The organism is Pseudomonas sp. m6p (assembly GCF_055760375.1).
In genome coordinates, this window is record NZ_CM147084.1 from 1,874,883 (window position 1) to 1,932,553 (window position 57,671).

44 protein-coding genes and 2 pseudogenes (2 of these 46 cut by a window edge) are annotated in these 57,671 nt (G+C 62.3%); 26 read left to right on the plus strand and 20 right to left on the minus strand.

All coding sequences use genetic code 11. The annotated features are described in order from the left end of the window. On the plus strand, positions 1-9,564 hold the 3' portion of the coding sequence (locus tag ACYZUM_RS08540) for a filamentous haemagglutinin family protein (protein ID WP_108182509.1). 2,931 nt of this gene lie to the left of the window's left edge; 9,564 of the gene's 12,495 nt are visible here — the last part of the coding sequence; its start codon lies off the left edge, out of view; the stop codon is at positions 9,562-9,564. 65 nt (positions 9,565-9,629) lie between these two features. Here the strand turns inward: ACYZUM_RS08540 and ACYZUM_RS08545 are convergent, their stop codons facing one another. The 3 genes from ACYZUM_RS08545 to ACYZUM_RS08555 all read right to left on the minus strand — a co-directional run bounded on the left by ACYZUM_RS08545 (position 9,630) and on the right by ACYZUM_RS08555 (position 11,300). After that, positions 9,630-9,899 (minus strand): type II toxin-antitoxin system RelE/ParE family toxin, encoded by a 270-nt coding sequence (locus ACYZUM_RS08545; RefSeq protein ID WP_108182510.1) that lies wholly within the window; start codon positions 9,897-9,899, stop codon positions 9,630-9,632. Continuing rightward, positions 9,889-10,080 carry a type II toxin-antitoxin system RelB family antitoxin gene (gene relB, locus ACYZUM_RS08550; RefSeq protein ID WP_003225628.1) on the minus strand — a complete coding sequence of 64 codons (192 nt, stop codon included), beginning with the start codon at positions 10,078-10,080 and terminating at the stop codon, positions 9,889-9,891. Before relB ends, ACYZUM_RS08545 begins: the two co-directional genes overlap by 11 nt. Positions 10,081-10,352: 272 nt before the next feature. Next, entirely contained in the window at positions 10,353-11,300 is a 948-nt protein-coding gene (locus ACYZUM_RS08555; RefSeq protein ID WP_108182511.1) for a SphA family protein, read from the minus strand. 210 nt (positions 11,301-11,510) lie between these two features. On the opposite strand from ACYZUM_RS08555, the gene ACYZUM_RS08560 reads away from it, so the two are divergent. The 11 genes from ACYZUM_RS08560 (at position 11,511) to ACYZUM_RS08610 (ending at position 22,230) form a co-directional block, all read left to right on the plus strand. Next, positions 11,511-12,548: an AraC family transcriptional regulator gene (locus tag ACYZUM_RS08560; protein ID WP_108182512.1), complete on the plus strand. Its 1,038-nt coding sequence runs from the start codon at positions 11,511-11,513 to the stop codon at positions 12,546-12,548. 232 nt (positions 12,549-12,780) lie between these two features. Next, positions 12,781-13,668, plus strand: a complete 888-nt coding sequence (locus tag ACYZUM_RS08565; protein WP_108182513.1) for a Dyp-type peroxidase — start codon at positions 12,781-12,783, stop codon at positions 13,666-13,668. A 25-nt stretch (positions 13,669-13,693) separates the two neighbouring features. Beyond that, a complete protein-coding gene (locus ACYZUM_RS08570) occupies positions 13,694-14,659 on the plus strand; it encodes a Gfo/Idh/MocA family protein (RefSeq protein ID WP_108182514.1) in 966 nt (321 codons plus the stop codon). 186 nt (positions 14,660-14,845) lie between these two features. Further along, the gene (locus tag ACYZUM_RS08575; protein WP_041062347.1) at positions 14,846-15,598 is read left to right on the plus strand and encodes a GntR family transcriptional regulator; all 753 of its coding nucleotides are present in this window, start codon (positions 14,846-14,848) and stop codon (positions 15,596-15,598) included. Beyond that, positions 15,595-17,325: a fumarate reductase/succinate dehydrogenase flavoprotein subunit gene (locus tag ACYZUM_RS08580; RefSeq protein WP_108182515.1), complete on the plus strand. Its 1,731-nt coding sequence runs from the start codon at positions 15,595-15,597 to the stop codon at positions 17,323-17,325. Before ACYZUM_RS08575 ends, ACYZUM_RS08580 begins: the two co-directional genes overlap by 4 nt. 25 nt (positions 17,326-17,350) lie before the next feature. Then, a complete protein-coding gene (locus tag ACYZUM_RS08585; RefSeq protein WP_042559450.1) occupies positions 17,351-17,596 on the plus strand; it encodes a 4Fe-4S dicluster domain-containing protein in 246 nt (81 codons plus the stop codon). Between the two features lie 232 nt (positions 17,597-17,828). Then, positions 17,829-19,232 carry an ABC transporter substrate-binding protein gene (locus tag ACYZUM_RS08590; protein ID WP_108182517.1) on the plus strand — a complete coding sequence of 468 codons (1,404 nt, stop codon included), beginning with the start codon at positions 17,829-17,831 and terminating at the stop codon, positions 19,230-19,232. A 133-nt stretch (positions 19,233-19,365) separates the two neighbouring features. Next, positions 19,366-20,148, plus strand: a complete 783-nt coding sequence (locus ACYZUM_RS08595; protein WP_108184384.1) for an ABC transporter permease — start codon at positions 19,366-19,368, stop codon at positions 20,146-20,148. Further along, positions 20,148-20,996 carry an ABC transporter ATP-binding protein gene (locus ACYZUM_RS08600; RefSeq protein WP_108182518.1) on the plus strand — a complete coding sequence of 283 codons (849 nt, stop codon included), beginning with the start codon at positions 20,148-20,150 and terminating at the stop codon, positions 20,994-20,996. The genes ACYZUM_RS08595 and ACYZUM_RS08600 overlap by 1 nt, the downstream gene beginning before the upstream one ends. Further along, the gene (locus ACYZUM_RS08605) at positions 20,993-21,955 is read left to right on the plus strand and encodes a HEAT repeat domain-containing protein (protein ID WP_108182519.1); all 963 of its coding nucleotides are present in this window, start codon (positions 20,993-20,995) and stop codon (positions 21,953-21,955) included. Before ACYZUM_RS08600 ends, ACYZUM_RS08605 begins: the two co-directional genes overlap by 4 nt. Next, positions 21,952-22,230 (plus strand): DUF971 domain-containing protein, encoded by a 279-nt coding sequence (locus tag ACYZUM_RS08610; protein WP_108182520.1) that lies wholly within the window; start codon positions 21,952-21,954, stop codon positions 22,228-22,230. The genes ACYZUM_RS08605 and ACYZUM_RS08610 overlap by 4 nt, the downstream gene beginning before the upstream one ends. 128 nt (positions 22,231-22,358) lie before the next feature. Here the strand turns inward: ACYZUM_RS08610 and ACYZUM_RS08615 are convergent. The 3 genes and pseudogenes from ACYZUM_RS08615 to ACYZUM_RS08625 all read right to left on the minus strand — a co-directional run bounded on the left by ACYZUM_RS08615 (position 22,359) and on the right by ACYZUM_RS08625 (position 26,885). After that, positions 22,359-24,017: pseudogene (locus ACYZUM_RS08615) on the minus strand (phosphoethanolamine transferase). Positions 24,018-24,217: 200 nt separating this feature from the next. Continuing rightward, on the minus strand, positions 24,218-24,955 hold the full coding sequence (locus tag ACYZUM_RS08620; protein ID WP_108182522.1) for a TorF family putative porin: 738 nt from the start codon (positions 24,953-24,955) through the stop codon (positions 24,218-24,220). 187 nt (positions 24,956-25,142) lie between these two features. Further along, positions 25,143-26,885 carry an amidohydrolase gene (locus tag ACYZUM_RS08625; protein WP_108182523.1) on the minus strand — a complete coding sequence of 581 codons (1,743 nt, stop codon included), beginning with the start codon at positions 26,883-26,885 and terminating at the stop codon, positions 25,143-25,145. A gap of 103 nt (positions 26,886-26,988) precedes the next feature. Here ACYZUM_RS08625 and ACYZUM_RS08630 point away from each other — a divergent pair, with 103 nt between their 5' ends. The 8 genes from ACYZUM_RS08630 to ACYZUM_RS08665 all read left to right on the plus strand — a co-directional run bounded on the left by ACYZUM_RS08630 (position 26,989) and on the right by ACYZUM_RS08665 (position 35,848). Next, positions 26,989-27,906, plus strand: a complete 918-nt coding sequence (locus ACYZUM_RS08630; protein WP_108182524.1) for a LysR family transcriptional regulator — start codon at positions 26,989-26,991, stop codon at positions 27,904-27,906. Positions 27,907-28,124: 218 nt separating this feature from the next. Beyond that, complete coding sequence (lexA, locus tag ACYZUM_RS08635; protein WP_041073773.1) at positions 28,125-28,742, plus strand: transcriptional repressor LexA; 618 nt, start codon at positions 28,125-28,127, stop codon at positions 28,740-28,742. Then, on the plus strand, positions 28,742-29,359 hold the full coding sequence (imuA, locus tag ACYZUM_RS08640; RefSeq protein ID WP_085710132.1) for a translesion DNA synthesis-associated protein ImuA: 618 nt from the start codon (positions 28,742-28,744) through the stop codon (positions 29,357-29,359). Before lexA ends, imuA begins: the two co-directional genes overlap by 1 nt. 7 nt (positions 29,360-29,366) lie before the next feature. Further along, complete coding sequence (locus ACYZUM_RS08645) at positions 29,367-30,782, plus strand: Y-family DNA polymerase (RefSeq protein ID WP_108182526.1); 1,416 nt, start codon at positions 29,367-29,369, stop codon at positions 30,780-30,782. Beyond that, positions 30,779-33,856: an error-prone DNA polymerase gene (locus tag ACYZUM_RS08650; RefSeq protein WP_108182527.1), complete on the plus strand. Its 3,078-nt coding sequence runs from the start codon at positions 30,779-30,781 to the stop codon at positions 33,854-33,856. Before ACYZUM_RS08645 ends, ACYZUM_RS08650 begins: the two co-directional genes overlap by 4 nt. Positions 33,857-34,107: 251 nt before the next feature. Next, entirely contained in the window at positions 34,108-34,794 is a 687-nt protein-coding gene (locus tag ACYZUM_RS08655; protein WP_186448497.1) for a CsgG/HfaB family protein, read from the plus strand. Positions 34,795-34,823: 29 nt separating this feature from the next. Beyond that, a complete protein-coding gene (locus ACYZUM_RS08660) occupies positions 34,824-35,192 on the plus strand; it encodes a DUF4810 domain-containing protein (protein ID WP_003225593.1) in 369 nt (122 codons plus the stop codon). After that, on the plus strand, positions 35,189-35,848 hold the full coding sequence (locus ACYZUM_RS08665; RefSeq protein ID WP_047600391.1) for a DUF799 domain-containing protein: 660 nt from the start codon (positions 35,189-35,191) through the stop codon (positions 35,846-35,848). Before ACYZUM_RS08660 ends, ACYZUM_RS08665 begins: the two co-directional genes overlap by 4 nt. Before the next feature lie 121 nt (positions 35,849-35,969). Here ACYZUM_RS08665 and ACYZUM_RS08670 read toward each other — a convergent pair. Continuing rightward, positions 35,970-36,068: pseudogene (locus tag ACYZUM_RS08670) on the minus strand (hypothetical protein); the annotation flags it as partial. A 19-nt stretch (positions 36,069-36,087) separates the two neighbouring features. On the opposite strand from ACYZUM_RS08670, the gene ACYZUM_RS08675 reads away from it, so the two are divergent. The 3 genes from ACYZUM_RS08675 to ACYZUM_RS08685 all read left to right on the plus strand — a co-directional run bounded on the left by ACYZUM_RS08675 (position 36,088) and on the right by ACYZUM_RS08685 (position 41,841). Further along, positions 36,088-36,777, plus strand: coding sequence for a GntR family transcriptional regulator (locus tag ACYZUM_RS08675; RefSeq protein WP_473061312.1), 690 nt, complete (start codon positions 36,088-36,090; stop codon positions 36,775-36,777). Between the two features lie 135 nt (positions 36,778-36,912). Next, positions 36,913-39,024, plus strand: a complete 2,112-nt coding sequence (locus tag ACYZUM_RS08680) for a hybrid sensor histidine kinase/response regulator (RefSeq protein WP_108182529.1) — start codon at positions 36,913-36,915, stop codon at positions 39,022-39,024. A 183-nt stretch (positions 39,025-39,207) separates the two neighbouring features. After that, complete coding sequence (locus ACYZUM_RS08685; protein WP_108182530.1) at positions 39,208-41,841, plus strand: excinuclease ABC subunit UvrA; 2,634 nt, start codon at positions 39,208-39,210, stop codon at positions 41,839-41,841. 344 nt (positions 41,842-42,185) lie between these two features. Here ACYZUM_RS08685 and ACYZUM_RS08690 read toward each other — a convergent pair whose 3' ends face one another. The 7 genes from ACYZUM_RS08690 to ACYZUM_RS08720 all read right to left on the minus strand — a co-directional run bounded on the left by ACYZUM_RS08690 (position 42,186) and on the right by ACYZUM_RS08720 (position 48,391). Further along, positions 42,186-44,129, minus strand: coding sequence for a response regulator (locus ACYZUM_RS08690; RefSeq protein WP_142579772.1), 1,944 nt, complete (start codon positions 44,127-44,129; stop codon positions 42,186-42,188). Further along, the gene (locus ACYZUM_RS08695; protein ID WP_041072519.1) at positions 44,119-44,994 is read right to left on the minus strand and encodes a sensor histidine kinase; all 876 of its coding nucleotides are present in this window, start codon (positions 44,992-44,994) and stop codon (positions 44,119-44,121) included. The genes ACYZUM_RS08690 and ACYZUM_RS08695 overlap by 11 nt, the downstream gene beginning before the upstream one ends. Then, the gene (locus ACYZUM_RS08700; protein WP_108184385.1) at positions 44,987-45,997 is read right to left on the minus strand and encodes an ATP-binding protein; all 1,011 of its coding nucleotides are present in this window, start codon (positions 45,995-45,997) and stop codon (positions 44,987-44,989) included. Before ACYZUM_RS08700 ends, ACYZUM_RS08695 begins: the two co-directional genes overlap by 8 nt. After that, positions 45,994-46,398: an anti-sigma regulatory factor gene (locus ACYZUM_RS08705; RefSeq protein WP_041072521.1), complete on the minus strand. Its 405-nt coding sequence runs from the start codon at positions 46,396-46,398 to the stop codon at positions 45,994-45,996. Before ACYZUM_RS08705 ends, ACYZUM_RS08700 begins: the two co-directional genes overlap by 4 nt. Further along, on the minus strand, positions 46,395-46,757 hold the full coding sequence (locus ACYZUM_RS08710; RefSeq protein ID WP_041072523.1) for an STAS domain-containing protein: 363 nt from the start codon (positions 46,755-46,757) through the stop codon (positions 46,395-46,397). Before ACYZUM_RS08710 ends, ACYZUM_RS08705 begins: the two co-directional genes overlap by 4 nt. A gap of 4 nt (positions 46,758-46,761) precedes the next feature. Next, positions 46,762-47,613, minus strand: a complete 852-nt coding sequence (locus ACYZUM_RS08715) for an STAS domain-containing protein (RefSeq protein WP_041072525.1) — start codon at positions 47,611-47,613, stop codon at positions 46,762-46,764. Between the two features lie 256 nt (positions 47,614-47,869). Beyond that, positions 47,870-48,391, minus strand: coding sequence for a DUF4142 domain-containing protein (locus ACYZUM_RS08720; RefSeq protein WP_041072527.1), 522 nt, complete (start codon positions 48,389-48,391; stop codon positions 47,870-47,872). A 204-nt stretch (positions 48,392-48,595) separates the two neighbouring features. Between ACYZUM_RS08720 and ACYZUM_RS08725 the strand changes: the two genes are divergently transcribed. The 3 genes from ACYZUM_RS08725 (at position 48,596) to ACYZUM_RS08735 (ending at position 51,250) form a co-directional block, all read left to right on the plus strand. Beyond that, complete coding sequence (locus ACYZUM_RS08725; RefSeq protein WP_041072529.1) at positions 48,596-48,838, plus strand: DUF465 domain-containing protein; 243 nt, start codon at positions 48,596-48,598, stop codon at positions 48,836-48,838. 108 nt (positions 48,839-48,946) lie between these two features. Next, positions 48,947-49,111: a hypothetical protein gene (locus ACYZUM_RS08730; RefSeq protein ID WP_186448437.1), complete on the plus strand. Its 165-nt coding sequence runs from the start codon at positions 48,947-48,949 to the stop codon at positions 49,109-49,111. A 150-nt stretch (positions 49,112-49,261) separates the two neighbouring features. Continuing rightward, positions 49,262-51,250 carry a peptidase U32 family protein gene (locus ACYZUM_RS08735; RefSeq protein ID WP_041072532.1) on the plus strand — a complete coding sequence of 663 codons (1,989 nt, stop codon included), beginning with the start codon at positions 49,262-49,264 and terminating at the stop codon, positions 51,248-51,250. Between the two features lie 27 nt (positions 51,251-51,277). On the opposite strand, the gene ACYZUM_RS08740 is transcribed toward ACYZUM_RS08735, so the two are convergent. From ACYZUM_RS08740 to ACYZUM_RS08765, 6 genes are all read right to left on the minus strand, one after another. Beyond that, a complete protein-coding gene (locus ACYZUM_RS08740) occupies positions 51,278-52,240 on the minus strand; it encodes a Dyp-type peroxidase (protein ID WP_108182532.1) in 963 nt (320 codons plus the stop codon). A 68-nt stretch (positions 52,241-52,308) separates the two neighbouring features. Next, positions 52,309-53,574 carry an NAD(P)/FAD-dependent oxidoreductase gene (locus tag ACYZUM_RS08745; protein ID WP_108182533.1) on the minus strand — a complete coding sequence of 422 codons (1,266 nt, stop codon included), beginning with the start codon at positions 53,572-53,574 and terminating at the stop codon, positions 52,309-52,311. A 2-nt stretch (positions 53,575-53,576) separates the two neighbouring features. Beyond that, complete coding sequence (locus tag ACYZUM_RS08750; protein WP_108182534.1) at positions 53,577-55,154, minus strand: aldehyde dehydrogenase (NADP(+)); 1,578 nt, start codon at positions 55,152-55,154, stop codon at positions 53,577-53,579. 58 nt (positions 55,155-55,212) lie between these two features. Beyond that, a complete protein-coding gene (locus tag ACYZUM_RS08755; protein WP_047294039.1) occupies positions 55,213-56,160 on the minus strand; it encodes a dihydrodipicolinate synthase family protein in 948 nt (315 codons plus the stop codon). 51 nt (positions 56,161-56,211) lie between these two features. Then, entirely contained in the window at positions 56,212-57,138 is a 927-nt protein-coding gene (locus ACYZUM_RS08760; RefSeq protein ID WP_108182535.1) for a 4-hydroxyproline epimerase, read from the minus strand. Between the two features lie 22 nt (positions 57,139-57,160). Continuing rightward, positions 57,161-57,671 carry the final stretch of an APC family permease gene (locus ACYZUM_RS08765; RefSeq protein WP_108182536.1) on the minus strand. 1,118 nt of this gene lie beyond the right edge of the window, so only the last 511 of its 1,629 coding nucleotides appear in the window; the start codon falls outside the window, past its right edge; the stop codon is at positions 57,161-57,163.

A 57,671-nucleotide genomic window follows, 5' to 3' on the forward strand; every position in this document is an offset into this window, starting at 1 on the left:
CTGACAATGCAGGCCAACAGGATTCTCATCGGTCAGACCGACAAGGCGCTGGCCGACAATACCCTGCAGCTGTCTGCCGATCTGTTGCGCAAGGGCTTTTCCGCCTACAACCTGATTGGCCTGAATGGGCTGGACGTTGCTGAAGGTACGGCGATCGATGTGCACATGCCGGTGTACCGTTTCGCTGATGCCGCGCCGAATCAGGTCAGTGGTGTCGATCCGCAAACGGCGCTGGAGCTGTGGACGCCGACGCTGTTCCAGGAAAACCCGACCAAGGGCCTGTTGACCCAACGCGCCGGCGCCAGCCTGACGTTGCAGGGCGGGGCCAGCCTGATCGGTTTGATCGATGCCGCCAACAGCTCGTTGACCCTGGGCCGCGGTTCGCGGATCAGTGTCGATCCGGGGCAGAGCATCAAACTGCGCGGTGCCGGGCAGATCACCGTGGAAGGTGAACTGAATGCCTGGGGTGGTGCGATTGATATCCGTCAGCAACAGTTTGGTTCGAACAAACCGGCGACCGCCATTGTCGTGGCCGATCCGAGCGCACATGACCGCTCCATCTGGATCGGTGAACAGGCTGTGCTGGATGTCTCCGGACGCACCACTACGGCAGTCGATGCGCTGGGCCGCACTTACGGTCAGGTCGGCAAGGGCGGCAGCATCATCATCGGCGGTGAAATCGATGCGAAACTGGCTACAGCCACGGCCGCCGATGCTTATGTGATCGTCCGTGAAGGCGCCCGGCTGGAGGCTTCCGGCAGCGAGACCGTTCTGGATATCGCCGGCCAGGGGCCGACCCGCGTCGCAACCGACGGCGGGCGGATCAGCCTGAGCTCCTACAACGGCCTGTTCGTTGAGGGCAACCTGCGTGCAGTGGCGGGCGGTGTCGGGGCTGCCGGCGGTCGTCTGGACGTTGCGCTTGAAACACCGCTGTACGTTGACTCGGCAAGCAATGCCGTGCGGGCGCCGCGAGAGATGATCATTGGCCAGGCGCCGACGGACAAACCGCTCGCGCCGGATCTGCGTCCGGGCGAGGGCGCCGCTGACCTGCGCTACGGTCAGACGCGCTTGAGCGCAGACAGCCTGATGGCGGGCGGCTTCGATAACCTGAGCCTGTTGAGCAACGGTTTGCTGTCGTTTGACGGCGACGTCAATCTGCACATGAACCAGAGCCTGACGCTGTACGCCGGAGCGCTGTCGCTGGCCGAAACTTCCGCAAATACGACTCGCGTCGATTTGAGCGCGCCGTACCTGCGTCTGTCCGGCGTCGGCACTTATCACGCCGGCTTCGGCCTGATACGGCCGCGATTGACCAATAATCCGACGACACAGCTGTCGGACGCGACCTTCAGCGCGTCAGCGGACTTGCTGGACGTGAGCAATGGCCTGTCGTTCGGTACACAGGGTTCGATCCTGCAACTTGGCGCGCCCGCGGTTGCGTATGGCCGACGGGCATTTGGTCAGGTGAGCCTCGACAGTCGTGGCGATCTGCGTTTCCTCGCGCCCAATGACGGTGCCGAAAAAACCCGGCTGTGGACGCCGGGTGACTTGAACCTCGGTGCTACACAAATCTATCCCGCCAGTGACGTCCAGGCTGAAGTGCGCGTTGGCTATCAGGGTGCCGTTGCGGTGTCCGACCATACGCTGCGGATCAGCAGCCACGGTGCGGCACCCGCTGAGGTGCCGTACTCGGTCTTCGGCAATCTGAGTTTTTCCGCGGCGTACATCGAGCAGGGCGGGGTGGTGCGGGCCCCGCTGGGCAAGATTGTTCTGGGTGACGATCTGCAGACCACCAGTCATGAGGTTCGACTGCTGTCGGGTAGCACCACGTCGGTCAGCGGCGCCGGTCTGGTCATGCCATACGGTGGCACTACGGACGGCATCGACTATCTCTACAACGGTAAATCGGTGGTGTTGAACGGCATCACGGGCGATAAAAACGGCGTGGCCATCGGTGGGCAATACATCAAGGTGCAGAACGGTGCGCTGATCGATCTGTCCGGCGGTGGCGATCTTCGCGGCGCCGGCTTCATTTCCGGACGCGGCGGTTCTACCGATGCGCGCTTCAATCCGCTGGTGCGCAATGCTACCGATGGCACCTTCAGTCTGCCGGGGCTGGCGAGTAATCCGGTCTATGCCATCGTGCCGGGTAATCAGAGCCGTTACGCGCCGGTCCTGGCCGAAGCCGGAGCGGTCGATCCGCGCATCGGCCAGCAGGTCACGATTGGCGCCGGCGTGCCGGGGCTGGCGGCGGGGACATACACGCTGCTGCCGTCCACCTTTGCCTTGTTGCCGGGCGCATTCCGGGTCGAGGTCAACGGTCAGGCGACGCCAGCTGCGACGACGGCAGCGTTGCAGCTACGCAACGGTTCGTGGACCAGCAGCGGGCAGATGTCGATTGCCAATACCGGACTGCGCGACAGTCTGGCCAGTCAGGTGATCCTGACGTCGGCTGACGTGCTGCGCCGTTACTCGCAGTACAACGAAACGTCGTTCACCCAGTTCATCCGCAGCGATGCCGCCCGGCGCGGCGTGCCCCGTGCGTTGGCGCCAATGGACGGCAAGGTGCTCGATCTGCGCCTGAGTACGGGTGGCAAGCAAGAGACTGCGTTGCAGTTTGATGGGCGAGCGCTGTTTGATGCCGCCGAAGGCGGGCTGATCGGCACGGCGGCGCTACGCGGCGGTTACGCCGGCGCCGAGTTCGAGGTGCTCGGTGCGGGGCATGCGCCGACGCCGGGTTTCAGTGGCGTGTCGGTGTACGCCGACACGCTGAACAACTTCAATGCCGGACGTCTGACGCTCGGTGCGCTGCCGGAGGTGATTTACAACACGACCGGCAACATCATCAATTTCGTGGGGACCTCCAGCAACATCACGCTGCGCGAAGGGGCCATCCTGTCAGCGCCGGAAGTCGTGCTGCGCACCACCTCGACCACCGGTGGCATCACGGTCGAAGCGGGTGCCGGGATCAACACCCTGGGGCGTGGCAATGTGGCCTTCGATTCGACGTCCGGCTACCTCTACCAGCCTGAAGCCTCGAGCCTGTTGGTGGTATCGAACGGCTGGTCCCATGTGCTGGCGCCGGCAGCGGCCAGCGGCATCAGCGGCGCGGGCAGCATCCGGATTGGCGTGTGTGCCTCGTCACCCTGCAACGATCCGGCGCTGCTCTATTCGAACGGCAGTATTACGGCGGCGACGGACAATCAGTTCGAACTGGGTGAAGCGGTACGTTTCGGCACGCGCCGACTGGCACTGGCAGTGGGCTCGGTCAACGCCGGCAGCGCCGATGCGCTGGCGGCGGCCGGCGGTCGCGTACCGGCCGGTCTGACCCTTAACCAGAACGTGCTCGACCGCCTGCTGCGCGGCGACACCCAATATGGCGCGCCAGCGCTGGAAACCCTGAGCCTGACCACCCGCGATGCCTTCAATTTCTTCGGCAGCGTGAGCCTCGACACAATCGATCCGCAGACCGGCCAAAGCAAACTGCAGAACCTGGTGCTGGTTACCCCGGCGATCTACGGTCTGGGCGATGCCAACGATGTGGCGAGCATCCGCACCGCCAACCTGATCTGGAACGGTGCGACGCAAAGCCCCGGCAGCGTCATCACCGGTGGCGCCGGTACGGGCAGCGGCACACTGGACATTCAGGCCCAGCGGATCGAGCTGGGTTACGGCCCGATGCCTCAGGCCAGCGGACTGGATCAGAACAATCGTCTGGCGCTGGGTTTTGCCAACGTCAACCTCAGCGCCAGCGAGCGCATCACCGCCAATCACAAGGGCAGCCTGGCGGTTTATCAGGAGCAGGGCGCTTACGATCCGCTCAAGGGTTACAGCTACAGCGGCGGCAATCTGAACCTGCGCACACCGTTGCTCACCGGTGAAGCGGCATCGGTCAGCCTGCTCAAGGCCGGCAACAGCCTGACCCTCAGCGGCGCCGGGGCTGCCGGGGTGGCGAATGCTTTGGGGGCGGAGTTGAACCTTGAAGCCCGCGATGTCGTGCTGGACAGCCGTATCGCCTTGGCCAGCGGCAAGCTGACCGTCAAGTCCGAGGGCGATTTGACGCTGGGCAATGGTGCGGTGCTGGACTTGGCCGGACGTACCTTGCCGTTCAACGATGTCAGCAAATACAGCTGGGGCGGCGACGTATCGCTGTACAGCGCCAACGGCAATATCCGTCAGGCCGCGGGCTCGCGGATCGACCTGTCGGCGAAGAATAATCAGGCCGGTAATCTCAGCGTCGTAGCCTTGGCCGACGCGGCCGGGGTGGTCGATCTGCAAGGCGAGATTGTCGGCGGCAGCAGCGGTTACTACGACGCCGGCGGCACGTTGGTGCCGTACAAGGCCGGTGGCGTGGACATTCGCGCGCAGCGCCTGGGTGGTGACGCCACCGAGCAGTTCGCCGCACTCAATCAGCGCTTGAATGCCGGGCAGGTTTACGGCAGCCGCAGCCTGCAGCTCAAACAAGGCAACCTGGTGATCGGCGATGGCCTCAAAGCGAGCGAGGTCAATGTCTCGCTGGACAATGGCAGCCTGACGGTGGCCGGTCTGATCGATGCCAGCGGCGAGCGTGTCGGCAGCATTCACCTGTCGGCGAAAAATGGCCTGACCCTGGCTGGCAGCAGCGTGCTCGATGCCCATGGTCGCGTGCTGCGGGTCGACAGCTACGGCAAAATCATTGATGCGCCGAACCGTGCCACGGTCGAACTGAATTCCGGCGATGGTTTGCTTACGTTGGGCAGCGGCGCGCGTATCGACCTGCGCCACGGCACTGATGCCGTGCCCGGTTTCCTCGCCGGGCAACACGATGGAGTGCTGCGCGGTACGCTGGAGCTGAACGCGCCGCGTCTGGGCAGCAATGACATCGCCATCGACGCCAGCGGTGTGTTGACCATTCAGGGCGCTCGCTCCATCGGCCTCAACGGTATGCGTCGCTACACCGATGCCCGCGATGGCGTCGATCCAGCGGTCAGTGGCCGACCGTATCAGGTGATTGATCAGGCCATGCTCGAGCGCATTCACGGCGACAGCAATGATTTTATAAACGCCGCACTGGGCAATAACGATCTGCTGCAACGCAAACTCGCCGGGTTGAACAACGCCACGTATGCCGATGCGTTCCATTTGCGGCCCGGTGTGGAGATCGCCAGCAAGACGGCTGACGGTGATCTGGTGGTGGAGGGCGATCTGGATTTGTCCGGTTATCGCTACGCCAGTCTCAATCCGCACACGCAGCTGAACCCCGCCGTATATGGTTCCGGGGAAGCGGGCAGCCTGGTGATTCGTGCCGGTGGCAGCCTCGATATTTACGGCAGCATCAATGACGGCTTCGCGCCGCCACCGGAAACCCAGGATGACGCCGGGTGGAAACTGATTGCCGGTGTGCAGCCGTTCGGTGGCGATCTGATCGTGCCGGGCAGTGGGGTGACGCTGGCCGAGGGCACGCAGTTTCCGCTGGGGGCGACACTCAATTACGACGTGACGATTCAACCAGCGGTTCTGGCCAGTGGCACGTTGCTGCCGACTCAAGCTGTGCTGAACGAGGCGTATACCTTCAGCGCCGGCACCGTGCTGGCGGGGGCGATTCACGACAGCAACGGTCATCTGCTGTACGCCGCCGGTACGCTGCTCAGCGACAGCGTGACGTTGCCTGCCGACACACGCCTGGGCGCCGGCATCCGTTTGAACAAGACCACCGCCCTGCAAGCGATGAACTGGCCCAAGGGTGTGCCGTTGCCAAGCGCTTACGATGCAGACCTGACGACGTTCTCCGGGGTGAAATTAAAGGGCGAACTGGCCTTGTTGCGCGGTTCGCTGATTCCGTCGATGACCGATGTGAAGCTCGCCGAGGGCACTTCGCTGATCGAGTTGCGGCCGTTCAACGGCACACAACAAGGCAAGAACTGGGCGCTGGCCAGCATGCTGCCGTCGGGCAGTGCTTCCTGGTCGATGCGCGTGGTGGCGGGTGCAGATCTTGCTGCGGCCGACAGCCGTGCGGTCAAACCGCTGACCCCTGAAGGCAATCTGCGGCTGGCGGACAGTCATTACGGCGTCAACATCACCACGGCGGCGGGCAAGCTGGTCTGGGCTCCGGATAATCCCTTCTTTACTCCCTACGAGCCGGTCCCTGATGACATGCTCGAGTACTGCCAGCAAATTGCCGATTTGTGCGTACCCATGGCCCGGTGGGTCTGGGCGCCAGGTAGCGGAATGGGGCCGGACTACGAACCGGTTCCCGAGGAGGCTCAATTCATTTGTGATCTGCAGCCGGAACTGTGCATCGGCAACAATCCCGGGAAAACGGCCAAGGCCCATATGCAGATGTTCAGTGTTCTGCGCACCGGCACGGGTGATCTCGACCTGATCGCCGCAGGCAATCTGAGCATGGATTCGCCGTTCGGCGTGTACACCGCCGGCACCCAGTCAGCGAATATCGATCCGCTCTATAACCAGCCGCGCGGGCATCTTTCGGATAACAATTCGGTGTTGGGCACGGCCGGTGCCGCTTATGAAAAATGGGTCGACGGTGGCAGCGACAGCCTCTACCAGGCCTGGTATCCGCAATTGGGTGGCAATCTGCACATCAATGCCGGTGGCTCGGTTTCCGGTGATTCCGTCGGCACAAAAGCACAATCGGTGAATGGCGGTTTCCGCGAACAGATCGCCAGTGTGGCAATGGGTAACTGGCTGTGGCGCCAAGGCACGGGCAACCCGGATGTGCCCACAGCGTGGTGGATCAACTTTGGCAGTTATGCCACGCAGTTGATGAAGTCTGACGGCAATACCGAACCTTACTTGGTCGGCTTCACCGGATTCGGCACCCTGGGCGGCGGCAACATCAGCCTGCGTGCCGGTGGCGACGCCGGGATGCTCAGACCGTTGGGCGATGCGGTCAATTATCCGCGCAGCCAAGGGCTGATCGTTGCCGTGGGCAGCACCGGGCGTGTCGCCGACGATGGCAGCGTGCAGATGACCGGCGGTGGCGATATGGACATTCACCTCGGCGGCGCATTCAACCCATCGCTGCAAGCGCGGGCCGGGGATAACGGGACTCAGCCGCCGAGGCACGACCTGCAAGGCGCACTGATCAACTTGCGCGGTGCGGCGCAATTGACGGGTGGGGCGCTGGGCGGCATCAATCTGCAATACGGTGCCAGCTCGCAGTTGCATGATGTCCGTGAAACCCGACCGCTGGATCCGTTCACCTCGACGACCAGCAACGCTTCTGGTGGCCTGGTGCTGATACCCGGAGACTCCGGCATGAGTCTCAGCACCCGTGGTGATCTGGTATTGGGCGGGGCGGCCGATCCCGGTCGTGTGAGCCAATTCAACGCCACGCCACTGCTCGATAGCGACGCTAATATCCTTACCGGCGGCATCCTGAGCGGCTTCTCACTGTGGACCGATCACACCGCCATCGATCTGTTTTCCGCCGGCGGCAATCTCACGCCCAGCACTCAGTTGGCGCAGGTCGATGGGAGTCTGTCTCCTGTGAGCGGCGCCAATACCTCGCCCACCGATGGTCGTTTTGTCTACCCGGCGATTCTTCGGGCCGTTGCCGCTCAAGGTTCGATTTATGCGGGGCCATCAGCGGCTTACGGGGTCGGCAATGCTGCGCCGAAAACCGCGTATTCCCTGCTTTTGGCGCCTTCTCCATCCGGGCAACTCGAACTGTTGGCGGGCGATTCCATCTATGCCGGCGGCTACGCAATCAATCAGTCCGGTGCCAGCCCGCTGGCCATCGCCACCCCGTTCAGGCCGTCATTCCTCGCCTTTTCCAGCAATAACCCCAACAAGCCTCTCAACAGCAACTACGGCAGTGACGGTGTTAAACCGGATGGTAATTCGCGTTATCCATTGTTCGCTTTTGGGCCCGACAGCTATTCCGGTTTGAGTGATGTGCAGGGGCCCGCACGGTTCTATGCCCTGACCGGCGATCTGGTCGGGATACGCAGTGGTGAGACGTTGAGTTTCGATACCTCGAAACGCACTTGGTACGAAGCAGCAGGCCCTGTCTGGATGATTGCCGGACGTGACATCGTGGCATCCGGAACCCACCTGGGCCAACCGACAGCCGTGCAGCCCGATGAGATGGGCGTGGGTCGGGAAGGCATTACCTCGACCGGCAACCTGTTCGTTCATAACAATCCGCGAGATATATCGCGGGTGTCGGCGGGTCGCGACATTCTCTACAGCAGCTTCGATATCGCCGGCCCTGGCACGCTGGATATCAATGCCGGGCGCAACATCCTGATGGAAAATCGCGCCAGCATTACCAGTCTCGGCGCGATAGTGGCCGGGAATACGCAGCCCGGTGCCAGCGTGGTATTGCAGGCGGGCACGGGCGCGCAGGGGCCGGATTACACAAGGTTCATCGCGCGTTACCTGAATCCGCAGAACCTCGCCAATCCGGATGCCGCTCTCAACAGCCAGCCGGGCAAAGTGGTCAAGACCTACCTCGACGAGTTGCAGAGCTGGCTGACCCTCGGCTACGGCTTCAGCGGCAACGCAGAGCAGGCACAGGCGTTCTACGCCGCGCTGCCGAGTGCCGAGCAGGCGATCTTCGCTCGCCAGGTGTACTTCGCCGAACTGCGCGCCGGCGGCCTGGAATACAACGACGCCGACGGCCCGCGCAAGGGCAGTTATCTGCGCGGTCGCAACGCCATCGCCGCACTGTTCCCGAGCACCGATGTGGCGGGCAATCCGCTGCGTTACGACGGCGACATCACGCTGTACGGCGGCGCCGGGGTCAAGACCCTGTTCGGCGGCGACATCCAGATGCTCACGCCGGGCGGCGGTCAGGTGTTCGGCATCGAAGGCGCGGCACCACCGTCCACCGCCGGGATCATCACCCAGGGCTCGGGCAACATTCAGCTCTACTCGCAGGGCAGCATTCTGCTGGGGCAGAGCCGGATCATGACCACCTTCGGTGGTTCGATTCTCGGTTGGTCGGCCGAGGGCGACATCAACGCCGGTCGCGGTTCGAAAACCACCGTGGTCTACACCCCGCCAAAACGCGTCTATGACACTTGGGGCAACGTGACCCTGTCACCATCGGTGCCGAGCACCGGTGCTGGTATCGCCACACTCAACCCGATTGCCGAAGTCGCACCCGGCGACATCGACCTGATCGCGCCGCTGGGCACCATTGATGCGGGCGAGGCGGGGATTCGTGTCTCGGGCAACGTCAACATCGCCGCGCTGACCGTGGTCAACGCCGCCAACATCGCGGTGCAGGGCAAGACCAGTGGCGTACCGGTGGTGGCTTCGGTGAATACCGGCGCGATCACCTCGGCCAGTTCCGCGGCCTCGTCGGCTACCCAGGCTGCGGAGGACGTGGCGCGCCAGCAGCAGGCGGCAGCACGGCAGAATCAGGCGTCGGTGTTCACCGTGCAGGTGCTGAGTTTCGGCAACGAACAACTGGCGCCAAACCGCGATGGCGCCAGTCGTGCGCCGGCCAGCGGATATAACCCGAACAGCCCGGTGCAGGTGCTGGGCGCCGGGGTGCTGGATGAACAGGCCAGGCAGCAGTTGACCGAGGAGGAGCGTGGGCAACTGACGTTGTAAAAGGCTCTCGTGTAGTACTTTGGGCGACCGGTGGGGCGCCCTTTTTTTGTGTGGGTGGGGAAAGCTCAGGGATACGCTTGTCGAGCGTGCAAAAGGTTGAGAATCTCGATCCGCTCGGTCACCCGATAAACCACGACATAGTTGGGATGGACAACGATTTCCCGGGTGCCGGCGACCTTGCCGAAGCGATAAAGGTAGGGGTGAAGTGGGAGGGCGGAGGTAGCCGCTTCGATGGCGGCGTTCAGTTGACTGGCCGCAACGGCGTTACGGTCAGCGATGTAGTTCAGGGTTTGCCAGAGTTGAGTGCGAGCTTCAGGTCGCCAGTCAACCCGCACTGTTTTTGTTGAGTTTCGATTCGATGAGGGCGCGCATCTCGGCCATCACCTGCTCGTGGGGGATGTTGGGCCGCGGATCATCCATCGAGGCCTGTACCTGTGCCCGGAACCAGCGATCGTAGCTGGCGGCCTGCTCTGGGGTTTCGAAGTCTGAAACGATAAGGGAAAGTTCGGCGCTCATAGTGACCTCCATGATCAATGTGAAGCAGTCTAAGGGGGATGTGGCTCGCTGTCGTCACTGGCAAGACGAAGTGCGAAGTATCCCCAAGCGCTGGCGGGAAAGATGTCAGACGTTTCCCTTGCCCATAAGGGAAAAACGACGCACGTTGTCATCGGATTCCTCCACAACACCGCCGTCTGTGTAGGAGCTGCCGCAGGCTGCGATCTTTTGATCTGGCTTGTGAAAACCAACGTCAAAAGATCGCAGCCTGCGGCAGCTCCTACAGGTCGAGGTCAGAAGGCGTAGGGGATGCTGACCTTGGCCCAGAGCATCTCGCCTTCGGGGCGGTTCTCCACGTCAAACTCCTTGGCCCAGCGAATCTCCGCGCTGGCGTATTTGAGAAAGGTGAAATGCAACGCCGGGCCAATCGCGAAGACCTTGCCGCGCACGCCGTCGTCCACATCCTGCCCGGCGAACTGCACGGTATGGCCGTACTGTTTGTCGTCGGTGGTCTGCTTGAGGTAGTAGCCGTTGATACCGAACATCACATCGTCGGTGATCTTGTAACTGGCCGAATAATCGAAGTGGAAAATCTGTCCGGACTTGTAGTCGGTGTCCTTGTTCTTTTCGTTGAAGCTGTAGGTGGTCTTGAGTGACACCTCGGTCTTGTCGGTCGGCAGCCAGGTGAACGAGAACAGCGGCTTGTAGGTGTAGAAATTGTTGCTGGTATTGGCCAGCCGATCGACGCTGTATTCACCGGTGGGCACGGTGATTTCCAGGGCGGCGCCGAGGGTCAGGTTCTTGCCCATGTCCCACAGGATGATCGGTGCAATCGTGGTGTCGCCCATGCCTTCGCGGGTATCGCTGAGACCGAATACCGACACTTCCTGCTTCAACCAGGGCTGGGCGATGTAGCCGGCCAGGCGTCCGCCGAACACGCGTACCGGGCTCAGGTAATCGATGCGCGGAATGACCGCCGTGGATTCGATGTCGACATTCGGCACCTTGCCGCCCAACGAACTGATGTTGAGCTTCGTCGACTTGTAATGGTTGTAGTAAAGGTTGAAGGCGACCATGTTCTCCGGAAGGCTGTCGACTTCCAGCGGCAGCATGAAGAACCCGTCGGTGCCGGGGCCGATGTTGTCGACGCCGGCTTCGGTGGCCAGGGCCGGCAGGCACGCGGTGCAACCGAGCAAGGTCAGTGCCAGACGCAAGGGGAAAGTGGCGCGGTTCGGGCTCATGGCTGTCCTCATTATTATTGTGGTGGGACGTGGCGCCGGTACGCGGAACGTCCGGCACCATAGAAATAAGCGCTAGAGGCCCGACGGGGCAGGGTATTGGCGGACAGTTAGGGGGACTTCTGCGGACAGTCGGCCAACCCTGTGCTAACTTCCTTCGACATAACCGGTAACAAAGATAACAATCAAGCGTGATCCGGAATGTCAGCCCCCATGAACGTAAAAGTCCAAGACCCCACTTTCGAATTGGCGCTGGTCTCGCCCTTTCTCCTGCAAACCCTCGCCGAAGTCGTGCACAACAAAGGCATCGACCCCGAAAGCCTGTGCCGCGGGCTGGGCTTCACCCTCGAAGATCTGCAGGATCCGGCGCAACGGATTTCCTATCGCCAGGCCGTAGCGATGATTCAACGGGCGCTCAAAGTGTTGCCCAATCAGGGGCTGGGTTTGTGGGTCGGCGCGCAGAATGTGCTGGGTACGCTGGGCTTGCTCGGGCATGTGCTGTCGCTGTGCAAGACCTTGCGCGATGCCTTTGCCCTCGGTATCCGCCACCAACACACCTCCGGCGGGATCGTGGTGTCCAGCGTCGATGTGGTGGGTGAACAGGTGCACCTCGACGCCGAGTGCCGCTTGCCGTTCGCCGACGTTCAGGTGTTTGCCGTCGAAGAGTTTTTCGCCAGCCTGCTGGTGTATGGCCGGGCCTTGGCCGGGAGTGAATTCAAGTCGATTGCCGTGGAGTTTGTGCATGCCGCACCGGATTACCTGAGCGAATACCACCGCTTGCTCGGGCCCGATGTGCGCTTCGGTTGTCTGCACAATCGTATGTTGATCGATGTTCAGTGGCTGGACGTCAACTTGCCCAATCATCATTCGCTGGCGCTGCGCCAGGCGGTTGCATTGCTGGAGCTGGAAGCGGCGCAGGTGCACCAGAAACTCGATTTGATTCAAGCCGTGGAACGGGCGATTGCCCGGGACCTGAGCCGGGGCAGTCATATCGAAAAAATCGCCGGCGACCTGAACATGAGCAGTCGCACCTTGCGCCGCCGTTTGACCGAGCATGCGCTGACCTTCGAAGCGTTGCTGGAACAGGTGCGGCAGGCGCGGACCCTGAGTCTGCTGGCGAATCCGGACATGTCCATCGAGCGGATTACCGAAGAGGTCGGCTATAGCGACGTGCGCAGCTTCCGTCGGGCGTTCAAGCGCTGGACGGGAATGAGCCCGAGTGCGTGGCGCCAGGATGCAAGCACCGCTTAGACATCGGTCCCCTGTGGCGAGGGAGCTTGCTCCCGCTGGGCTGCGCAGCAGCCCCAAAACCTGCCACGCCATTTCTTCAGACACACCATGCCGGCGGGGTTTGCGGGTGCTTCGCCCCCGAGCGGGAGCAAGCTCCCTCGCCACAGGTTTCCGTGCGCCACTCATCAGTATTTCAACCCCACAAGCCCTTCAGCTACAGGTAAACTCCCGCGCACTTTCCCAAGGAGTTCACATGAGTTACTACCAGCCGGGCATTCTCGCCACCCCTGTTCCTGCGCAAGCACGTCACCTGTTTTTCGCCCTGGCGTCGGTTGAAGCATTGCCGCAGGCGATCGACAACCTGCTGAGCCTGGTGGACGGCAAGTCGGCGGTGGTCGGTTTCGGTGAATCCCTGACCAAGGCGCTGAACGTACAGATTGATGGTCTGCGCAGCTTCCCGGCCATAACCGGCGTCGGCGTGGAAAACCCCTCGACCCAGCACGCGCTGTGGGTCTGGCTGCACGGTGACGACCGTGGCGAACTGCTCAACCGCTGCAACGCCGTCGAGGCCGCACTGGCCCCGGCGCTGCGCCTGGTCGACATGCAGGAAGCCTTCCGCCACAAGGACGGCCATGACCTGACCGGCTACGAAGACGGCACCGAAAACCCGCACGACGAAGCCGCCATCGCTGCAGCCTTGTTGGGCGAGGGCGCAGAAGGTCTGGTCGGCGGCAGCTTCGCCGCGATCCAGCAGTGGCAGCACGACCTCAAGGGTTTTCATCAATTGTCCGGCGAAGACAAGGACAACATCATGGGCCGTCGCCTGAGCGACAACGAAGAGATCGACGATGCGCCAGTCTCTGCCCACGTCAAACGCACCGCCCAGGAAAGCTTCGCCCCCGAAGCCTTCGTCGTGCGCCGTTCGATGCCATGGATTGAAGGTGACCGGGCTGGTCTGATGTTCCTCGCCTTCGGGTTCTCGCTGGACGCCTTCGAGGCGCAACTGCGGCGCATGAGCGGTCTGGAAGACGGTATCGCTGATGGTCTGTACCGCATCAGCCGACCGATTACCGGCGGCTATTACTGGTGCCCGCCCATCAAGGACGGCCACCTCGATCTGCGCGCGTTGCGCATCGGCTGAGTGTTTCAAACAAAGGGAGTTGAGCATGGACGTGGTGCGTTGGGGCATGATCGGTTGCGGCAGCGTCACTGAACGCAAGAGCGGGCCGGCCTTTTACAAGGCGCCCGGTTCGGCGCTGGTGGCGGTGATGGGCCGGCGCCTTGAAGCGGTGAGCGATTACGCCGCACGTCATGGCATCGCCCGGGTCTACACCGATGTCGATGCGCTGATCAACGACCCCGAAGTGGACGCGGTGTACATCGCCACGCCACCCGACAGCCACCACGCCTACAGCCTCAAAGTCGCTGCCGCCGGCAAGCATTGCTGCGTCGAGAAACCGATGGCGCTCAACGCCGGGCAAAGCCGCGAGATGCAGCAGGCGTTTGCCGACGCTGGTCTGCACCTTTTCGTTTCCTACTACCGCCGGTCGTTGCCGCGTTTTGCTCAAGTGCGGCAATGGCTGGCGCAGGGCCGCGTCGGTGAGGTACGACACCTGAGCTGGACGCTGACCAAAGCCCCCTCGGCGGCGGATCTGGACGGCAGCGCCAATTGGCGAACCGACCCGAGCGTCGCCGGTGGCGGCTACTTTGCCGATCTGGCCAGCCATGGTTTTGACCTGTTCCAGTACCTGCTCGGCGACATCGTTGAAGTCGCCGGTTTCACCGCCCGGCAAGCCGGGTTGTATGCGGCGGAAGACGCGGTCAGTGCCAGTTGGCGCTTCGCCTCCGGAGCACTGGGCATGGGCTGTTGGAGTTTTGTCGCGGATCGGCGCGAGGACCGGGTGGAAATAATCGGCAGTCAGGGGCGCATCGCGTTCTCCGTGTTTGACGAACATCCGGTGCAGCTATTCGCCGATGAGCAGATCAGCCTGGAGATCCCGCATCACGAGCACATTCAGTGGCACCACGTGCTGGGCATGAATGCGCATATTCGGGGCGATTCGCAGCATCCGGCCGTCGCCGAGCAAGCCGTCAAGACCGACTGGGTGATGGACCAGATCCTTAAACGCTAAAGTCAAAAGATCGCAGCCTTCGGCAGCTCCTACAGGGGATCGCATTTTCAAACTGTAGGAGCTGCCGAAGGCTGCGATCTTTGCTTTTCAACAGCGCGTCTAAGGTTATGCCCAAACAATATTTCTCAAGCTTGTCATAACGTCTCTAAGATCACGTCATAACTCGTTATAACAAGTGATTCCGTGATGACCGATAACGTACTGTCCCTGGCAAGTGTCCCGTTGCACACGCAATTGCGCGACGTGCTGCGCGCCCGCATTCTTGACGGCGAATATCCGCAAGACAGCCAAATGCCTTCCGAAAGCGAGCTCGGCGCGCTTTTCAAAGTCAGCCGCATCACCGTGCGTCAGGCACTGGGCGATCTGCAGAAAGAAGGGCTGATCTTCAAGATCCACGGTAAAGGCACGTTCGTCGCCAAGCCGAAAACCTTCCAGAACGTCAGCAGCCTGCAAGGTCTCGCCGAGTCCATGACCGGGCGCGGTTACGAGGTGATCAACCGCCTGCGCAGCTTCAAATTCATCCCTGCCGACAAACGCGTGGCCGAGCGCCTGCAGGTCGCGGAAGGCGAGACCGTGGCGCAGATCAAACGCGTCCGCCTGATCAACCGCGAACCGATCTCGCTGGAAATCACCTACCTGCCCAAAGCCATCGGCGAACGCCTGGAGAAGGCGGATCTGGTGACGCGCGACATCTTCCTGATTCTGGAAAACGACTGCGGCATTGCCCTCGGCCACGCGGATCTGGCGATCGACGCGGTACTGGCCGACAGCGATTTGACCCAGGCGCTGAACGTCGAAGCCGGCTCGCCCATCATGCGCATTGAGCGCCTGACCCACGACGCCGACGGCCAGCCGCTGGACTTCGAACACCTTTACTACCGTGGCGATGCCTTCCAGTACCGCCTGCGGATCGACCGGCAAAAAGGGGAGCAGGCATGACGCGCAACACGTTGGAACAGGAATACGACATCGTCGTGATCGGCGGCGGCACTGCCGGGCCGATGGCAGCGATCAAGGCCAAAGAGAAGAACCGTGATTTGCGCGTGCTGCTGGTGGACAAGGCCAACGTCAAACGCAGCGGCGCGATCAGCATGGGCATGGACGGCCTGAACAACGCGATCATCCCCGGGCACTCGACGCCGGAGCAGTACACCAAGGAAATCACCATCGCCAACGACGGCATCGTCAATCAGGCGGCGGTGTACGCCTATGCCACCCATAGCTTCGAAACCATCGAGCAACTGGACCGCTGGGGCGTGAAGTTCGAGAAGGACGAAACCGGCGATTACGCGGTGAAGAAAGTCCACCACATGGGCGCCTACGTGCTGCCGATGCCGGAAGGGCACGACATCAAAAAAGTTCTTTACCGCCAGTTGAAACGGGCGCGGGTGAGCATCACCAATCGCCTTGTTTGCACCCGATTGCTGACCGACGAGGAGGGCGCGGTCAACGGGGTGATGGGCTTCGATTGCCGCACCGCCGATTTCCATGTGATCAAGGCCAAAGCGGTGATCCTCGCCTGTGGCGCGGCCGGTCGCTTGGGTTTGCCGTCCTCGGGTTACCTGATGGGTACCTACGAAAATCCGACCAATGCCGGCGACGGCTACGCGATGGCGTATCACGCCGGGGCCGAGCTGGCGAACCTGGAATGCTTCCAGATCAACCCGTTGATCAAGGACTACAACGGCCCGGCCTGCGCCTACGTCACCGGCCCGCTCGGCGGCTACACCGCCAACAACAAGGGCGAACGCTTCATCGAGTGCGACTACTGGAGCGGGCAGATGATGTGGGAGTTCCACCAGGAACTGGAAAGCGGCAACGGCCCGGTGTTCCTCAAACTCGATCACCTGGCCGAGGAAACCATCCAGAACATCGAAGAGATCCTGCACAGCAACGAACGCCCGAGTCGCGGCCAGTTTCACGCCAATCGCGGCACTGATTACCGCACGCAGATGGTCGAGATGCACATCTCCGAGATCGGCTTTTGCAGCGGCCATTCGGCGTCCGGGGTGTGGGTCAACGAGCGCGCCGAGACCTCGGTCAAAGGTTTGTACTCGGCCGGTGACATGGCCGCCGTGCCGCATAACTACATGCTCGGCGCGTTCACTTACGGTTGGTTCGCCGGCCAGAACGCGGCGGACTTTGTCGCCGGGCGCGAGTTCTCGGCGCTGGATGCCGCGCAGATCGAAACAGAGAAAGCCCGGGTCTACGCGCCGCTGGATCGTGAACACGGTCTGCCACCGGCGCAGGTCGAGTACAAGCTGCGACGCTTCGTCAACGACTACCTGCAACCGCCGAAAGTGACCAAAAAAATGCAGATCGGCTTGCAGCGCTTCAGCGACATCGAACGCGACCTTGAGCAGATGAAGGCCAACAACCCCCACGAATTGATGCGCGCCATGGAAACCAGCGTGATCCGCGACTGCGCCGAAATGGCCGCGCGCGCCTCACTGTTCCGCGCCGAGAGTCGCTGGGGCCTGTACCACTACCGCGTCGATCATCCGCAACGCAATGACAGTGAATGGTTCTGCCACTGCCACCTGAAAAAGGGCGAGGACGGGCGCATGACCAGTTTCAAGAAACCCGTCGAGCCTTACATCATCGCGCTCGATGCCGAAGACATGCAGGCTTACGACCGCTTGCGAGTGGGCGCTTTTGCCGCTTGATGCATCACCAGAGAGAGTCCGAACCATGGCCTATCAAGCCCAGGAAATCTTCTTCCGCTCCAACGCCCCGGTCACCGTGGACGAGGACAAATGCATCGCCGACAAGGGCTGCACCGTGTGCGTCGACGTCTGCCCGATGGACCTGCTGGCGATCAACCCGGCCACACAGAAGGCCTACATGGCGTTCGATGAATGCTGGTACTGCATGCCGTGTGAAAAGGATTGCCCGACCGGTGCCGTAAAGGTCGACATCCCTTATTTACTGCGGTGACCCCGCCCCCTGTAGGAGCTGCCGAAGGCTGCGATCTTTTGATCTTGTTTTTTAAAATCACAATCCAGATCAAAAGATCGCAGCCTTCGGCAGCTCCTACAGGGGATTTGTGGCAAGCCATAAGCCATCCGGAACACCCGGACGCTGGAAAAACTGAAACCCCTCGTTTCCCACCGCGCCCTGATCGCGGCGGAGACGAACATCCAATAAACGATTCGAGGGGAAACACACCATGTTGCGTGCAGCACTCGCCGGTCTGGTACTGGCTTCATTCACTCTGTCGGCCTCGGCCGAAACCATCCGCATTGCCATCGGTACCCAGGACACCACCATCAACTGCGCCGCCGGCGGGCTGTTGATTCGTGAACTCGGTCTGCTCGACAAATACCTGCCGCACGACGGCGCCTACAAAGACGCGAAATACGACGTGCAGTGGAAAAACTTCACCAGCGGCGCGCCGCTGACCAACGAGATGGTCGCCGGCAAACTCGATTTCGGCGCCATGGCCGATTTCCCCGGGGCGTTCAACGGGGTGGCGTTCGAAACCGCCGGCAAGCACAGCCTGTTCATCAGCGTCCTGTCGGGCAGCATCAAGGGCAGCGGCAACGGCATCGTGGTGCCGAGTGCGTCCGGGGTGCAGGCGCTGAGCGAACTCAAGGGCAAGACCATCTCCGTGCCATTCGCGTCGACCGCCCACGGCATGTTGCTGCGCGCGGTGGCGGAGCAGGGTTGGGACCCGCTCAAGGACGTGAACATCATCGCCCAGCCACCGGAAGTCGCCGGCTCCGCTTTGCAGGTCGGCAAGATCGACGCCCACGCCGACTTCGTGCCGTTCGCCGAACTGTTCCCCAGTCGTGGTTTCGCCCGCAAGATCTACGACGGCGCCCAGGCCAACGCACCGACTTTTCACGGCGCACTGGTCGATCAAGCCTATGCGAAACAGTACCCGGAAATCGTCGTCGCCTACCTGCGCGCAAGCATCGAGGCCAATCAGTTGCTGGCCACCGAGCCGGAGAAGTACAGCGAGCTGATCGCCAAGGTCACCGGCGTCGATGCCGAGGTCAACTACCTGTTCCACGGCCCGCTGGGCGTGCAGACCCGCGACCTGAGCTGGAAGCCGGAATACCGCCAGGCAGTGGGGACGGCGATTGACACCCTTAAGCTGCTGAAGAAAGCCGATCGCGGCCTCGACCTCAACACCTTCATCGACGATCAGTACATCCGCGCCGCCTTCAAGGCGTCGAACCTGGACTACACCGCGCAACTCGCCAACTACGCGCAGACGCCGTTGAAAGCCGTGGATGCGGCGACTGGCAAAGCCATCACGGACTTTAGCCACGTCGCCGAAATCTGGGTGCGCGGCGAAGACAAAGTACGCCAGTACACCTCCGCCGAATCCGCTTTCACTGCGCTGGCCGCATTGAAACAGGAAGGCAAAAACATCCGCGCCGTGTATGCCCAGGCCAGTGACAGCGGGATCAAATTACTCGCCGATCAGGCGTGGTTTGCCAGTGATGCCAAGGGCCGCCTGAGTGCGTTCCTGCTCAAGGGCCAGGCGCAGCAATATGCGGCGGCGCAGGGCGGCAAGGTTTTCGACTTTACCGATGCCACAACCCAAGCCGTAGCCAGCCGCTAACCCGAAGAACACCGCGCCTCTCTGTAGGAGCTGCCGAAGGCTGCGATCTTTTGATCTTGCTTTTTAAAATCAAAGTCAAAAGATCGCAGCCTTCGGCAGCTCCTACAGGGGATCTCGGTTGAGAGGAAGAATTGTGTACCGATCCTATTTACGCTGGGTTCCAAGGGCCGCTTCTTTGCTGCTCTGCCTGCTGTTCTGGCAACTCGCCGCCAGCCACCACTGGAATCTCGGTCTGGTCACTTTCGCCAACGTGCCAACCCCATTGGCGGTGATCGAAGCGGCGTTGGGCCTGGGCGATTCCGGCAAGCTGCTGCAACACCTGAGCGCCAGTCTCAGCCGGGTATTCGCCGGTTACCTCGCGGCACTTTTCATCGGCATCGCTCTGGGCCTGGCCATCGGTCGTTCGAAATGGGCCGAGGACCTGTTGCTGCCACCGCTGGAAGTGCTGCGCCCGATCCCGGCGGTGGCGTGGATTCCGTTGGCGATCCTGATGTTCCCGTCGTCGGAGCTGTCGATGGTGTTCATCACCTTCACTGGCGCGCTGTTCCCGATCCTGCTCAACACCGTGCACGGCGTCGAAGGCGTCGACCGGCGGTTGATCGCTTCGGCAAAAAGCCTCGGGGCAGGGCGCCGGGCGATCCTGCTTGAAGTGGTTTTGCCCGGCGCTGCACCGAGCATCATCACCGGCCTTGCGATCGGCATGGGCACCTCGTGGTTCTGCCTGGTGACGGCGGAGATGATCTCCGGCCAGTTCGGTATCGGCTACTACACCTGGGAGTCCTACACCATCCAGAACTACGCCGACATCGTCGTCGGCATGCTGCTGATCGGTGTGCTGGGCATGGGCAGCAGTCTGCTGATCAAGCGCCTGGGCGAGCTGTTCACGCCTTGGCACCGACCGAGAGGAAAAGCCTGATGAGCTCGATGCAAAACCCGGAAGGGCGAATCGATATTCGCCAGTTGTCGATCGTGCTCGGCGAAGGCCAACACGCTTTTGAAGCCGTGCACGGTCTGGACTGCCAGATCGAACCGGGCCAGTTCGTGTGCATTCTCGGCCCGTCCGGTTGCGGCAAATCCACCTTGCTCGGTGCACTGGCCGGGCACCTGCACGCCCACTCTGGCGGCCTTAAAGTCGATGGCAGCGAGGTGTCCGGGCCGTCGCCGCAGCGCGGCATGGTGTTCCAGCATCACACGCTGTTTCCGTGGCGCACCGTGCGTGACAACGTCGCTTTTGGCCTGAAAATGCGCGGCATCGGCAAAACCGAGCGCCATCGTGTTGCCGATGAAATGCTCAAACTGGTGGGCCTCGACGGCTTCGCCGAGCGCTGGCCCGATCAGCTCTCCGGCGGTATGCAGCAACGGGTGGAAATCGCCCGGGTGCTGGTCAACCGTCCACGGCTGCTGCTGATGGACGAGCCGTTCGGCGCGCTGGATGCCTTGACCCGCCTGAACATGCAAGAGCTGCTGCTGGATATCTGGACACAGATTCGCACCACTGTGGTGTTTGTCACTCACGACATCGATGAGGCGCTGTTCCTCGCCGATCGACTGTTGGTGATGAGCGCACGTCCGGGGCGAATCATCGAAGACCTGCGCCTGGACTTCCCGCGTCCGCGTACCTCTGAGCTGGTGACCAGCGCCGAATTCTCCCGCCTCAAGCGCCATTGCCTCGACCTGCTGCGCCACGACAACTCCCGACCGCTGCCGCGCCTCAACCCGCTCGGCTTGCCGCCCGAAAACCCCTTGCCGCGATTTGCCTTATGACCTCATTTTTTGCTGTGACTGACAATGACGACATCCTCGCCCTGCAACCGCGTCTGACCGCTGACGATGCCGGTATGCGGCGCATTGCCTTGATCGAGCTGGCAGATCTGGAAGAACCGGACGGCCTGCTGTGGCTGGTCGAAAGGCTGGCCGATGATCCGGCTGAAGACGTCCGAGCAGAAGCCGCGCGGCTGCTGGAAGCGTGGGAAGACGAACCGGTGGTGGCTGCGCTGTGCCAGGCGCTGACCGATCCGTCTGCGGCAGTGCAGGCCGCCGCCGCACAAAGTCTGAGTCTGCTTAAATCTGAAGCCGCCGGCCGGGTGATTCTGCCGTGGACCGATCATGCGCAAGTCGGTGTGCGGATCGCCGCGTTCCGTGCCTTGCGCGAACTGCGTTTCGCCGCTGCAGCGCCTGCTGCTGTCGCGGCACTTGATGATGCCGACGCCAGCGTGCGCCGCGAAGCCATCGGCGTGCTTGGCTGGCTCAAGCAGCTCGACGCACTGCCGGCATTGGCGCAACTGGCCAGCGCCGACCCGGACACCGAAGTGCGCCGCGCCGCCACCGGTGCTCTCGGTCTGGCGTCTGGCGCCGAGGTATTGCCGGCGCTGCGTCAGGCCTTGCACGATCACGCCTGGCAAGTGCGCGAAGAGGCGGCCACCACGTTGGGCAAGGTCGGCCACAGCGACGCCGGTCCGGCATTGATCGCAGCCCTTGGCGATGACTACTGGCAAGTGCGCCTGCGCGCCACCCGCAGCCTCGGTCGCCTGCGTTTTGCGCCAGCGCTGGACGCCCTGATCGAAACCCTCGGCCATCGCATCAGCAACCTGCGCAAGGAAGCCGCGCTGGCCCTCGGTGAGTTGAATGATCGCGGTGCGGTGGCGGCGTTGCAGGCGGCACAGGATGACGGTGACCCGGAAGTGCGCAAAGCGGTGCGGATTGCCTTGAGTCAGCTGCAATGAATCCGCTGTCGGTGAGCAACTCGCAAAGCGAACGGACACTGCGCCTGAGCTGGCCGGACGGCCGTGAATCGCTGTTCAACCACGCCGAACTGCGCCGCCAGTGCCCGTGCTCACAGTGCCGCGCGTTTCGTCTGAAAGGTCTGACGCCGCGGGTCGATGAGCGTGTTCGCATGATCGAGATCAACCCGCAGGGCTACGGTGTGCAACTGGTGTTCAGTGACGGCCATCAACGCGGGATTTACCCGTGGGACTATTTGGCACAACTCAGTTCTTAGGTTCACCACAATCAACTGTGGGAGCGAGCCTGCTCGCGAAAGCGGTGGATCAGTCAATATTGATGGCGACTGGCACACCGCATTCGCGAGCAGGCTCGCTCCCACAGGGGCGTTCAGTGTCTGGGCTGTTATTGCCCGGCCGTCATGGCTGGCCGGCACCCGCGAAACACATCCAGCCCCGGCTGATACAGCGCGGTTTTCACCTCGAACAACCCCAGCACCGAATGAAACAGGTTGTCATGGCTCAGATCCGGCTGTCCGGTCTTGCCTTGCAGGCAATCGCGATCAATCCCCAGTTGCGCCAGCGTGTTGTTGCCAAACCACATCACCATCGGCACATGCGTCTGCGCTTCCGGCGCCAATGCATACGGCGCCGCATGCAGGTACAGGCCGTTTTCGCCCAGCGATTCGCCGTGGTCGGAGACGTACAGCATCGAGGTATCCAGGGTGTCCTGATTGCGCTTGAGCAACTCGATCACCTTGGCGAGGAAGTGGTCGGTGTAGAGGATGGTGTTGTCGTACACGTTGACCAGTTCATCGCGGCTGCAACTGCCCAACTGGTTGGTGTGGCAGATCGGGGTGAAGCGCTCCATGCTTTTCGGATAGCGCTCATAGTATTCCGGGCCGTGGCTGCCGTCGGCGTGCAGGACGATGATCGCGTGGCCCTTGAGGCTGTCGATGTAGCCTTGCAGGTCGGCCAGCAGCGCTTCGTCGAGGCAGTTGTTGCCATCGCAGAACGTTCCGGGCTGGTTCTTCGCGATGTCGCGGTGCGGCACGCGCAGGCAGGTGCCCTTGCAGTCGCTGTTGTTGTCCAGCCACAGCACCTGCACGCCGGCGCGTTGCAGGATATCCAGCAGGCCTTCGTAGGTTTTGCCTTTCTTGTCGCTGTAGTCCTCACGGGGGAACATCGAGAACATGCACGGCACCGACACCGCCGTGGACGTGCCGCAGGAATGCACTTGGGTGAAGTTGAGGATGTCCAGTTTGCTCAGCTCGGGATTGGTCTCGCGCGCATAGCCGTTCAGCGAGAAATGATCGGCGCGGGCGGTTTCGCCGACCACAAACACCATCAGCGACTTTTTCTCGCGGCTGGCGGCTTTGGTGCTCATCACCGCGTCTTCCCCGATGGTCTGCACCACAAAGTGCTTTTTGATACCCAGGCGCTGCTTGGTGTACTTGCTGATGGCGTAGATGTAGTTGGTTGGGTTGATGAAGTGGGTGAGCTTGTCTTCTTCGCGGAAGATCGGCGCGTAGGTCGAATAGAACGCGCCCACCGATGCGCCGATCACCAGCACGCAAGCGGCAATCACCAGCACCTTGTTGAGCACGCCGCGAAAGAACGGCCGATAACTCACCGGCCAGCGCCAGATCAGCACCGCTGGCAGTACGCCGAGCAACAGCACGTAGGCCAGCAGCTTGCCGTTGAACAGCGCCGCAGCCTCGGCCGGGTTGGTTTCGAACACATTCTGGATCATCACCGTGTCAATGGTGATCCCGTATTAGTTCATGAAATACGCCGCGCAGGCCGAGAGCAGAGCGACCACGGTCAGCGCCGGTTTCAGCGTCCAGCGAAACGAAACGAGGGTCAGCAGCAGGGTGATCGCCGCCCACAGGAACAGCCCGAACGAGGCGAAAAACGCCAGTTTGTGCGCGCCTTGCAAGGTGATCAGATTCCCCAGCGCCTTCCAGGTTGCCAGGTTGTACAGCGTCACCAGTGCCAGGGAAAACAGCAGCACCAGACGGGTTGAAGTGATGGACGGTAAACGCAGTCCTTTGCCCAAAGCCATTACAGACATTCCTCTAGCAGAATAGAAAACACGCGCGGTAACGCGCGTAACTGTAGAAGAACATTGGTAAAAATTTTGTAAACATCCTGTAACAACTACTCCGTTTCCCCGTAGGAGCTGCCGCAGGCTGCGATCTTTTGATCTTGCTTTTCAGAATCAAAAGATCGCAGCCTGCGGCAGCTCCTACACAAGGCGGGGTGTCAGAAAGATTTGCTCACGCTTGCCACCACCGTCGCCGTGCACACATCCTTGAATCCCCAGTTGCTCAGGCACTGGCTCTGCGACAGATCGGTATCGATGTAGCTCAGGCCCAATACCACGCCGGCCAGGTTGTGCGTCAGTTTGACCTCCCATTCGCGGTAGCTGTCCTCGGCATGCCCGGACGCCGAGTACAGGTGTGGGTCCTTGAAATCCATGTTGCCGTAACGCAGTTTCAACCCGGAATCGAACGGCAGCTCGGTTTCATAACCGACATAGGTGTAGAGCGAGCTCTGCTTGCTGTCGATCCCCGGTGCATCGCTGGAGTAATACGCCGCCAGCTTCACCCCGTAGACGCCGAGAATGCCGTACACCTCGCTCTGGTTGAACTGGCTTTCTTTGGGATAAGCGTACTTGATGTAGCCCAGATCGAGGCTGACATCCTCGGTGGCCTGCCACAGCCAGCCGGCGTAGTAATCGACTTCCTGACGGGTTTTCAGGCCGCCGCCAAAATCGACGTTGGAGCTCCAGGCCCCCACGTACAAGCCGCTGCTGTGGGCCAGGGTCAGACCGGCCTGCACGGCCGGGTCATTCTGGGTTTGCGATATGCCGCGGGTGCGGTAGTCGCTGGCCAGCGTCAGGTCGATCAGCAAGGCGAAATCGTCGTTCAAGGGAATCGCGTGGCTGCTCAGGGGCAACAGGCTCAAGGAACTCAGGGCGAGCAAGGGCAAGGCTTTCATGTGAAGTCCCGGTGTTGTGATTATTTTTGGGCAGTACGAAAACTGTGGAGGGAATGCAATCTCGGCCACCCTCACAGCCCCTGTGGGAGCGAGCCTGCTCGCGAAAGCGGTGGTTCATTCAGCATTGATGGCGACTGATACGCCGCCTTCGCGAGCAGGCTCGCTCCCACAGGGGGCAGCAGTGTTGTTATGGGATGGCGGTGTAGACCTGACGGCCAGCGAACCAGGTCTGCAGGACCTGGGTATCATGCAGGGCTTTTTCGTCGACGCTGAATACGTCGCGGTCGACCACGATGAAATCAGCCTGTTTGCCCGGCGTCAGTGAGCCGATCTGTTTGTCCAGGCCTATGGTCCGCGCCGCGTTGGCGGTATAGGCGTAAAACATGGTTTCGCGATCCAGACGCTCGTCGGCATTCAGCACCCCCAGCGGGCCGACGCGGGTGATGGCCTGGGCCATGGCATTGAACGGGTTGGGTGACGACACCGGCCAGTCGCTGGCACCGGCAATCGTCGCACCCTGTTTCAGCAGTGAGTGCGCCGGGTACTGATAACGGAAGGCGAGGGCACTGACGTAGGGTTTGATCATGTCGGTGGTGTAGTCGTCGGCACTGGCCCACAGCAGCTGCATCGAGGCGATCACGTTCAATGGCTTGAAGCGCGCGAACTCTTTCGGATTGACCATCTGCAGGTGGGTGATCGAATGGGTGATGCCGCTCTGCCGATCCTTGCGCGCGCGCTCGATGCCATTGAGTGATTCACGCACCGCGCGGTCGCCAATGGCGTGAATGTGCACCAGCCAGCCGCGTTGATCGATGGCGCTGACCAGTTCGCCGAAATGCGCTGGATCGATCAGCAGCTCGCCCTGTTTGTGCGAATTGCGGTACGGATCGATCATCGCCGCGCTCTGCGCCGGGTACTCGATCACGCCGTCAGCGAAGATCTTGACCCCGGGCAGGGTCAGATTGGGGATGCCCTGAAACTGTTGGCGCACTTTATCCAGCGTGTCGAGATCGGCCGGCAGGCTTTTCGGGTTGGCAACCAGCAACGCTGCGACGTGCACGCTCATGTCGCCGCTTGCCGACAGCGCTTTGTAGGCCGGCAGCACGCCGACGGTTTTCTCGGTGGGTTTGAGCGCGAACACGGCCTCGCCCGGGGCGGCGTTGGCGGCGGGGTCCATCCACGCGGTGATGCCGAGGCTGTTGTTGAAGCGCACGGCGGATTTGGCTGCGCTGAGCATATCGGCCGGGCTCGGCACCGGCATTTTGGCTGCGACCCGGTCCCAGCCGGCATCGACCAGAAAACCGTTGGGTTCACCGTTCGCCAGTGTGCCGATCGTGTCTTTTTCCGCAGCGGGCAGGGTTTTGAGCAATGCCGCGTCGATGCCGGCGCGCTTGAGCATCACGTTGTTGGCCCACGCGGTGTGGTGGTCACTGCCGGTGAACACCACCGGCACGTCGGCCCATTCGCCCTGGTTGAACGTCTTGCCCAGCGCTTCGGCCTGCGCCCAGTACGCCGAACTCATGCCGGCGATGCTCAGCACGTCGCCGTGTTTCGCCTTGCCGTCATCACGCCAGGCGCGCAGACGCTTTTGCAATTCATCGAGGGCGACGACTTCGTCCTCCATGTTGGCCGAGACCATTTCCAGACCGCCGAAAATCGCGTGGGAATGGCTGTCGATCAAGCCTGGCATCAGGGTCTTGCCGCCGAGGTCGATCACCTGCGTTCCGGGTTCGATCAGCGCCTTGATCTGCGCATTGGTGCCGACTTTCAGCACTTTGCCGTTCTCCACGGCCAGCGCCTGAACCTTTGGTTGTGCACGGTCGGCGGTGAAAATCTTGCCGTTGACCAGCACCAGATCGGTGGCGGCCATGGCTTCCATCGAGGCAAAACTTACAGCGCCAACCAACAGGCTCGGGATGAATCTTTTCATTGAAGATTTCCTTGTTATTGCGTCTGATGGCCAGATTAGTGGCTGACACTGGCCGACAGAACGCCTTCCTCACGAAAAACGTTTTTGCCTGAATGGAAAAAGCATGGACAAGTTGGGTGCACTGAAAATGTTCGTGGTCACCGCGCAACTCGGCAGTTTCAGTCGCGCGGCCGAGCAACTGGGCAAGACCCCGTCGGCCCTGACCAAAGCGGTCAATCACCTGGAGGCGGAACTCGGTGCGCGACTGTTCGAGCGCAGCACGCGGCGGATCCTGCTGACCGAAATCGGCCGGGTCTACCTGGAAACCGCACGGCTGGTGTTGCAGCGGCTGGAGGAGGCCAGCGAAGAGATCGAGCAATTGCAGCACGGTCTGCGCGGCAATCTGAAAATCACCGCGCCACTGGCTTATGGGCGGGCGTTTCTTGATCAGGTGTGCGACGGTTTCTTGCAGCAATACCCGCAGATCAGCCTGCAAGTTGACCTGTGCGACGCGTTTGTCAATCTGCTGGAAAGCGGCTACGACCTGGCCTTGCGCGAGGGCCATGACGACCTGCCGGGGCTGATCGCCCGGGTGGTTGGCAGCAATCGTCTGGCCTTGTGCGGCAGCCCGGAGTATCTGGCGCGCAAGGGCTTGCCGGTGAATCCGCAAACCCTTGAACAGCATGAATGGCTGTTGTATCAGCACCCATTGCTCAGTCGCGAATTCTGGTGGGCCGAGCGCGACGGCCAGCGCCTGAGCCTGCCACAGCCGACGGCGCCGCGGTTGCGCAGTGACAATTACGACCTGCTGCTGGCCGGCGCCCTGGCCGGACGCGGCTTGCTGCACACGCCGTTGTGGAGCGCCGCACCGTACATCGCCGACGGGCGTCTGGTACGGGTCATGGCTGACTACGAAATCGACCCCGACAGCTTCGGCCCGCACATTCTCGCGGTGTACCCGAGCCATCGACGAGCCACGGCCAAGGTCGTCGCGTTCATCGATTACATCGCCGCCTTCCTTGCCGAACGCGGCCTCAACTGAAGCCCCGTCCCCCTGTAGGAGCTGCCGCAGGCTGCGATCTTTTGATCTTGCTTTTTAAAATCAAAAGATCGCAGCCTGCGGCAGCTCCTACACAGTCCCCGAGTCGCCTCTTTTGTAGGAGCTGCCGAGTGAAACGAGGCTGCGATCTTTTGATTTTTGTGGATCGCCAGCTCAGGCCGACTGGCGGTGCTTGTCAGTAAAATCCCACAGGAGTACAAATGTACTCCATGACCAATCTTACTCCCCGCCGTACCGCCATCCTGACCTTTATCCGCGAACGCATCGCCGAACACGGTCAGCCCCCAAGCCTCGCTGAAATCAGCGAGGCTTTTGGTTTTGCCTCGCGCAGCGTGGCGCGCAAGCATGTGCTGGCGCTCACCGAAGCCGGGTTTATCGAGGTCAACCCGCACCAGGCCCGGGGCATTCGCCTGCTCGGGCAACCCGCGCGGCCGGAGCTACTGGACATTCCGGTGCTCGGCCGGGTGGCTGCCGGTGCGCCGATCGGTGCCGATGCCGACATCCATAACCGCTTGATGCTCGACCCGGTGCTGTTCTCCCGTGCGCCCGACTACATGCTCCGGGTGCAGGGCGATTCGATGATCGAGGACGGCATTCTCGACGGCGATCTGGTGGGGGTGAAGCGCAATCCCGAGGCGCTCAACGGCCAGATCGTGGTGGCGCGCCTCGACGGTGAAGTGACAATCAAACGCTTCGAGCGCGTAGGCGATGAGGTTCGGCTGCTGCCGCGCAACCCGGCGTACCAGCCGATTGTCGTGCGCGACGATCAGGACCTGGCCATCGAAGGGGTGTTCTGCGGTCTGGTGAGGCAAGGCTGATGGGCGCCGTCGTTGCACTCGATACGCTGTTCAATGGCGGCCAGGTCTGGAAGGGCCGGCCTGCGCCGCCGGCGGCCAGCCCGCAACCCACCGGGCATGCAGCCCTCGATGCGGCATTGCCCAGCGGCGGCTGGCCGGAAGCGGCGCTGAGTGAAATCCTCCTGGCCGGCCCCGGGGTTGGCGAACTGCAACTGGTGTGGCCGACGCTCGCGCGGTTGTCGGCGGCGGGCGAGCGCATCGTGCTGGTGGCGCCACCGTTCGTACCGTACCCGCAGGCGTGGGCGAACGCCGGGGTCGATCTGCGTCAGTTGTCGGTAATCCAGGCCAGCGAACGCGATGCCTTGTGGGCGGCGGAACAATGCCTGCGTTCGGGCAGTTGCGGCGCGGTACTGTGCTGGCCGCACAAGGCCGATGACCGCGCGTTGAGGCGCTTGCAGGTGGCGGCGGAAACCGGCCAGACCCTGGCGTTTGCCTGGCGCCCACTGAGCGAGGCGGTCAACCCGTCGCCGGCCGCGCTACGGATTGCCATCGATGCCAGACCGGCCCAGTTGCGCGTGCTCAAATGCCGGGGCGGACTGGCGCGCACGGCGCCGATTGCGTTTGCCGTGGGGCACTGAGGTCGTCATGCGCTGGGTGTGTATTCTGTTCCCGCAATTGGCCCTCGACGCGGTGTTGCGTCAGCGTGCCGATCCTGCTGAGCCGTTGGTGCTGCTCAGCGGCCCGGCCCAGCGCCGGGTGCTGCAAGCGGTCAATCCGGCGGCGCGCCAGCTCGGGCTGCGTGCCGGCCAGTCGATGACCGCCGCACAAGCCTTGTGCAAAGGCTTTGCCACGGCCGATTACGACCTTGCCGAGGTCGAGCACTGGCAGCAATTTCTCGCCGCGTGGGCTTATCGGTTCAGCGCCCAGGTCAGCGTGCATTACCCGCGTACCGTGGTGTTCGAGATCGAATCCAGTCTGGGCCTGTTCGGTTCCTGGACGCAGTTCGAAGCGCGGCTGCGCAAGGAACTGACCGAGCTGGGTTTCCGCCATCGCATCGTCGCGGCACCGAATCCGGTGGCGGCGCGGGTGCTGGCCAACGCCTACGACGGTCTCGTCGTACCGGACGGTGAAGCCCTGCAACATCACCTCGGGCAGTTGCCCGTCGACCGCGTCGGGCTGGAGCCGCAAGTCGCCACGGCGCTGACGCGCATGGGCCTGCGCCACCTGAGCCAGCTGCAGAGCCTGCCACGTCAGGCCCTGGCCCGGCGTTTCGAAGCGTCGATGCTCAAACACCTCGACACCTTGTTTGGCGCGCGGCCGCTGGCCCTGGCGTTCTACCTGCCGCCGGATCGTTTCGATGTGCGCATCGAACTCAATTTCGATGTGCAGTCGCATCAGGCGCTGCTGTTCCCGTTACGCCGCTTGACCGCTGACCTGTCGGCGTTCCTCTGCGGACGTGACAGCGGCGTGCAGCGTTTCGACCTGCATCTGGAGCACGCCGGGCTGCCGGACACGCTGATCAAGGTCGGCCTGCTCAGCGCCGAGCGCGACCCGGCGATGCTCTTCGAACTGGCCCGTGGGCGGCTGGAGCAAGTGCAGGTCGAGGCCCCGGTGCGTGGTTTTCGCCTGCGTGCCGAAGACCTGCCGAGTTTTGTGCCGCAGTTTCAGGAACTGTTCGATGACCGTCCGCAACAGACCTTGCCCTGGGAACAGTTGCGCGAACGCCTGCGCGCACGGCTCGGCGATGACGCGGTGCAGGGTTTGCGCTTTCAGGCCGACCACCGCCCCGAATGTGCCTGGCAGAACGGCGTCGACAAGCAGCGTTGCAGTGGTTTGCCGAGTGTGCAGCGTCCGGGCTGGTTGCTCGGCGAACCGCAAAGCGTGCCCGAAGGTTCGGCGCGAATCCTCATGGGGCCGGAGCGCATCGAATCCGGCTGGTGGGACGGTGACGACGTGCGCCGCGATTACTACCTGATCCAGAATCGCGCCGGTCAGCAGGGCTGGGCCTATCGAGCCGTGGGTGAGGGCGGGCCGTTGTGGCTGCAGGGCTGGTTTGCATGAGCGATGGTTATGCCGAGCTGCATTGCCTGTCGAACTTCAGTTTCCAGCGCGGTGCCTCCAGCGCCCTTGAGCTGTTCCAGCGGGCAAAAAAACACGGTTATCAGGCGCTGGCCATCACCGACGAGTGCACGCTGGCCGGGATCGTCCGCGCCTGGCAAGCGGCGAAATCAGTGGAACTGCCGCTGGTCATCGGCAGCGAAGTGCGCATCGATAACGGTCCGAAACTGCTGCTGTTGGTAGAGAATCTGGCGGGCTATCAGACCTTGTGCGGCTTGATTACCCAGGCTCGGCGGCGCACGCAGAAGGGCCAGTACCAGGTGCTGCGTGAGGATTTCAGCGAGCCGCTGCCGGGACTGTTCATCGTGTGGGTGCCGGACAGCGTCGATGACGTGCAAGAGGGGCGCTGGCTGAAACAGACGTTCGGCGCGCGCCTGTATCTGGCGGTGCAGTTGCATCGCGGGCAAGACGATCAGCGCCGGCTGGCGGCGCTGCTGAGTCTGGCCGAGCAACTGCAGATTGCCGCCGTGGCCAGCGGTGATGTGCACATGCACGCCCGTGGCCGGCGCGCTTTGCAGGACACCATGACTGCGATCCGCCATCACGTCCCGGTGGCCGAGGCCGGGTTGCGCCTGCATCCCAACGGCGAGCGCCATCTGCGCAGCCTCGACGTGTTGCGCGAGCTGTATCCGCAAGCGTTGCTCGACGCCTCGGTGCAACTGGCGCGGCGCTGCACCTTCGATCTTGGCGAGTTGCGCTATGAGTATCCGAGAGAGCTGGTGCCAGAGGGACACACCGGTAGTTCCTGGTTGCGGCAACTGACCGAAGAAGGCATTGCCTGGCGCTGGCCGCAAGGACCACAGGCCAAAGTGCTCAAGCAAATTGATGACGAGCTGAAACTGATCGCCGAACTCGGCTACGAAAGCTACTTCCTCACCGTGCACGACGTGGTGCGCTTTGCCCGCGAGCAAAGGATTCTCTGTCAGGGCCGCGGCTCGGCGGCCAACTCGGCGGTGTGTTTTGCCTTGGGCATCACCGAGATCGACCCGGATCGCACCACGCTGCTGTTCGAACGCTTCATGTCCAAGGAGCGCAACGAGCCGCCGGACATTGATGTGGATTTCGAGCACGAACGCCGCGAAGAAGTCCTGCAATACGTGTTTCGCCGCTATGGTCGCCAGCGGGCAGCGCTGACGGCGGTGGTCAGCACTTACCACGCCGCCGGTGCGGTGCGCGATGTAGCCAAGGCCTTGGGCTTGCCGCCGGATCAGATCAATGCGTTGGCCGATTGCTGCGGTCACTGGAGCGATGAAACACCGCCGCTGGCACGCTTGCTCGAAGGCGGCTTCGATCCCGACAGCCCGGTACTGCGCCGGGTGCTGAGCCTGACCGGGCAACTGATCGGCTTCCCCCGGCACCTGTCGCAGCACCCCGGCGGTTTCGTGATTTCCGAACAGCCACTGGACACCCTGGTGCCGGTGGAAAACGCGGCCATGGCCGAGCGCACGATCATTCAGTGGGACAAGGACGACCTCGACGCGGTCGGCCTGCTCAAGGTCGATATCCTCGCCCTCGGCATGCTCAGTGCGATCCGTCGCTGCTTCGACTTGCTGCGTCGGCATCGGCATCTGGATCTGAGCCTGGCGACAATTCCCGCAGAAGACAAACCGACCTACGAGATGATCAGCCGCGCCGACACCATCGGCGTGTTCCAGATCGAATCGCGGGCGCAGATGTCGATGCTGCCGCGCCTGAAGCCGGCGAAGTTCTACGACCTGGTGATTGAGGTCGCCATCGTCCGCCCCGGGCCGATTCAGGGCGGTATGGTTCATCCGTACCTGCGTCGCCGCAACAAGGAAGAGCCGGAAACCTATCCCTCGCCGGAGCTGGAAGTGGTGCTCAAGCGCACCCTCGGCGTGCCGCTGTTTCAGGAACAGGTGATGCAGATCGCCATCGTCGCCGCCGACTACAGCCCCGGTGAGGCCGATCAGTTACGTCGCTCGATGGCCGCGTGGAAACGCCACGGCGGGCTCGAGCCGCACAAGGCGCGACTGGCTGCCGGCATGAAGAAAAACGGCTACACCGAGGAATTCGCCGCGCAGATTTTCGAGCAGATCAAGGGGTTTGGCAGTTACGGGTTTCCCGAATCCCACGCTGCCAGTTTCGCCTTGCTGACCTACGCCAGTTGCTGGCTCAAGTGCCACGAACCGGCGGCGTTCGCCTGTGCGCTGATCAATAGCTGGCCGATGGGTTTCTACAGCCCGGATCAGATCCTTCAGGACGCGCGCCGCCATCAATTGCAGATCCGTCCGGTGGACGTGCGCGCCAGTGACTGGGATTGCAGCCTGGAACCGATCAGCGGCGCGCAACCGGCGATCCGCATGGGCCTGCGGATGATCAAGGGCTTTCGCGAGGACGATGCGCGGCGCATTGAGGCGGCGCGGGCGCGGGGGGCGTTTGCCGATGTCGCCGACCTGGGCGAACGGGCCGCGCTCGACAGCCGCGCCCAGGCGTTGCTCGCCGATGCCGGGGCGTTGCGCGGGATGGCCGGGCATCGGCATCGCGCGCGCTGGGAAGTGGCCGGGGTGCAGAAACAGCTGGGTCTGTTTGCCGGCTTGCCGAGTCAGGAAGAACCCGATGTGCTGCTGCCCAAGCCGAGCGTCGGCGAGGACTTGCAGGCCGATTACGCGACGCTTGGCACCACCCTGGGGCCGCATCCGTTGGCGCTGCTGCGTGGCGAACTCAAGGCCCGGCGTTGCCGCAGTTCACAGGAATTGCTGGACGTCGAACACGGTCGGCCAGTGAGCATCGCCGGGCTGGTCACCGGGCGTCAGCGACCGGGCACCGCCAGCGGCGTGACGTTCGTCACCCTCGAAGACGAATTCGGCAACGTCAACGTGGTGGTCTGGCGCGATCTGGCCGAGCGTCAGCGTCAGGTGCTGGTCGGCTCGCAACTGCTCAAGGTTGACGGCCGCTGGGAGCGTGAGGGCGAAGTGCGGCACCTGATCGCCGGGCGGCTGAGCGATCTGAGTCCACTGCTCGACGGCATCCGCGTACAGAGCCGCGACTTCCATTAACACCGATCCCCCTGGAGCTGCCGAAGGCTGCGATCTTTTGATCTTGTTTTTAAAAAGCCAAGTCAAAAGATCGCAGCCTGCGGCAGCTCCTACAGGGCGGAATTTGTGGTGTTCGGATCAGCCAATTCATTGGCGTCAAAAAAATCTGTCGCGAATGATGGCACTTTGTCATAATGCCGCCCCTTTTCCTGCTCCCCACCGCTTTGCCGTGCCGGGACACACCGTTTTTTCAGAAGGAATGCACAGTGAGAATGATCTCCCGGATGTTGGTCTCAGGCGTTGCGATTGCCGTGCTCGGCACCCTTGCCAGCTCCCTTGCCGGGTGCGCCACCGAAAGCTCCCGCGCACTGCCGGTGGCCAAGGTCGAGAGCGCCACGCAAGTCTGGACCGGCGTTCGCGTACCGATGGCGGTGGGCAAGTTCGATAACCGCTCCAGCTACATGCGCGGGATCTTCTCCGACGGTGTCGATCGTCTCGGCGGCCAGGCCAAGACCATCCTGATCACGCACTTGCAGCAGACCAACCGTTTCTCGGTACTGGACCGCGACAACATGGGCGAGATCCAGCAGGAAGCCGCGATCAAGGGCCAGGCCCAGCGCCTCAAGGGCGCCGATTACGTGGTCACCGGTGACGTCACCGAGTTCGGCCGCAAGGAAACCGGCGACCACCAACTGTTCGGCATTCTTGGCCGTGGCAAGACCCAGGTCGCCTACGCCAAGGTCAACCTGAACATCGTCAACATCAGCACCTCCGAAGTGGTGTATTCGACGCAGGGCGCCGGCGAGTACGCCTTGTCCAACCGCGAAATCATCGGTTTTGGCGGCACCGCCGCGTACGACTCCACCCTCAACGGCAAAGTCCTCGATCTGGCCATGCGCGAGGCGATCAATCGTCTGGTCGATGGCATGAACGCCGGTGCCTGGAAACCGGCTAACTGATCGTTATTCATTGCAAGGAGCAACACCCCATGAATCTGACTTTGTCGCGGTCGCTGCTGGCCCTGACGCTGGCCGCCAGCGCCTTGCTGGCCGGTTGCAGCAGCCCGAAAACCCTGTACCAGTGGGAAGACTATCAACCGCAGGTCTACGAATACTTCAAAGGCGAAGAGCCGAAGGAAGCGCAGGCCGAAGTGCTGGAGCGCGATCTGCAAAAGATCCGTTCCACCGGCAAGGCTGTGCCGCCGGGCTACCACGCGCATCTCGGACTGCTGTACCTGAGCATGGGCAAGGACGATCAGATGGTGCAGCAATTTCGCACCGAAAAAGCGCTGTTCCCCGAGTCCGGCCCATACATGGATTTTCTGCTTAAAAACGCCAAGACCGGAGACGCCAAATGATCTCGCGCACCCTGAAACTGCTGGCCGCCGGTTTGGCCCTGATCGTACTCGGTGGCTGTGTTGCGCCGAAAACCGTCGACTATTCGGCGTACAAGCAGGCACGGCCGAAGACCATTCTGGTGCTGCCGCCGCTGAACACCTCGCCGGACGTGAAAGCCTCGTACAGCCTGTTGTCGCAAGTAACGTTTCCACTGGCTGAAGCCGGTTACTACGTACTGCCGATCGCGCTGGTGGACGAAACCTTCCGCCAGAACGGTCTGACTACGCCGGATGATATCCATCAGGCTCCGGCGAACAAACTGAAGGAAATCTTCGGCGCCGACGCTGCGTTGTACATCACCGTGACCGAGTACGGTACGCGTTACATGGTCATCAGCAGCGAAACCGCGGTGACCGCTACCGCCAAACTGGTGGACCTGAAGTCCGGCACCACGCTGTGGACCGGTTCGGCGCGGGCGTCGAGCGAAGAGGGCGGTAACAACAGCGGTGGCGGTCTGGTCGGCATGTTGATTACCGCCGCAGTGAAGCAGGTGATCAACAGTTCGACCGACGCCGGGTATCCGATTGCCGGTGTGGCGAGCAATCGTCTGTTGTCGGCCGGTCAGCACGCCGGTCTGTTGTACGGTCCGCGTTCGCCCAAGTACGGTACCGACTGAAGATCAAAAGATCGCAGCCTGCGCCAGCTCCTGCAGGGAAACGCATCCCAAATGCAGGAGCTGCCGCAGGCTGCGATCTTTTTGCATCATGACGGCCTCCCGCTCACTTGACCCCGCCTGACTTGCGATTCATCCCCTGCATCTCGCCACCAAAGGCGATATCCTGCGCCACACTTATCGAAGCAAACAGCGCAAAACTCTGGAACACCGTGTTTGCCTGAGGCTAAAGGAGTGTTCGAATGACCGAGAAGAAACTGGAAACCACGGTCGACCGCGTCTACCAAGGGGTTTACCAGGCGATCAGCAAGCGTTCGCTGCGTCCGGGGATGAAGCTGGGCGAGGCCTCGCTGGCCGAACTGTTCAATGTCAGCCGTACGTCGGTGCGCGCTGCGCTCAAGCAACTGGAGGCTGATGGCCTGGTCACCACCGAGCCCAATAAGGGTGCGCCGGTGTCTTTGCCCAGCGATGAAGAGATCCGCTCGCTGTTCGAAACCCGGCGGCTGATCGAGATCGGCATCGTCACCGAGCTGTGCCGCCGCAAGGACACCGCGGCGATGCAAGACCTGCGCAAACATCTGTTGCTGGAAGATGAAGCCCACGCCGCCGGCGATCATGAACGACTGATCCATCTGCTCGGCGAGTTCCATATCAAACTGGCGCGCAGCCTCAATAATCCGGTGCTGCTGGACTGGTTCCAGAAGCTGATTTCCCGTGCCTCGCTGTACGTTGCCGCACTGGATGACGACAGCCACGAGGCCTGCCGCGACAACGAACATCTGCGCCTGATCGAATACATCGAGGCAGGCGACCAGAACGCCGCCATCGAGCTGACCTGCCTGCACCTCAATGGCGTCGAAAAGGCGATTCTCGACGTCGCTGCGAAGATGAAAACTGGCTACCATCCGCTCAAACACCTGATCGGGGTCTGAACCCGGGGCGCCGCGAGAAATCGGCTATACCTTCAATGAAACCAATGCGACCGACGGCGCTCGAAACACAGGGGCGCTGCGTTCGTTCAGCGTTGCGATATATCGGGCAAACACCACAGGACACCGAGTCAATCGATGCAGTTTTTATCCGATAGCCACGGTTGTGACGGCTGGAAAGGCGAGATGGCCGAACGCATTTGCGCGTTCGACTGGCGCCACACCGAACTCGGCCCGCTCGACACCTGGCCAGCCAGCCTGTGCAGCACTGTGCAATTGATGCTGGCCTCGCCTTTGCCGATGGTCATGCTCTGGGGCCACGCCGGGTACATGATCTACAACGACGCGTACTCGCAGTTTGCCGGTGGCCGCCACCCGTATCTGCTGGGTGCACCCGTGGAACTGGGGTGGCCGGAAGTCGCCGAGTTCAACCGGCACGTGGTCGACACCTGTCTGGCGGGCGGCACCTTGTCCTACCGCAACAAGGAACTGGTGCTGTTGCGCGATGGCGTGCCTGAAGATGTCTGGATGGATCTGTATTACAGCCCGGTGGCCAACGATGATGGCGTGCCTTCCGGGGTGATGGCGATGGTGGTCGAGACCACCGAGCTAGTGCGCTCCGAACAATTGCGTCAGGCCGCTGAAGACGCCTATCGCGCCGATAACGAACGGGTGCGTCTGGCGCTGAATGCCGGGGCGTTGCTCGGCTCGTTTGTCTGGGATGTGAAGAACAATGTGTTGTCGGCGGACGAGCGTTTCGCTCGCACGTTTTCGTATCCGCCGGAGCAGGATCTGAGCAACCTGCCGCAATCCTTGACTGAGTCGCGGATTCACCCGGATGACCTGGCGTGGGTGCAGGACCGGGTCAATCATTCGCTGCACACCGGTGAGCCGTACAACGCCGAGTACCGCGTGTTACGGGCCGACGGCAGCTATCTGTGGGTACTTGCCAGCGGCGCATGCGAGTTTGACGAGCAAGGCAAGCCGCTCCGTTTCCCCGGGGTGTTGATCGACATCCATGAACGCAAGATCGCCGAAGAATCCCTGCTCAAATTCACGCGCAACCTGGAGCAGCGGGTGGCCAGTGAAGTGGATGCCCGGCTGGCGGCGGAAGAGCAATTGCGCCAGTCGCAAAAACTTGAAGCCATCGGCGGACTCACTGGCGGCGTGGCCCACGATTTCAACAACCTGCTACAAGTGATTGCCGGCAACCTGCATTTGCTGGCGCGGCATGAGCCGGACAATGCCAACGTGCAACGCCGGGTCAGCGCCTCGCTGGCAGCGGTGGAACGCGGTGCGAAACTGTCGTCGCAATTGCTCGCTTTTGCCCGGCGCCAACCGTTGTCGCCGGCGGTGTGCGATCCGCGGCAGATCTTCGACGGCGTCGGCGAATTGCTCCAGCGTGCGCTGGGCGAAACCATTCAGATCGACGTGCAATTGCCGCAGGAACCGTGGCACATCAACGTCGACCGCAATCAGCTGGAAAACGCCATTCTCAATCTGGCGATCAACGCCCGGGACGCGATGAAAGGCGAGGGCACGATTGTCCTCAGCGCCATCAATACGCGGCTGGACAGCACTTTTTGCGCAGGCAAAGGCATCGTCGCCGGCGATTTCGTACGGGTGATGGTCAGCGACAGTGGCGTCGGCATTGCGCCTCAAATGCTCGAGCAAGTGTTCGAGCCGTTCTTCACCACCAAGGCTGACGGCCAGGGCACCGGGCTCGGTTTGAGCATGGTGTTCGGTTTCGTCAAACAAAGTGGTGGCCATGTCGAGATCGACAGCACCGTGGGCGAAGGCACGCGGGTGCAACTGTACTTTCCGCGCAGCCTGCGTCCGGTCCTTGATGAGACGCCGAGTATCGACAAGCAACAGGGCGGCGGCCACGAGACCATTCTGGTGGTCGAGGACAACGACGCGGTGCGCGCCTCGGCCGTGGAATTGCTGCGCGAAGAAGGTTATCGCGTGTTGACCGCCGGTAATGGCGACGTGGCGATGCAGAGGCTGCTGGAAGGTATCGAAGTGGATCTGATTTTCACCGACGTGGTGATGCCGGGGCTGATCAAAAGCTCCGATCTGGCGGCATGGGCCAAGGTGCAGGTACCGCCGGTGGCGGTGCTGTTCACCTCTGGCCACACCCGCGACATCATTTCGCGCAACCACCAGTTGAGCCCGGACACGCACCTGCTGAGCAAACCGTATGGCCCGGAGTCACTGTTGCAGATGATTCGATCGGTGCTCAGTGCCTAGCTGGCCAATTCCCGATTCTCTGTGGCGAGGGGATTCATCCCCGATGGAGTGCGCAGCACTCCCCTGCATTTTTCCAGCTATATGGCATTTGCAGTGACTGCGCCGGCTGCGCCGCCGATCGGGGATAAATCCCCTCACCACAGGGCTCAGCTTCGCCCCTAATTTTTTCTGCAGGGACAGCCAATGACTTCCAAGCGTAATTCCAAAGCACCTACCGGCATGGTCCGGGTGCGTGGCGCCCGTGAGCACAACCTGAAGAACGTCGACGTCGACATCCCCCGCGATGCGCTGGTGGTGTTTACTGGCGTTTCCGGTTCGGGCAAGTCGTCGCTGGCCTTTTCGACCTTGTACGCCGAAGCCCAACGGCGCTATTTCGAATCGGTGGCGCCGTACGCGCGGCGCCTGATCGATCAGGTCGGTGTGCCGGATGTCGATTCCATCGAAGGCTTGCCGCCCGCCGTGGCTTTGCAACAACAGCGCGGTACGCCGAGCACGCGGTCGTCGGTGGGCAGCGTGACCACCTTGTCCAGCCTGATCCGCATGCTGTATTCCCGCGCCGGCAGTTATCCGTCAGGGCAACCGATGCTCTATGCCGAGGATTTTTCACCGAACACGCCGCAGGGCGCCTGTCCTGAGTGCCACGGCCTTGGCCGGGTCTACGAAGTGACCGAAGCGCTGATGGTGCCCGATCCGAACCTGACCATCCGCCAACGCGCCGTGGCGTCCTGGCCGCTGGCGTGGCAAGGGCAGAACCTGCGCGACATTCTTGTGACCATGGGCATCGACGTCGACATTCCGTGGAAGAAACTGCCGAAAAAACAGCGCGACTGGATTCTGTTCACCGAAGAAACGCCCACCGTGCCGGTGTACGCCGGGCTGACCCCGGAGGAAACCCGGGTCGCGCTCAAACGCAAGATGGAACCGAGTTATCAGGGCACCTTCACCGGCGCCCGCCGTTACATCCTGCACACCTTCACCCACTCGCAAAGTGCGCTGATGAAGAAGCGCGTTGCGCAATTCATGCTCGGCAGCCCGTGCCCGTTGTGTGACGGCAAGCGCCTCAAGCGTGAAGCGTTGTCGGTGACCTTTGCCGGTTACGACATTGGCGAGTTGTCGCAGATGCCGTTGCTGCAAGTCGCCGAAGTATTGAAGCCCGTGGCTGCGGCGACGTATCTGGAACAGGCCGAGGAAAGCGGTGAAACCCTCAGCCATGCGCAAACCCGCGAGGCGCGTCAGCAACGCGTCGCCCACGGTGCCAGTGGCCACGCCAGCGCGCCGGACGTACGCCACACGCCGAACCTGTCGCTGGAAAAGCGTCTGGCGGCGCAGCGCATTGCCGAGGACTTGCTGGAACGGGTGAGCACCCTGACCGATCTGGGCCTTGGTTACCTGGCGCTGGAGCGCAGCACGCCGACCTTGTCGTCCGGTGAGCTGCAGCGCCTGCGTCTGGCGACGCAATTAGGCTCGCAGCTGTTCGGCGTGATCTACGTGCTCGACGAGCCGTCCGCCGGCCTGCACCCAGCCGATGGCGAGGCGCTGTTCGAAGCCTTGCAGCGCTTGAAGGCCGACGGCAATACGCTGTTTGTGGTCGAGCACGATCTGGAAACCATGCGCCGCGCCGACTGGCTGATCGATTTCGGCCCGGCGGCGGGCGAGAAGGGCGGGCAAGTGTTGTACAGCGGCCCGCCAGCGGGCTTGGCCGAGATCGACGAATCGCAGACCCGCGCCTATCTGTTTGCCGAGAGCCAGCGGCAGACCCGCACCGCGCGCAAGCCGACCGGTTGGCTGAAACTTGACGGGATCAGCCGCAATAACCTGCACAACCTCAGCGCTGAATTTCCGCTGGGCTGTTTTACCTCGGTGACCGGGGTTTCCGGTTCGGGCAAGTCGAGCCTGGTCAGTCAGGCGTTGCTGGAACTGGTCGGTGCGCAACTCGGCCGGCCGGTTATTGAAGAGGCGCAGGAAGCACTCAGTCTCGAAGACGACGCGCCGCAGGCCAGCAGCGGTCAGGTGACTTCAGGGCTGGAGTCGATCAAACGACTGGTGCAGGTCGATCAGAAGCCGATTGGCCGTACGCCGCGTTCGAATCTGGCGACCTACACCGGGTTGTTTGACAACGTCCGCAAACTGTTCGCCGCCACCCTCGAGGCACGGGCGGCCGGGTACGACGCCGGGCAGTTCTCCTTCAACGTCGCCAAGGGCCGTTGCCCGACCTGCGAGGGTGAGGGATTTGTCAGCGTTGAATTGCTGTTTATGCCGAGCGTGTATGCACCGTGTCCGACCTGTCATGGCGCGCGGTACAACCCGCAGACGTTGATGATTCAGTGGCAAGGCCTGAGCATTGCGCAGGTGCTGCAACTGACCGTGGATGAGGCGGTCGAGGTGTTCGGCGAACAACCGACAATTCGCCGTTCGCTGGAGGTGCTGCGAGACATCGGCCTCGGTTATCTGCGGCTCGGGCAGCCCGCCACCGAGCTGTCCGGTGGCGAGGCGCAGCGGATCAAACTGGCAACCGAACTGCAGCGCAATCAGCGCGGCGCGACCTTGTATGTGCTGGATGAACCGACCACCGGTTTGCATCCGCGGGATGTCGATCGGCTGCTGGAACAACTGGACAACCTGGTGACGGCAGGGCACACGGTCATCGTGGTCGAGCATGAAATGCGCGTGGTAGCGCAGAGTGACTGGGTGATCGACATCGGCCCGGGGGCCGGGGATCAGGGCGGCCGGATTGTCGTGGCCGGCACACCGCAGAAAGTCGCAACGAGCAAGAAGAGCCGAACCGCGCCGTTTCTGGCCCGGGCCTTGAGCCGATAGCCCACCGGTTCTGCGGTGTGCACAAGGCTGATGATCAACAAAAACGTTGTGGGAGCTGGCTTGCCAGCGATAGTGGAATGTCAGGCAATGAGAGGCTGAATGTGCCGACGCCATCGCGGGCAAGCCCGCTCCCACAGGTTTTTGCGGTGTTCACAACACCTGCGGACGGCATCAGTCCAGTGGGAGTTGGCTTGCCAGCGAAAGCGGTGTGTCAGGCAATAGAGAGGCTGGATGTACCGATGCCTTCGCGAGCAGGCTCGCTCCCACAGGATTTTGTGGTGTGCACAAAAATCTGCGGATGACTCCCGTCCTGTGGGAGCCAGCAGGCTGGTGATGGCGTTGTGTCAGGCGCCATCAAGCGTGCGCCGGACCTTGTCCAGCAGTTCGCTGATCTGGAATGGCTTGACCAGCATTTCCATGCCGCTGCCCAGAAATACCTGGCGATTGATCGCGGTCTCGGCATAACCGGTCATGAACAGAATCGGCAGGTTTTCGCGCCAGCCCCGCGCCACGTCCGCCAGTTCGCGACCGCTCATGCGCGGCAGGCCAACATCGCTCAGCAACAGGTCGATGGTCGGATCATTCTGCAAGCGCTCCAGTGCGGTTTCGATATCCGCCGCCTGGGTGCAGCGGTAACCCGCATCCTCCAGCACTTCGGTGACGAACATGCGCACCGCCGGCATGTCTTCGACAATCAGGACATGCTCACCGGCGCCCTGCGGATCCACCTTCGGCGCCGGGATATCGGCCCCGGTCGGGTCGTTGGTCGCCGGCAGCATGAGGGTCACTTCGGTACCGCGCCGTGCCACGCTGCGAATGTGCGCATCGCCGCCGGACTGGCGGGCGAAACCGTAGATCGTCGACAGCCCCAGACCGGTCCCCTGACCCAGCGGTTTGGTGGTGAAGAACGGATCGAACACTTTGTCGATCACACTGTGCTCGATACCGGTGCCGTCATCGCGCACCGACAGCGCCACATACGCACCATCGGCCAGGTTCGGGTCGCCGTGGGAATATGCCGCATAGGTGTTGACCCAGATATTGCCGCCCCTGGGCAGCGCATCCCGGGCATTGATCACCAGATTCAGCACCGCGCTTTCCAGTTGCACCGGGTCGACCAGGGCAATCGCCGGTTTGTTGGTCAGCTCCAGTTTGAGCGTGATGCGTTCACCGATGGTGCGCATCAGCAACTCTTCCAGCGAGCGCACTTGCTCATTGATGTCTACCGGTCGGGTATCCAATGGCTGTTGGCGAGCGAAGGCCAGCAGGCGATGAGTGAGTGACGCGGCACTCATCGCCGAATTCAGTGCGGCTTCGGCGTAGAACTGCACCTTGTCCGGACGCGCATCAGCCACGCGTTTCTGGATCAGTTCCAGACTGGTGATGATCCCGGTCAGCAGATTGTTGAAGTCGTGGGCAATGCCTCCGGTGAGCTTGCCCAGCGCGTCCATTTTCTGCACTTGCAGCAGCTGCGATTCGGCACGCACGCGCTCGGCGACTTCCTTGGCCAGTTGTGTGGTGGTGTCGTCCAGCTGTGCCAGGTGCGAGCGTTCGCGGTGGCGATGCTCGGTGACGTCTTCGACGAATACCAGGCTGAGCTGCGGCGTGCGGTACGGCGAAATCTGCCACTCGGTTTCGCGAATCTCGCCCTGTACGCGCATGTTCAACGTGCCTTTCCAGCGCTCGCCATCGACCAGTCGCAGGCGCAACTCGTCGAGGATCGCGCCCTGGTCAGCGTCGAAGCATTCGCTGAGGGTGTGCGGGTTGCGGTTGTCCTGAATCATTTGCGTGAAGGCGTGGTTGCATTCATGCACTTTCAGGTTGGCATCGAGCACGGCAATCGGTGCCGAGACATTGACGAAAATCTCACGGAACCGAGCCTCGCTCTCACGCAGCGCATTTTCGGTATCACGCACTCGCAGCAGGGTGCGCAGGGTCGCCAACAGCACGTCCGGGTCCACCGGGTGAATCAGGTAGGCATCGGCCCCGGCGTCCAGCCCGGTGATGATGTCGCCGGTCTGGATCGACGCGGCAGACACGTGGATCACCGGCAGCAGCGCGGTGTGTGCATCGGCCCGCAGGATGCGCACGATATCGAAACCGCTCATGTCCGGCAGATTGACGTCGAGGATCAGGGCATCGAGCGCTTCGCTGGCGATCAGCGTCAGGCCCTCGTTGCCGGTACCGGCCTCCAGCACCTCATAGCCATGGCGCTCCAGACGCCGGCGCAAGGCGTAGCGAGTGGCGACGTTGTCGTCGACGATCAACAGACGGATGTCACGTTTCATCGACATTCTCCAGGGCGAGCGCCAGTGGAATGATCACGAAAAAGGTCGAGCCGACACCCGGCGTGCTGTCCATTCCGACTTCGCCGCCGAGCAGGGCGGCGAAGCGCTTGCACAGCGACAAGCCGAGACCGGTGCCGCGCAGGCGTTTCTGCAATGGCGAGTCGACCTGAGAAAAGTCCTCGAACAATGCACCATGCAGCTCCGGCGCGATACCGATGCCGGTGTCGCTGACGGCAAAACGTACTCTGTCCGCACCTTCCAGGCGCGCCGAGACCCGGACTTCGCCACGGGTGGTGAATTTCAGCGAGTTGGAAATGAAATTGCGCAAGATCTGCGCGAGTTTCTTGTCGTCGGTGTACAGGCGCGGCAATCCGACCGGCTCTTCGAAAATCAGATCAACCGCCGACGCATCGACGATCGGCCGGAACATGCCACGCAACGCGCTGAACAGATCGAACATGTCGAACCACGCCGGAGAAATACTGATTCGTCCGGCTTCGATCTTCGCCAGATCGAGCAGGTCATCGACCATGTCGCTCAGTTCCCGGGCGGCGCTGCTGACGAACGCCACTTGTTTGTGCTGCTCGGGGCTGAGCGGACCGTCGAGCTCGTCGGCGAGCAGACTGTTGACGCTCAGGATCGAACCCAGCGGCGTGCGGAACTCGTGGCTCATGTACGACAGGAAACGGCTTTTCAGATCCGAAGCCTGGCGCAGTTGTTCGGCCTGGGTGTCGAGCTCGGCGTAAAGCGCAAGCACGCCCTGGTTGGTTTCGTCGAGTTCGTCGCGCAGGGCGGCGGTCTCGCTTTGCAACTGGGCGATCAGGGCAGCCTGCTCCGCCGCGTTCAGGGTGGGCGACTCAGCCATGGGCGGCCTCCAGGGCAACGACCAGCACCGTTACGTCGTCGCGGCCGCGACAGAAGTCGCGGTGCAGGACGCTGGCTATCACGGCGGGATGGCGGTGCACCAGACCGGGGTAGTCTTGAAGATTCCAACGGGACTGCAGGCCGTCGCTGTACATGATCAATAGATGTCCGTTCACGTGAGCATAGTCAAAGGGCTGGGCTTTCCGGTATTGGCCGCCGACGATCCCCGGATGAGAGGCCAGCCCGCGCGACTTGTCGGCGGTGATCAGGCTGGCGCCGATGTTGCCAACGCCGGTAAAGGTCAGGCCGCCGCGGGCGGCATTGAACTGCGCGAACGCGGCAGCACCACCGCGGCTGCCGATCATGTCGCGGTGCATGTCCTCCATCAGCAGCACCGGGCTGGCGAACGGGCTCTGGGCGAACACCTGTTCGCCGGCCTTCGCCGCCCGTTCGGCGTCTTCACCGTGGCCGAGGCCGTCGATGATCAGCGCACTGACGTTGGCACCGTTGTACGCCAGGTGCCAGGCGTCGCCGCACGCCGGATCGTTGTGCAGTGAGTGCTGGCTGACGCCGTAACGCAGGTCGGGCTGACGGTCTGCGCGTGGATACAAACGCGCCAGCAGCACCGCGCCACGGGTGTCGGCATAAACGTCAAATACTTCGGTCTGGCGCGCCACGGCGCCCAGCCCGATGCCCTGGGTGCCGCCGGTGGAAAAGCCATCGGTCAGGCACGCGTCCAGGTCAAAGCCTTGAGCGCGATCGACCGCAAGCATTTCGATGCCGAAGCCGCCGGTTCGCGGTAGCAGCCGCAGATGAAACTCGCCACGACTGGCATGCTTGAGCACATTACTGGCCAGTTCGGTGGCGACCAGCGCCACACGTCCGGCTTCGGTCGCATCGAAGCCATGTTGCTCGGCGAGCCGTTGCGCGGTGCGCCGGGCGTGGCCGATCTGGCTGCTGTCTTCGATCAGCAGCACCTGGGTCAGCGACCCAGCGATATTCATGTCCATCGGGTGATCGTTATTCGAGTGCCCTTGCCGGGCTCGGTGTCCAGTTCGAATTCATCGACCAGCCGTTTCGCGCCCGTAAGCCCCAGGCCCAGACCGCTGCCGGAGGTCCAGCCATCGGTCATCGCCAGTTTGATGTCGGGAATGCCCGGGCCTTCATCGCGGAAGGTCAGGCGCAGGCCGACACGAGCGTTTTCGTCGAGGATCTGCCAGTCCATGTCGCCGCCACCGCCATAGACCATGGTGTTGCGCGCCAGCTCTGAAACGGCCGTCACCAGTTTGGTCAGGTCGATCAGCCGCATGCCGCATTCGGTGGCCAGTTTGCGCGCCGTCTGCCGGGCGAGCACCACGTCCTGCTCGATGCTGATCGGTTGAGTACCGCTGCTGCGCACGGTCATTGTTGGCGTACTCGTTCCTGCAGCAGTTTCATTCCGCGCTCGACGTTCAGCGCGGTGCTGACGCCGGGCAGGGTCAGGCCGAGCTCGACCAGAGTGATCGCCACGGCGGGTTGCATGCCTACCAGCATGGTTTCGGCATCCATGATTTTTGACAGGCCGGAGATGGTGCCGATCATCCGCCCGATGAACGAGTCGACCATGTCCAGCGCCGAGATGTCGATCAACACACCGCGCGCCGACGTCCTGCTGATGCGCTCGGACAGGTCGTCCTGCAGGGTCAGGGCCAGTTGGTCATGCATGTCGACCTGGATGGTGACGAGCAGAAAGTCACCCATTTGAAGAATCGGAATACGCTCCATCGGCTCAGACCGCTTTGCCGAGGCTGATGCCCAGGCGGGTGAGCGCGAGTTTCAATGCATCGGCCAGGTTGGCCTTGGTGACCACGCCTTGCAGGTCCAGGCCCAAGTGCACGATGGTCTGGGCGATCTGCGGACGCACGCCGCTGATGATGCAGTCGGCGCCCATCAGGCGAATCGCGGTCACGGTTTTCAGCAGGTGTTGCGCGACCAAGGTGTCCACGGTGGGGACGCCAGTGATATCGATGATGGCGATTTCCGAACCGGTGTCGACGATGCGTTGCAGCAGGGACTCCATCACCACCTGGGTGCGTTGCGAATCCAGGGTACCGATCATGGGCAGCGCCAGCACGCCATCCCACAGCTTGACCACTGGCGTGGAGAGCTCCAGCAATTCTTCCTGTTGACGTTTGATCACCGCTTCGCGGGACTTCTGGAAGGTACGGATGGTGTGCATGCCGAAGGCGTCGAACAGTTCGGAAATCTCCCAGAGTTGTTCGGCCAGCAGTGCCGGTTGTTCGCGATAGTGACTTTGCAGCAAGGCAAACAGCGGGCCTTTGAGCGCGAAAATGAAGCTGGCGGTCTGTTGCGAATCCTGACCGAGCAGGGCGCGGCTATGGGACAGCTTTTCGAGGAACTGGCGGGTGGCTTCCCAACCCGGCGCATTGATGTTGGTGCCGTTGTCATCCTGCAGGCCATTGATGACCAGTTGCAGGAAGTCGCTGGTCTGTTGTTGCAGGTCATGGTCCTTGAGATTGCGGGTGGCGCCGCTGGCTTCCAGGCCGTTGATCCATTCGCTCAGCAGTTGGGGTTGTTTGTTTTTCATCGCATCGAATGTGCTGTTCTGCAGTGCTGCCATGTGCCTGTTGCTCCGTAGCGTATGGGGGCCGGTTCTGTAAAAAATGACCGGTGCGAAGTCAGTGACCTTTGCCGTTCAAAATAGTTGTTCCATTGCGCAAGGATATTTTTGATCTGGCGCAAGAAAGGCCCCGGTAACTCTAGTCGGGATGGCCGCATTTGGCGGTTTTTTGCGCGCCGGGCGTGCGCAGGGTGCGGGGCGCAGAATGAAAAAAGCCGCATCGGCAGGATGCGGCTTTGTGGGGCAGGCGCGCGGATTACTTGCTTGGGTGCTTGGCTTGCAGCTCTTTGGCGGCCGTCAGGTGTTTTTCCAGCGCCGGCAACATCTTCTGCGCGAAGGCTTTCAATTCCGTGGCGCCCTTGACCTTGTCGTCGGTCACCGTATTCGCTTCTTTCTTGAATAATTCGATGGTTTCTTCGTGGGCTTTGACCTGATTGTTGGCGTAGGCCGCGTCGAAGGACTCATCGCGCATGTCGAGGATCTTCTCCTTGGCCTGCTTGACCAGGGTGGTGCTGTCCGGCACCTCGATGTCATTGGCCTTGGCGATGCTCGCCAGTTCATCGTTGGCCTTGCCGTGGTCGGTGATCATCATGTTGGCGAAGGCCTTGATGTCGGCCGACTGGCTTTTTTCCAGGGCCAGACGGCTGGTCTCGATCTCCGCAATGCCACCGGCTGCGGCATTGTCGACGAAGCTGTTGGAAGTGGCGGCAAAGGCACTGCCCATGCCGCTGCTCAACGCGACAGCCAGAACGAGGTGACGCAGGTTGAATCCGTCCATTGGTATTTCTCCACACAGGTTTTTGTTGACGTTATGCAATGGAGGCAATGGCGCGGGCAAAGGTTTGATCGCGTTTACGACAGGGCGACGAACGGCCACCGCTGGTCTGACAGGTGGTCGACAGAACCCCTCAACCGAGGCCATTCTGATAAAGGCTGACGCCATCGGTCGCGTTGGCTGCCGATCAACTGACGGAGGTGTTCCATGCCGGTGACTCATGACCTGTATCAGGATTTGAAGCTAACGAAGGAAGAGGTCCAGCAAAAACGCTCCGAGGATCCATTTCTGGATGCACTGATCAACAAGTATTCCGAGGCGGACGCCGACGTCGTCAAGGCCGAGACGGCAACCTCGGATGCGCCCAGCGATGACACATTGAAAAAACTCAAAGAAAAACGCCTGCAGGTCAAAGACAAGATCGTCGCCCAGTTGCAGGCTCGATCCTGACCGTCAGTCGCTTCACCGCTGCGCGATGGTGAAATGACTGAACGCCGCCCCCGACCGGCACCTCGAATGTACAGAGTCTTCACTTAGCGACTCTTTGCGAGGTGCCACATGAACACACCCAGATTTCCCAGTGAAGAGCAGGGCGCTTTCGACCCGGTGCCCACGCATCCGGAACCCGATAGCCCGGCACACACCACAAGTCATCCAGAAGAGCCGGATGATGATCTTCCTGAAGACGAAGATCCGGATACGTTCGACCGATCCGGCAATTGACAGGCCCTAAGCGCTGGCAAGCCGGTTATCGCAGGGGATGTGTCGTTTAGTGGCGTCGGGACATTTGCCACTTGGCAGCACAAGCGTGCCGCTCGGGCGTTTCGCGGCTACAATGCGCGCCTTGACCGTGACCGCCTGACTAAAAAAACTATGTCCTTGCCCAAGCATCACCTGGAACTGCTCAGCCCCGCCCGTGACGTGGCCATCGCCCGTGAAGCCATCCTGCACGGCGCCGACGCCGTGTACATCGGTGGCCCGAGCTTCGGCGCGCGCCACAACGCCTGCAACGAAGTGAGTGAAATCGCCGAACTGGTGGAGTTTGCCCGCCGTTATCACGCGCGCATTTTCACCACCATCAACACCATTCTGCACGACAACGAACTGGAGCCGGCCCGCAAGCTGATCCACCAGTTGTACGACGCCGGCGTCGACGCGCTGATCGTTCAGGATCTGGGCGTAATGGAGCTGGACATCCCGCCGATCGAGCTGCATGCCAGCACCCAGACCGACATCCGCACTCTGGAGCGGGCGAAGTTCCTCGATCAGGCCGGTTTCTCGCAACTGGTGCTGGCCCGTGAGCTGAACCTGAAAGAAATCCGCGCCATCGCCGATGAAACCGATGCCGCCATCGAGTTCTTCATCCACGGCGCGCTATGCGTGGCGTTCTCCGGGCAGTGCAACATTTCTCACGCGCAGACCGGGCGCAGCGCCAACCGTGGCGACTGCTCCCAGGCCTGCCGTCTGCCGTACACCCTCAAAGACGAAAAGGGTGGCGTGATCGCCTACGAAAAACACCTGCTGTCGATGAAGGACAACAACCAGAGCGCCAACATCCGCGCGCTGGTCGAGGCCGGTGTGCGCTCGTTCAAGATCGAAGGTCGTTACAAGGACATGGGCTATGTGAAGAACATCACGGCCTATTACCGCCAGCGCCTCGACGACGTGCTCGAAGACCGTCCGGATCTGGCCCGCGCTTCCAGCGGCCGCACCGCGCATTTCTTCCTGCCGGACCCGGAAAAGACCTTCCACCGTGGCAGCACCGACTACTTCGTCACCGATCGCAAGATCGACATCGGCGCGTTCGACTCGCCGACCTTCACCGGCCTGCCCGTGGGCACCGTCGAGAAAGTCGGCAAGCGTGACATGCAGGTGGTGACGCAGGAGCCGCTGTCCAACGGCGATGGCCTCAACGTGCTGGTCAAGCGTGAAGTGGTGGGTTTCCGCGCCAACATCGCCGAGCCGAAGGGCGAGTTCGAAGAAGACGGCGAGAAGCGCTACCGCTACCGCGTCGAGCCGAACGAAATGCCCGAAGGCCTGTACAAGCTGCGGCCGAACCATCCGCTGAACCGCAACCTCGACCACAACTGGCAACAGGCACTGCTGAAGACCTCCGCCGAACGCCGCGTGGCCCTGAGCTGGGTGGCGCGCCTGCGTGAAGAGCAGCTGGAACTGACTGCCACCAGTGAAGAGGGCATCAGCGCCAGCGTGACCCTGAACGGCCCGTTCGGTGTGGCCAACAAGCCGGAGCAGGCGCTGGAGCAATTGCAGGATCTGCTCGGCCAGCTCGGCACTACCCAATATCACGCCATCGACGTGAAACTGGACGCACCGCAGGCGTTCTTCATCCCGAACTCGCAGCTCAAAGCCTTGCGCCGTGAAGTCATCGAAGCCCTGACCGCCGCCCGCGTTGCGGCGCACCCGCGTGGCAGCCGCAAGGCCGAAACCACGCCGCCGCCGGTGTACCCGGAGTCGCACCTGTCGTTCCTGGCCAACGTCTACAACCAGAAGGCCCGCGACTTCTATCACCGTCACGGCGTGAAGCTGATCGATGCGGCCTACGAGGCGCACGAAGAGGCCGGTGAAGTGCCGGTGATGATCACCAAGCACTGCCTGCGTTTCTCGTTCAACCTGTGCCCGAAACAGGCCAAGGGCGTGACCGGGGTGCGCACCAAAGTCGCGCCGATGCAGCTGATTCACGGCGACGAAGTGCTGACCCTGAAGTTCGACTGCAAGCCGTGCGAGATGCACATCATCGGCAAGATGAAAGGCCACATCCTCAACATGCCGCAACCGGGCAGCGTGGTGGGCCACATCAGCCCGGAAGACCTGCTGAAAACCATCCCGCGCGCGCCACACTGAGTGACGGGCGGGCGTGGCGCTACGGTGTCACGCCTGCTCGGGCTCGCGCTCCGCGAGGTCTTCGAGCAAGTCGGCTGACGGTACAAAAAACAATCCTCCGGTAACCGCCGTGCTGAAGTCCAGCAAACGGTCGTAGTTGCCGACGGGTTTGCCGACAAACATGTTCTCCAGCATCTGCTCGATCGGTTCCGGCGAGCGCGCGTAACCGATGAAATAAGTGCCGAACTCGCCAGCCCCCGGGCGGCCGAACGGCATGTTGTCGCGCAGGATCTTCTGCTCCTGGCCGTCCTTGGTGATGGTGGTCAGGGCGCTGTGGGAGTTGCTCGGCTTGACCTCCTCACCGAGTTCGATGTCAGCCAGCTTGGTGCGGCCGATCACCTTTTCCTGAGCTTCGACGCTCAGTGCATTCCAGGCCTCCATCTTGTGCAGGTACTTCTGCACCAGCACATAGCTGCCGGATTCGAACGCCGGATCTTCGTTGCCGATCAGCGTGAAGTGATCGGCCTTGCGGCCCACCGGGTTCTCGGTGCCATCAACGAAACCGATGATGCTGCGCATGTCGAAGTAGCGGAAACCCTGCACCTCATCGACTACCGTGATTGCGCCGTTGAGTGCGCTGCACAACTGCGTAGCCAGTTCGAAACACAGGTCCATCTGCTCGGCACGGATGTGCAGCAGAATGTCCCCCGGCGTCGCCACCGCACGGCGGCCCTCGACGCCGAACTCACGAAACGGATGCAGCGAGGCCGGGCGCGGGCTGCCGAACAGGGAGTCCCAGGCGCTGGCGCTGAAACCGCAGACACATGACAAGTTGCCGTTGGGCACACGTTTGCCGACCGAACGGGTGAGGGCGGCGATGTCGCCGCACCAGCCGCGCACCTGACTGGCGGCGTCGCTCCCGGGCAGTAACGTGGCGACGATGAAGATCGCGCTGCTGGTGATGGGGTTGCAGATCGCTTGCGGCTCGGGGGTATCCATTGCTGAGGTCATCGTCGGTTCCATATGCGCGGGGCCAAGGTCGGCGCTCAGTATGAAACCAAAAACGTTTCATCGGTATCTCAGAAACGATCCAGTCGATAGGCCTCCTGTGCCGGCAAGCCAGCGTTTGCCGAAGGGGATATCAGCTGCGCGACCATCTGCGCCGTCACCGCCGCCTGCGTCAGACCCAAATGCTGATGACCGAAGGCGAGCAGCACCTTGCCGTCGCAAACCTGGTCGATGACCGGCAGCGAGTCCGGCAGCGACGGGCGAAAGCCCATCCACGGCGTCGCGTCCTCCGCGCTCAAATCATGACGGAACAAACCTTTGCTCAAACGGTGCAACTGCCAGGCGCGCTGCATGAACGGCGGGCGCTGCAGGCCGGCGAACTCCACGGTACCGGCCAGGCGCAGACCGCCGGTCATTGGCGTCATGATGAACTTGCGCTCCAGTGACGTCACCGCAAACGGCAGGCGCCCGTGCTCGTGCGGCAACATCAGGTGATAGCCGCGTTCGGTGTCCAGCGGCACCTGCTTGCCGGTCAGCGCGGCGGTGAGCTTCGCCGAATGCGCACCACAGGCGATCAGCACCTGCCGCGCGCTGAAACGCCCCTGATCGGTAAGCAACGACACGCCATGCGCCTGCAACTGGCCGCCCTGAACTTCCTGCTGAATGAACTGCACGCCGGCCGTTTTCGCCGCACTCACCAGTTCACACACCACCTGATACGGGTCGAGAAAGTGCCCGGTGCGCGGGTAGAACAATCCGCCCTGAATCTGTTCGCTGAGCTGCGGCGCACTTTCTCGCACGGCGCTGGCCGACCAGAAATCCACCGGCACCTGTTGCTGACGCATGCGCGCCTGCAAGGCGTCGACGGCTTGTCGCGATTCGACGCGCTCGAAGACCAGCAGCGAGCCGTCCTCCTTGAGCAGGTCGGGGCGGGCGATGCTGTGCAGCAAGCGCTTCCAGGCGTCGAGGCTGCTTTCATTTAGCGCGCGCAAGCCGGCTACGGTGCGCTGAAACGGCGCCGGGCGCAGGTTCAGCAACAGACGGGTGAACCACGGCACGGCGCACGGCAGGTATTTCCAGTCCAGGCGCAGCGGGCCCATCGGGTCCATCAGCATCGCCGGCAGACGCTTGAGGATCGACGCGTCGGCAATCGGAAACACCTGCTCAGTGGCCAAGTGTCCGGCGTTGCCGAACGAGGCGCCATGACCGGGCGGCTGCTTGTCGATGACTACCACCCGTTTACCCTGACGCGCCAGTTGCAGAGCGCAGGCGACGCCGATGATGCCGGCACCGATCACCGCGATATCGGCGTGGTCCGCTGTGAGGTTGTCGGGCATGTTCAGGCTTCCCTCAGGCCGTCGAGCAAGCGCCGCAAGTGCAGCGGATTTGCCTGTTGCAACGGTAGCGGCAGCAAAACGTCAGGGAAGTCCTGATAGCACACCGGGCGCAGGAAACGCAGAATCGCCGCGGTGCCGACCGAGGTGCTGCGCGCGTCCGACGTCGCCGGGAACGGCCCGCCATGCACCATCGCGTCACACACTTCGACCCCGGTCGGCCAGCCATTGACCAGCAAACGTCCGGCCTTGCGTTCCAGTGTCGGCAACAAGGCCCGGGCGCGATCCAGATCAGCGTTATCCAGTTGCAGCGTGGCGGTCAACTGGCCTTCGAGGTGTTCGCAGACCTGACGGATTTCATCGTCGTTGGCGCACTGTACGATCAGCGATGCGGCACCAAAGATTTCACCTTGCAGGCGTGCGTCGGCGAGGAAGTCCTGCGCCTGGGTCATGAACAATTGCGTCTGGCACTGGTTCGGCCCTTCAGCCGCTAGACCGCTCGCCACGTGTTGCGCCTGCGGATGTTCGGCCAACGCGGCGACTGCGCTCGAATAGGCGCGGAAGATCCCCGGCGTAAGCATGGTCTGCGCCGGGCTGCGCTGGACCCCTTCGGCGGCGGTGGCGATGAAACTGTCCAGCGCCGGCCCTTGGTGAGCGATGACCAGCCCGGGATTGGTACAGAACTGCCCGGCACCCTGAGTCAGCGAGGCGACAAAACCCTGCGCCAACGCCTCACCGCGAGCAGCAAGCGCTGCGGGAAACAGCAGCACCGGATTGATAGAGCTCATTTCCGCGTACACCGGAATCGGTTCCGGCCGCGCTTGCGCCGCTCGGCTCAGGGCGAGGCCGCCACTGCGCGAGCCGGTGAAGCCCACAGCCTTGATGCGCCAATCACTGACCAACGCAATTCCCACTTCATTGCCGGAACCGAACAGCAGGGAGAACACACCTTCGGGCAACGCGCACTTTTTCACCGCGCGCGTCAGCGCCTGGCCGACCAGTTCGCTTGTGCCGGGATGCGCGCTGTGCGCCTTGACGATCACCGGGCAACCGGCGGCCAGCGCCGAAGCGGTGTCGCCGCCCGCCACGGAGAACGCCAGCGGAAAATTGCTCGCACCAAACACGGCCACCGGCCCCAGCGCGATCTGCCGCTGGCGCAGATCAGAACGGGGCAGTGGCTGGCGTTGTGGTTGTGCCTGATCGACCCGCACGTCCAGCCATTCGCCGGCACGGACGGTGCGGGCAAAAGTGCGCAATTGTCCGCAGGTGCGTCCGCGTTCGCCTTGAATACGTGCGCGCGGCAGGCCGCTTTCGGCCACGGCGCGGTCAATCAGCGCATCGCCGAGGGCTTCGATCTCATTGGCGATGGTTTCGAGAAATTCGGCGCGAGCACTGAGGGATGTCTCGCGATATGGATCAAACGCTTGCCACGCGAGTTTGCAGGCCTGTTCGACATGCTCGCTGCTGCCCCCGGCGTACGCGGGTTCCAGCACCGCATCGGTGGCGGGATTGATCGCACGGATCGCTTCACGGCTGCCGGCAATGGCTTGGCCGCCTATCAACATGTGGCCTGTCAGAGTCATGGCGCTTCCTTGATAAAAGAGGTGAAGCCCCGATACCGCACCGGGGCAGGGACTGCGGTCAGGCGAGGTTCTGTTCGGCGGACCAGTTTTTGTACCACTGACGGAACAGCGCGTACTGGGTCTCGGCGTAACGACGCTGGGCATCGCTCAAGGCGTCGGTTTCATTGAAGTGCAGGGCGTATTCGCGGTCGCCGTTGAGCACCATCAGGTGCTTGTAATACAGCACCAGATCGCAGCCTTCATCGAACGACGACAGCACCGCCAGCGCCGCTTCCAGTTCGCGCGCCAGACGCCGGGCCTTGGCATCGCCCTTGGCCGCTTGTTTGCTCAGCGCCACCAGTTGCAGGACTTCGCGCGGCAGGGCGTTGCCGATGCCGGTGATCGCGCCGGTGGCGTTGCAGTTGACGAAACCGTGCACCACTTGCGTATCGACACCGACCATCAGGGTCACGGCATCGTCCTGCGAGGTGATGTTTTCAGCGGCGTAGCGCAAGTCGGCGCCACCGCCAAACTCCTTGAAGCCAATCAAATTCGGATACTCGCGGCGCAGTTCGAAGAACAGCTCGGCGCGGGTAGCGAAGCCGTAGTAAGGGCTGTTGTAGATCACCGCCGGCAGGTTTGGTGCGGCCTTGAGGATGGCGGCGAAGTGGGCTTTTTGCGCAGTCGCCGAAGCACCACGGGACAGCACGCGTGGAATCACCATCAGGCCATGCGCGCCGACTTTTGCAGCGTGGGCGGCGTGGGACACCGCTTCACGGCTGTTGACCGCGCCAGTGCCCACGATGGTTGGCACCCCGGCGGCCACCAGACGCGCCACACCTTCCTGACGTTCGGCTTCGGTCAGCAGCGGCCAGTCGCCCATCGAGCCGCAGTAAACCACCGCGCTCATGCCGATATCGATCAGCTCGCGACCTTTGGCGACCAAGGCGTCGAAGTCCGGTTTGCGTGCGGCGGTGCACGGGGTCATCAGCGCGGGAATGCAGCCAGTGAAGATGTTATCGCTCATTGTTGTAGCTCCTCGGGAGATTCATTCAGATCGTTAAAAAAGCGGGGCAGGTCAGATGCCCCACGCGAAAGGGTCCTGCTCGTCGATCAGCAGGGTGGCGTCGGCGGTCATGTAGGCGCGCCCGGTAATGAGCGGGCGCACGCGTTCGCCTTGCCATTCGAAGCGCCCTTCGAACTGGCTGCCGGTGATGCTCGCTTGCGTCCAGACCTGGCCTTCGGCGAGCTTGCCGTCGGCGGCGAGGCAGGCCAGTTTGGCGCTGGTGCCGGTGCCGCAGGGCGAGCGGTCGTAGGCTTTGCCCGGGCACATGACAAAGTTGCGGCTGTCGGCCTTGGCATCGTCGGCGAACAGTTCGACGTGATCGATCAGCGCGCCGTCCTCGCCGTGAATGCCCTGGGCTTCGAGGGCCTTGAGCATCGCCCAGGTGTAATCGGTGAGGGCTTCGACGTTGCTCATCTGCAGGTCCTGGCAGTGTTCGGAAACCAGGAAAAACCAGTTGCCGCCCCAGGCAATATCGCCGAACACGCGGCCGTGGCCGGGCACGTCCACCGGCACCTGTTTGCGATAGCGGTACGCCGGGACGTTGCCCAGGGTCACCGCGCCGTCCTCGTGCAGGGTGGCGCTGACCGGGCCGACCGGGGTGTCGATCTGGTGCACGCCCGGTTCGATGAGGCCCAGGTAATGCAGCGAGTTGACCAGGCCGATGGTGCCGTGGCCGCACATGCCGAGGTAACCGGCGTTGTTGAAGAAAATCACTCCGCAGGTGGCGTCCGGCGAGACCGGCGCACAGTACAGTGCGCCGACCAGCACGTCGTTGCCGCGCGGTTCCAGCAGACAGGCGCGGCGCCATTGATCGTGGCCCTCGCGCAAGGCATCGCGCTGCTCGGCGATGCTGTTGCCGGGCAAGTCGGGGAAGCCCTTCATCACCAGGCGTGTGGGTTCGCCGCCGGTGTGAGAGTCGATGATGTGCAGTCGTTTCATGAACGCGTCCCTTCAGTGAATATCAGGCGTGCGCCGGGCGTTGGCCCGTTGCCGAATGGGTGGAGGATTCAGCGGCTTCACTTTCGTCGTCTTCGGTTTCCAGACGAATCAGGTGTGCCGGTACGCCGGTGGCCGCGCCCCAGTAGTAGATGCCCAGTGCGCAGACCGCGACGATCACGGTGTCGAACGGATGACTGAGCACGCCGATACCACCGAAGCTGCCGAGTTTGGAGAGGAGGATGGTCAGCGCGTAGAAGCCGATCAGCCACGCCGACGAGCGCACTTGCTGGCCGAGGTTGAGGTGCGCGGTCGGTACCATGCGCCCACACAACAGGTAGATGACGAACATCAGGATTTGCAGGCCGAGCAACCACGACACGGTGCCCCAGCCTGACCAGTAGACGATCAGCGCGGCGATGATGAACGACAGCGGCCCGAGCACACTCATGCCCTTGACCCGGAACGGACGCGGCATGCCCGGCGCGCTGCGGCGCAGGGCGGCCACCGACACCGGGGCCACGGCGTAGCTCAAT

Excerpts from the sequence above, each read along its gene's own strand:
- relB (WP_003225628.1), bottom strand. The coding sequence starts at position 10,080 with ATGAGCGCCGAACTTTCCCTTATCGTTTCAGACTTCGAAACCCCAGAG.
- ACYZUM_RS08555 (WP_108182511.1), bottom strand. The coding sequence starts at position 11,300 with ATGAGCCCGAACCGCGCCACTTTCCCCTTGCGTCTGGCACTGACCTTG.
- ACYZUM_RS08560 (WP_108182512.1), top strand. The coding sequence starts at position 11,511 with ATGAACGTAAAAGTCCAAGACCCCACTTTCGAATTGGCGCTGGTCTCG.
- ACYZUM_RS08565 (WP_108182513.1), top strand. The coding sequence starts at position 12,781 with ATGAGTTACTACCAGCCGGGCATTCTCGCCACCCCTGTTCCTGCGCAA.
- ACYZUM_RS08570 (WP_108182514.1), top strand. The coding sequence starts at position 13,694 with ATGGACGTGGTGCGTTGGGGCATGATCGGTTGCGGCAGCGTCACTGAA.
- ACYZUM_RS08575 (WP_041062347.1), top strand. The coding sequence starts at position 14,846 with ATGACCGATAACGTACTGTCCCTGGCAAGTGTCCCGTTGCACACGCAA.
- ACYZUM_RS08580 (WP_108182515.1), top strand. The coding sequence starts at position 15,595 with ATGACGCGCAACACGTTGGAACAGGAATACGACATCGTCGTGATCGGC.
- ACYZUM_RS08585 (WP_042559450.1), top strand. The coding sequence starts at position 17,351 with ATGGCCTATCAAGCCCAGGAAATCTTCTTCCGCTCCAACGCCCCGGTC.
- ACYZUM_RS08590 (WP_108182517.1), top strand. The coding sequence starts at position 17,829 with ATGTTGCGTGCAGCACTCGCCGGTCTGGTACTGGCTTCATTCACTCTG.
- ACYZUM_RS08600 (WP_108182518.1), top strand. The coding sequence starts at position 20,148 with ATGAGCTCGATGCAAAACCCGGAAGGGCGAATCGATATTCGCCAGTTG.
- ACYZUM_RS08605 (WP_108182519.1), top strand. The coding sequence starts at position 20,993 with ATGACCTCATTTTTTGCTGTGACTGACAATGACGACATCCTCGCCCTG.
- ACYZUM_RS08610 (WP_108182520.1), top strand. The coding sequence starts at position 21,952 with ATGAATCCGCTGTCGGTGAGCAACTCGCAAAGCGAACGGACACTGCGC.
- ACYZUM_RS08620 (WP_108182522.1), bottom strand. The coding sequence starts at position 24,955 with ATGAAAGCCTTGCCCTTGCTCGCCCTGAGTTCCTTGAGCCTGTTGCCC.
- ACYZUM_RS08625 (WP_108182523.1), bottom strand. The coding sequence starts at position 26,885 with ATGAAAAGATTCATCCCGAGCCTGTTGGTTGGCGCTGTAAGTTTTGCC.
- ACYZUM_RS08630 (WP_108182524.1), top strand. The coding sequence starts at position 26,989 with ATGGACAAGTTGGGTGCACTGAAAATGTTCGTGGTCACCGCGCAACTC.
- lexA (WP_041073773.1), top strand. The coding sequence starts at position 28,125 with ATGTACTCCATGACCAATCTTACTCCCCGCCGTACCGCCATCCTGACC.
- imuA (WP_085710132.1), top strand. The coding sequence starts at position 28,742 with ATGGGCGCCGTCGTTGCACTCGATACGCTGTTCAATGGCGGCCAGGTC.
- ACYZUM_RS08645 (WP_108182526.1), top strand. The coding sequence starts at position 29,367 with ATGCGCTGGGTGTGTATTCTGTTCCCGCAATTGGCCCTCGACGCGGTG.
- ACYZUM_RS08650 (WP_108182527.1), top strand. The coding sequence starts at position 30,779 with ATGAGCGATGGTTATGCCGAGCTGCATTGCCTGTCGAACTTCAGTTTC.
- ACYZUM_RS08655 (WP_186448497.1), top strand. The coding sequence starts at position 34,108 with ATGATCTCCCGGATGTTGGTCTCAGGCGTTGCGATTGCCGTGCTCGGC.
- ACYZUM_RS08660 (WP_003225593.1), top strand. The coding sequence starts at position 34,824 with ATGAATCTGACTTTGTCGCGGTCGCTGCTGGCCCTGACGCTGGCCGCC.
- ACYZUM_RS08665 (WP_047600391.1), top strand. The coding sequence starts at position 35,189 with ATGATCTCGCGCACCCTGAAACTGCTGGCCGCCGGTTTGGCCCTGATC.
- ACYZUM_RS08675 (WP_473061312.1), top strand. The coding sequence starts at position 36,088 with ATGACCGAGAAGAAACTGGAAACCACGGTCGACCGCGTCTACCAAGGG.
- ACYZUM_RS08680 (WP_108182529.1), top strand. The coding sequence starts at position 36,913 with ATGCAGTTTTTATCCGATAGCCACGGTTGTGACGGCTGGAAAGGCGAG.
- ACYZUM_RS08685 (WP_108182530.1), top strand. The coding sequence starts at position 39,208 with ATGACTTCCAAGCGTAATTCCAAAGCACCTACCGGCATGGTCCGGGTG.
- ACYZUM_RS08690 (WP_142579772.1), bottom strand. The coding sequence starts at position 44,129 with ATGAAACGTGACATCCGTCTGTTGATCGTCGACGACAACGTCGCCACT.
- ACYZUM_RS08695 (WP_041072519.1), bottom strand. The coding sequence starts at position 44,994 with ATGGCTGAGTCGCCCACCCTGAACGCGGCGGAGCAGGCTGCCCTGATC.
- ACYZUM_RS08700 (WP_108184385.1), bottom strand. The coding sequence starts at position 45,997 with ATGAATATCGCTGGGTCGCTGACCCAGGTGCTGCTGATCGAAGACAGC.
- ACYZUM_RS08705 (WP_041072521.1), bottom strand. The coding sequence starts at position 46,398 with ATGACCGTGCGCAGCAGCGGTACTCAACCGATCAGCATCGAGCAGGAC.
- ACYZUM_RS08710 (WP_041072523.1), bottom strand. The coding sequence starts at position 46,757 with ATGGAGCGTATTCCGATTCTTCAAATGGGTGACTTTCTGCTCGTCACC.
- ACYZUM_RS08715 (WP_041072525.1), bottom strand. The coding sequence starts at position 47,613 with ATGGCAGCACTGCAGAACAGCACATTCGATGCGATGAAAAACAAACAA.
- ACYZUM_RS08720 (WP_041072527.1), bottom strand. The coding sequence starts at position 48,391 with ATGGACGGATTCAACCTGCGTCACCTCGTTCTGGCTGTCGCGTTGAGC.
- ACYZUM_RS08725 (WP_041072529.1), top strand. The coding sequence starts at position 48,596 with ATGCCGGTGACTCATGACCTGTATCAGGATTTGAAGCTAACGAAGGAA.
- ACYZUM_RS08730 (WP_186448437.1), top strand. The coding sequence starts at position 48,947 with ATGAACACACCCAGATTTCCCAGTGAAGAGCAGGGCGCTTTCGACCCG.
- ACYZUM_RS08735 (WP_041072532.1), top strand. The coding sequence starts at position 49,262 with ATGTCCTTGCCCAAGCATCACCTGGAACTGCTCAGCCCCGCCCGTGAC.
- ACYZUM_RS08740 (WP_108182532.1), bottom strand. The coding sequence starts at position 52,240 with ATGACCTCAGCAATGGATACCCCCGAGCCGCAAGCGATCTGCAACCCC.
- ACYZUM_RS08745 (WP_108182533.1), bottom strand. The coding sequence starts at position 53,574 with ATGCCCGACAACCTCACAGCGGACCACGCCGATATCGCGGTGATCGGT.
- ACYZUM_RS08750 (WP_108182534.1), bottom strand. The coding sequence starts at position 55,154 with ATGACTCTGACAGGCCACATGTTGATAGGCGGCCAAGCCATTGCCGGC.
- ACYZUM_RS08755 (WP_047294039.1), bottom strand. The coding sequence starts at position 56,160 with ATGAGCGATAACATCTTCACTGGCTGCATTCCCGCGCTGATGACCCCG.
- ACYZUM_RS08760 (WP_108182535.1), bottom strand. The coding sequence starts at position 57,138 with ATGAAACGACTGCACATCATCGACTCTCACACCGGCGGCGAACCCACA.